This is a genomic window from Acinetobacter sp. ANC_7504 (assembly GCF_056779995.1).
In genome coordinates this window covers 1-57671 of sequence record NZ_JBWYIZ010000008.1, presented here as the reverse complement: position 1 = coordinate 57671, position 57671 = coordinate 1, and the positions used below count along the sequence as shown (strand labels likewise).

Sequence of the window (57671 nt, the reverse complement as noted above, 5' to 3'; positions counted from 1 at the left end):
GGCCCTACACATGAAGAAGTCATTACTGATTTAGCGCGTAACGAACTCAAAAGTTATAAACAATTACCCGCTAATTTCTACCAAGTTCAAACTAAATTCCGTGATGAAGTTCGTCCTCGTTTTGGCGTTATGCGCTCTCGTGAATTTGTGATGAAAGATGCTTACTCATTCCATGCAGATCAAGCTTCATTACAAGAAACTTACGACACGATGTACGATGCCTATTGCCGTATTTTTACTCGTTTAGGTTTAGACTTCCGTCCAGTTCAGGCGGATACAGGTTCAATTGGCGGTTCAGGTTCGCATGAATTCCATGTATTGGCATCTAGCGGTGAAGATGATATTGCATTCTCAACTGAATCAGATTACGCAGCCAATATCGAAATGGCTGAAGCGATTCTTGTAGGTGAACGTGCTGCACCAACTCAAGAATTAAAAATTGTTGAAACACCAAATCAAAAAACTATAGCTGATGTATCTGCTTTCTTAGGTACCGATGCAAAACAGTCTGTCAAAGCTTTGTTGGTACAAGGAATCGCTGAAGAAGGTAAAACTGCGCCTGTCGTAGCACTATTCCTTCGTGGGGATCATGAGCTAAACGAAATCAAAGCTGAGAAACATCCGCTGATTGCATCACCACTTACATTTGCAACTGAAGAACAACTGAGTGCTTTAGGCTTAACCGCTGGTTTTGTTGGTCCTCAAGGTCTGGTCGAAAAAGGGATTAATGTCATCGTTGACCGAGCAGCGTCAGTATTGTCTGATTTTGTTGCAGGTGCAAACGAAGCAAACAAACATGCGACGGGTGTGAACTGGGAGCGTGATGCTCAATTCACTGAAGTTTATGATCTTCGCAATGTTGTTGAGGGTGATCCATCTCCAGATGGTAAAGGTGTACTTCAAATTAAACGTGGTATTGAAGTTGGTCATATTTTCCAATTAGGTCAAAAATACTCTGAAGCTCTGGGCTGCAAAGTATTAGGTAAGGATGGTAAACCATTCACTGTAACAATGGGTTGTTATGGAATTGGGGTGACTCGCGTAGTCGCGGCTGCCATTGAACAAAATTACGATGAAAAAGGAATTATTTGGCCTGCTGCTATTGCACCTTTCCATGTCGCAATCGTTCCGATGAATGCTCATAAATCACCTCGTACTGTAGAGGCTGCTGAAGCACTTTATACAGAACTTCAAGCTGCTGGTTATGACGTGCTTTTAGATGATCGTGATGAACGACCAGGCGTTAAATTCTCCGATATCGAAATTACAGGTATTCCGCACCGTATTGTTATCGGTGAAAAAGGTTTAGATGCTGGTACTTTTGAGTACAAAGGTCGTTCTGATACTGAATCAAGCAACCTGAGTAAAGAAGAAATACTCGCTAAAATCGCCCAATAATTTGAGCATAAAAAATCCCGCTATTCGCGGGATTTTTTATAGACCGTTGATATTCACTTTCAAATCTTTCACAGATGTACCAATAGCCCCAAAGCTCCCCATTGAGCCATTCGCTAAACCATTAAAGACCGTCGGACTACTCGCCCCCTCACGTCCCAAGATCACATTGTTGAGACCAACATTCATTTTACTAGATTGTCCTGTATTTCCGATGTAAATACCTAAAGGTGCAACACCTGCATGGAAACCAGATAATGAAAAGCCATTGTTTTGATCAGTAGCTTTAGCCTGAAAATCGAATTTTGCAGAAGAATTACCAGATACGAATGCAATAGGACAGCCTGAGCCTGTGCCACAGATTGATTGAATTGCGCCTCCAAACTGAACCATGTAGCCTTGTGGCACATTGCCTAATTGAACATTGATCTGAGGACGTTGGGATTGATTTAATGTAATTTCAAAGTTTCTATCAGCACTGCCTATTTCTAAAATTTTAGCGACACCAGGCACCAATTGCTTCAGATCATTATAAATCGATTTAGTTTGTGTAGCACTAGACACCTGATTACTGCTGGCGATATAAAGTGCGAATGGACTCAATTTAAACCCTGTAATTTGCTCCGCAAAAGTGATACCTATATTGGCAAATGGCGTGCCATTGCCTCCGTCTGTATCAATTTTTGCATTGATTGTAGACGAACCAGGGGTATGCCCTAAAAATTGAACCTGAATTGGATTACCAGTTGGACCTGCGACCACTAAGCCAGCTGGTTGTGAATAATTTTTTCCTAATATTGGATCTTTAATTCCGTCTTGATCAATGATCGCAGCCTGTGTGAACTCGATCTTATCCATTTCAATACCAATGCTGATCCCATCTTGACCAGTAGTAGATGAAAGAGACTGATCATCTAATGGTTGCATAGCAAAACACGGGAATCCCACCGCAGTGGTCAAAATAAGCAAACTGAATCGTTTTGTTTTTATCATATTCATGAGTCTGTCCCTCAACTTTCCATATTTACTTATTAATTTCGAGGTGTAATGCGCAATTCACTATTCAAGCGACCGCCAGTAATAGCCAATTCGCCTAAACGAGCGCCAGCACCTACAGTTGGAGGATAGAAGTTGATGTCTCTTGCTCTAAAAACACCCGAAGTTGTCTTTTGAGGATTGAACATCAAGGCAGCATTCACACCAAATTGTCCCGCACCATTTTGATCTTTACTAACAACCAATGCATTATTAAATGCAATTTTACCTGTCAAACGGTCTAAACCAAGTGTTGAACCATTATGAGGATCGGTAATTTGGAAGGTGTTATTGTCACCTTTCAGCTCTAATTCACCTACAAAAGTTAAGCTCTGACCATCTTCAGCAGCATTATTTGGAATTAAAGAAAAATCAACATCACCACCAAGACGTGATTTCACCACAAACATCACATCATCAGCTAAAGCAAAATTGTTGTCTGGTGATGAACTTCGCGTAGCACATCCTGCTGCTCCACTATTTAATTTACAGGTTTTATAAATGGTACCTGGCAGATATCCCGCAGCAACTTCTGTTGATAGAACAATCAACATATCGCGCAAGCTGACATTTACACTACCATTTTCTACGCCCATATTTCCTGTACCCTTCGCGTACAGATCAATATTACGTAAACCCATATAGTAATCTGTTGATGTTGCCGTATCTCCACTGCCTACCTTACCTCCATCAACCACTAAAATTGACGTGGTTTTGTTACCTAGCGCTTGACCATTAGCTCGGTCTACCCCAGAGGTACTCATTGCAAAAGACAAACCAATTCTTGAGGTATTACCCGTTGTAGCAATCATGTTTTTAACAACATCGGAGCCTGCTAAAGTGTAATAAAAAGCTTGATCTGCACGAACTGATGTTCCATATAGAGCAAGATTGGCATTTAGATTATAAAAAGGCAGTGCCAAACCCCACTCATTTTTAACATTTGTATTCGCAAACAAGTTAGCTGCTGGTGTTCCTGCACTATTGGTAAAACGTCCACGGCGGGAAATAGACTGAAATTCAGCACCACGAATCGCAGCAATCAAGCTGTAAGGATTATCACCTGTTACTGCATTATGAATTTGGTGCTGATAATCAGTTGCTAAGGTTAAATAACTTCCATTACCAAAACGACTTTTTTGGAACACTTCGTTTTCAGGTAAGCGCAGTGTTTTTGTATCGGCTAAATTGAGATACACATTACCACTGTCAAAAGATGCTCGAGTATTTGGTCTTAACCCTGTTAAGTTACTAAACTCAAAACCGTATGCATTTAGACCTGCCCCACCAATTTCTAAAGTCGTTGCTTGTCCATCACTTCCGAGCATTGAATCATTGTCTTTGGTAAAGTCAGCTTTCATACGGAATCCGATTCCAGAATCACCAATTACACTATTACTAGATGAAGCCGTTGGACTATTGGCATTTCCTAGAACACTTTCATTGCCTTTTGTACCACGAAATTGCAACGATGAATTGACCATTCGCCCGCTGGCACCTACACGTATGAGACCTTTAGCTCCTTGAGGATTATTCGTATTGCTATTTAAAGCATATGGGTCATTTGAACTCACGTTCTTATTCAACATTACTTCAATATTTAGACCTGAGTTTGTTGTTTCACCCTCAGCACCTGACTTACCATTGCCATAGGTTCCTGTGTTAATAAATCCTGCTTTTTTTGAAGCCGAATTTGCAACACGGTTTAAATCCACATAACCCAAATTATCATTAGGCGTACTACTCATACCGGCAACATTATCTGTCGACCCTGTACGTGTATTCGACTGCATTCTCAATCCCTCAACTTCATCCACAAACATGGCACCACGTGCTTTGAAGTTGAAATTGAAGTTGTTTAAAACAAGTTGGTTGAGTTGGTTTCGTGCGTCAGTCTGCCCTAAATAGATATTGGCATTTTTAATCCCTAGTGCGATTTCGCTAAGATTCTCTTTGCTGAATAATCCGTGAATCGTTCTAAGTGATAAATGAGTATTCGAAGTAGTTTGTAAAGCCAATTGACCCATTGAAAAACTACAACGGCTTGAACTCTCGTTATCACAAATTCTGAGATTATTCATGGTCACTAAAGCAGGTGTCACACTGGCATTGAAGTCTAAACCTGCTTGGTTCGCATTGCTTCCAGCATTAATTTTAATATCTGCCCCTAATGTTTGATTAGAGACATTACTTTTTCGAATAGAGACATTATCTGCTGTTGCCTGCAATGTATTATTGGTTGCTCCACTACTGCCACGACCAGCTTGATCTTGCCAATAGACCTGATCCATGTTGGCTTCAGTCAATGTTGTCGAGATATGCACACCATCTTGACCATTTACATTTCGCAAAGCTTCATCATGCATCACTTCTAAAGCCATGGCATGACCACTTGCAAGCAAGATACTCAAGCTTAATGCATTCATAACCAGCAATGAGCTGTGATTATATTTTTTATTGTTCATCACATTTCCTTATGCATGTTTAATTTCAACAACGCTGGTGACTGCCGTCACAACCAAACATCATGACTTTACCCTGAACAGCTAAATTACCATTCATTTTTAAACCCATAAAACCAGTTTCTCGCCCATGGTCATATGCAGAACGAGGAGCATTAGATGAATCATAACGTGTCACTTGCAAGTAACCATAGTCAGCAGGACTTGTTCCTACACCCTCAGTGGTGGCATTACTGGTAAATTTATCCTGACCAAAAGCCAAAGCATCAAAACCAAAATTACGAATTTGAATTGGTTTAGATGCATCAAAGCTCAGTTGCATCGCTGCTTTAAGCTGATCAGTACCAGAATCATTTTTATAGCTGAGATCCACACCATCCAAGCCAATCTTTTGAATATTTAGAGTGCCCTGAATCCCTTTAAAAACAAGCCATAATTTAAAACCATCTGTACTACTTGCTTGACCATCTTTGATATAGCGATTATTGACAGCAAGCGCGAGACGACAATATTCCACATCCTTACACAGTGCATCATCAAACACATAACGTTGAACATTATTCTCAGTCACTAACTTTTGGTTTAAAGAAAGTTTTAAAGAGAGATCAGCTCCAGCTTGTCCTTCAACATTTTTTAAAGCTTCATCTGACATGGGCTCAAGTGCATAAGTCATTGATGCTATAACACTGAATAGGACAGCGACTAATGAATTTTTCATGAATGCTCTCCTATAATCCTTTTGTGGTGATTTTCATATGCTGAATAAGAACACCATCAATGACCGCAGAACCCATATTTTTAAAATTTGACGGTGGCAATGCGGCATTAGGCGTTTGGGGAATTGGATTGACTGCACCAAAACTTATACCTACTGCATCTGATCCTTTATAAGCACTTAAAGTATTATTCGCAGCGTTATAAGAAGTACTTCCAATAGTGATACTGCTATGTGTTGCATTCGTCCCTTGATAGCCATTCAAACCATTGTTACCACATTTATAAAAGTTACAGGTTGAGCCCGCATATTCTGTCGAGTTTGGATTGCTATAATCTGTGTATATTTTTTTATAAATTTCAGGTTTATTTGGAATACGCGTAAGTTCCAAACTAAAGTTTTTACCATCAGATCCTAGAATCAAAGGCTGATAGAGTGAACCCAATACGATATTGGCATTCAAATTATGAATAAAGATACCCTCATTGGCATCAAATACTGGTGCCAAAGTATTGTTGATGGCAGGGGTTTGTAAATTAGGAGTGTCTGATGTTTCACGCGTACTCAGTCTAAGAATATTGGCTGTTTTATTCCCCGTCGTCAGATTTTGACCATCACCTGAGTTCAAACGCACAAGTCCAGCAACACCCAAGGTGTTGTTATAAAATGCACTCATGCCTGCTTGGTTACTTGCACCATTTAAAGTTTGAAAGATTTTTATATTACTTCCATTAATGGAAAAATTATTCCAAATGGCCTGTAAACGAAGTCGATTAGCACGATCCGCATTACTCGTTCCTGCTTTTTCACCCAATTGGTAAAGTAGTGGATCCCCTTCTTTACGAGATGGATCAAGAACAAAAGCATCCGCCCACATGGCCATCTTCAATTTGTAAGCATCAAGACCATTGGCTGCATCCGTAGGACGAACTGTGTCCATTAATGGAGCTTCAAGCGTCAAGAATGGAACCTGACAGCTAGGATCATTACTTATACATGTTTTATTTAAATCAAAATTTGGAACCTGAGTTTCAGTACCGACTCGAAGTAGCCATGGATTGGTTGCTGTTCCCCATGATCCTATATGTGCATCTTTATCTGTCGCAGCTAAGCGCGTATTGTGATTATTATCAGATTTAGATAATGCGAGACCATACACGAACAAATCAGCCTTACCCACGGAATGATCTTCTGACCCTACTGTTCCATTTTTATTGGTATCCAATGCCGCATCCGTTAAAGGACCCACTGGAATGAGATGAATATATCCGGTATCTTTTTGGCGATTCATTAAATCTGCCGCAGTTGAATTTTCCCCTTGAAAAACAAAATAAGCATCTTGAGGAATCATGGCGACACCCTCACCAGTCGTCGCACTTAAATTTTCATCCGAAAGAGGCTGCAATGCATAGACCGAAACCGTAGTAAGCGTCATTAAACTTGCAAGTAAAGTCTGATTAAATATGTTCGTATAATTAAGTGCCATCTCGACCTTCCCGTATACGATGCCTTGCACCATATTTATATTTTTAATTGTTCAGAGAAGAATTCCATGCTTCTCTTTTAATATTAAGATTACATCACAGTTTATAGTATATAAATGAAGTAGAATTTGCAAAAAATTGCGATTGGGTTGGCATTTTTTCCGATAAATGAATAAATTCAATTTTTCAAATACTTATAAAAAAAGCAAACTCATTGAGTTTGCTTTTTGCATGAAGTCTTACAATTCAATACTTAGGTTTTAGGTAAAGTTACACCTGTTTGACCTTGATATTTTCCACCACGATCTTTATAAGATGTTTCGCACACTTCATCAGACTCAAAGAACAACATTTGAGCAACACCTTCACCAGCATAAATACGTGCAGGTAAATTGGTTGTATTTGAAAATTCCAAGGTCACATGACCTTCCCACTCAGGCTCAAGTGGCGTCACGTTTACAATAATACCGCAACGCGCATAGGTTGATTTACCTAAACACACCGTCAAGACATTACGTGGGATACGGAAGTATTCTACTGTACGAGCAAGCGCAAATGAGTTAGGTGGAATAATACACACGTCAGCTTCGATATCGATAAAACTTTTATCATCGAAATTTTTTGGGTCAACAATAGCAGAGTGAACGTTTGTGAACACTTTGAACTCACGCGCACAACGAACATCATAACCATAGCTTGAAACGCCATATGAAATGAGTTTTTGACCATTTTCATCTAAACGAACTTGGTTTTCTGCATACGGTTCAATCATGCCGTGTTTTTCGCTCATTTCGCGAATCCAACGATCAGACTTAATAGCCATTTATTTATTCCCAGAATACATATTCAATTACTGCGCTGTACTTTAACTGAAAACCCCGTCAATGGAAATAACCCACGATTTGTATTCCTGTTCAGTCTGCTGCGGTGAATCATCTTAAAGACTTAACAATGCAGAATAACTCATTGGAATTGAGAAACTCATCAGGACTAAGGATGCTGTTTTTTGCATATTGGACTGGTTTACCCATTTAATTTTATTATTGGCTAACAGCGACCCAATGAGTGTCCAAATAAAAGCGATGGGTAGGATCAATAAAATAAACATCAACATGTGCGCAATATAATAATCTACACTCACCCAAACAATTGCAGGGAAAATAGCCGAGGCAAAAAGCAAAGCTTTAGGATTTAGTAAAGTTGCACAGAATAATTCAGAAGCTTTGATGGTGGGCTGATTCAACTGATGTTCTACGTTGGCAGTGCGCCATAATTTGATGGCCAGATAGATAATATAGAATGAACTAAATAATTTTAATATCACTGGCAAAATTGGCAAATGAGTGGTGACACGACCAATTAAAAATCCCCATGCAGTGATGGCAATAAGATAGCCTAATGCTTCCGCGGGTATTAAGCGAAATGACTTTTTAATACCTACCTGTATGCCTGAAGATGCAAGTAAAGTATTGGTTGGTCCGGGTGTGAATAAAATCGTGGTAACCAACGCAATAAAGAGCCATGAAATCATAGGATGACCTCGCTGATAATGCGCTCAGATTAATCAGGATTATTTCAATTGGCAAAATATTATTTGTGTGAAAATTTCTCAAGAATGAAACACAATTTTTTTTGTAATATTTTTCATCAGGTTAGTTTGTCATTTAAATTATAACTCTGAAGTCACACAATGTAATCGAAACGAAAAACATGATGCACTCTTGCAAAAATGCTTATAGCACGTTCTTCATCGATGAAATTCAGCATCACAGTCCATTCACGCTGTGATGCTAAGTTCAAGCATTAATTTGACTGTTGTTCAGCTTCTTGAACCTGAATATTTAAAGATTTCTTTTTGAATTCTTCAGGATAATCAACATAAGGAATAATGGCAGCAGAAGCTGTCGTTGACAGAATGAGAGAAATCATAACCATCTTCATTGCAGTGATTGAACGCATTTCTATACCCATATAACGTGAAATTTCACAAAATATTTTAGGTAGAAAAATTAGAGTAAATAATCCTAAAACGACGAACGGTCAACAAAAAAACCTGCCTAAGTCAGACTTAGACAGGTTTAACATCGAGTCTTTTCAAATACTTAGAAAATCCGACTTTTATCTTTTTCAGCTTTAGGCAATGCAGCTGCAATCTTCTGTGCAATTTCAATATAACTATCTGCTGCATCATCACCAATCAATACAGATGGTTTACCTTCATCGGCATGCTCTCGGATTTTCGCATTCAATGGTAAACGTCCAAGTAATGGAATACCGTATTGTTCCGATAACTTATCACCACCACCAGTACCGAAGATTTGCTCTTCATGGCCACAGTTTGAACAAATATGTGTCGACATATTTTCCACCACCCCCATCACAGGAATTTGAACGCGGTTAAACAATTCAATACCTTTGGTCGCATCCATCAGTGCCACGTTTTGCGGTGTCGTCACGATCACTGCACCAGTCACTGGAATACGTTGTGCCAGAGTTAATTGAATATCTCCTGTTCCTGGTGGCATGTCGATCATCAATACATCAAGATCAGGCCAAAGGGTTTGGTTGAACAGTTGCATCAATGCGCCTGTTGCTTTTGGACCACGCCAAGCCACAGGAGTATTGTGATCTCCTGTCAGATGACCAATTGACAACACCGCCATACCAAAAGCATCCAACGGTACAAAATGTTCTGCCTCGATCATTGGGGTTTTACCGGCATTGCCAAGCATCGTTGGGATACTTGGACCATAGATATCTGCATCCAATACACCTACTTTCAGCCCGAGCTTTTGTAATGCCAGAGCTAAATTGACCGTAGTGGTTGATTTGCCTACACCACCTTTACCTGACGAAACTAAAATCACGTTCTGGATACGTGGATGCTTAGGTACATCACGTTGCTGTGGTGCAGCTTTTTGAATCGGTGCTTCTTCTTGTTGAGGTTGGTAATTCGCATTCGCTTGTTTTACCGCATCTTGGCTTGCAGATGCATCTACAACAGGAGGTAGATTGGATTTTGGGGCTTCGGCTTTTTTGTTTGAACAGCTTTCACCTGCTGCATGGTTGTGCCCACAACCACCTTGTTGTTGAGCATGACTTCCTGTTTTTTGCTGAATGACATGCATATTCAGCTCTTTAATCCCACACTTTTCCAAAGCATCAGCAAGTTCATCGTGAATTTGCTGTAACTGATCTTTTTCACTTGGCACGGTATTAATGGTAATTTGCAGTACATCACCTTCAACATTGACCTGTGTGATTCGATCTTTCAAAAAATTGTCAGAATTCGGCAAAACGTAGTGTTGTAATACGTGTTGTACAGCCTCTTCATTCACCTCCTTTGAGGGTGAAAAAACAGATTTGAGTGAAGAAAGCCACGACATACCGTACTCCAAGTCTGGACAGAAACTGATAAAGGAATAGTTTAACGAGAAATATCAACAAGGTTAAGCAACAATATATTGATCCCCGTTTGATTAGAAATATGTTAGTCGAATTCCAACTAAATTAGTCAGCTTTTTTATTATTTTTATTGGCGTATTGCGAATGTTGTCATTGATACAGGCTATAAACTTGATTTCACTGTTAAACGCCTTGATTCATGTTGCAAGTGATTCATGCTTTCAACAAATAGCAACACAATAGAGAATTTTTCAAATTAAAATTGAAAAGAATATAAAACCAAGATAACACTTCGATATGTCTTTAAAACAAAGAAATCTGAAACTTAAATTAAAAACACGCTCAATAACTGCCTTAATGAGCACAATACTCCTTCTACCAACTTTAGGCTATGCCGCCAATGAATCCCGAAGTTTTCGTACTCCTTCAGGACAAATCATCAGCTTAGGTGACTCTTATGCAAAACTAAGATCACACATGAAGCAGACGCCGACTTCAACTCAACATTATGAATGGAAAGAAGGAAAAAATCGTTTTACGGCTTATAGCTATACCTACGAATTTCATGATCTGATTTACACGTTTACTGTGGTGAATAATGAAATTAGAAAAATCGAATGGATTAGAAAAGATTAAAAAAAAAGCTCATCTGATGATGAGCTTTTTTGTGATCAATTTACTTTTTCAGTTGATCAATTTTCTCTGATGCTTTTGCTTTAAGATCCGCAAATTTATCACTCGCCTGATCTTTCAGGTCATGCAATTTATCTGCTGCTTGCTCTTTCAAATCTACCGCTTTATGTTTTAAATCATCTAAAGTTGAATGCGCTTCAGAAGAATGTTGCTCCGTATCATGTTTTAGATCATTCAGTTTTTTTTCACCTTCAAGCTTGGCTTCTGCTGCACCATGCTTCACTTGATCCAATGCTTTCTCGCCTTTCAGCTCAGCTTCCTTCGCCTTCAATTTCAGATCATCGCCGAGTTCTGAAGCTTTGTTTTTTAAGTCATCAATTTTATTATTCGACATCTTCAATCCTCTTTATCGCTTTGATAGTGAATCTAAGTTATATCGAAGATTTGCAGTGCTCATCGTAAATGTTTCGAATCACTACAATTTCTCACATGATGATGTAGAACACCACTACGCTGTAACTTTTGAGTTTAAAATGATGAATTTAGGAGCGAATACTCGACATAAAGTTCAATGCAGAAAACAACCAAATAAATAAAATAAAGCTTCGTGCTTGTGTGAAATGCTCGACATCCGTGCCATGCAAAATATTATGACGTGTCGCGGTCACACTCGAGCTTGAATCCATTTTATAAGCCGCGAGTTCTGCAAAGTATGGATTAAGCTCAATGGCTATCTTAGATTTATGCCAAAGGCTCTTAATTTCATTGCCTTTCAAACCCGGTACAATTTTATAAACATCGACAAACTTGGTGCCGTTTTGTTTTAAGAATGCTTGTTGAATCAGTACATCTGTCAACAGCCCTTCCAACTGTGCATAGAGTAAAGGCACACAACCTGCATAACAGCCGAGTTTATACATTTTAAAAGCTTCGATAATCACAGGACGACGCAAGGCTTTATTCTGCTCATCGATCTGCATAGCATCGAAAGCGGTCAACACATCTTTTTGAAAAGCTTCAGTGTTAATAACATCAAGTAAGTTAAAACTTTGCACATCTTCATAAGCATGAATTTGTTGCCAAAAGCGCATCAGATTTAACGCATCATTGGCAACTTTCGAACCGACAGGTTGATCCAACTGATCGGCAAGCACATTAAAATATTCATCTTGCTGGGCAAGTTCACGTAAATGATTGACTAAAAGTGTATGTTCGCCTTGTGAGATTTGATCAAGATAATCCTGTGCCTGATTAAGAATTTGCTTACCCAGAGTTGGTAAGCCCTGCACATTCGATTTGATGCGTTTTACAGGTTGATTGAACTCTAAATCATCTTCCAACTCATACATTTTTCATTTCACTCAATTTTTCGAGGATATCAGCCCCTAATGTTCTTGTATTTTTATCATTACCTCTACTGTTTTTTGTATTTATATCAATTTCTCTCGCTAAATTTATTAAAATCGGCTTCACTGGCGTCTGTATAACTTTGTTTTTAAGGATAGTAATCGTTTTATTGGAAAATTTTTGAATACAATAGTCTTGATAAAATACCTCTTGAACTATTACAGCATTTTCATTGATGATATTTATTTCATATCCCAAAGAATCGGCTTTATCTAAAATAGATTGAATATTACCAATCCCCCACTGATTAGAAATTACAAATTTTCCTTCTTCCAAATTAAGAACTTCGTATTCGTTCATGAAATATCTTGAAGATTCATTTGTAAATGCATCATTGAACTCTCTAAAAAGTTTCTTTCCTTTCCTTAGATCTTGGGGAAATTCCTCTAAAAGCTGTCTATATGATGTTATGCCTTTATTTTTAATATGTTCATGTATGATTTCTAATACTAATTTCCGCTTATTTAATTCTTTACCATTAAATAAATATCTTGAATTATCTCTTACAGCTATACTTTTCTGTTTTTCTCTTCTTTCTTCAGCTTTTTTCTGTGCTTTAACCTGATAATCTTTTGCCTCTGGTAAAGGTATAACTTGTTGAATATCTAATAAAATATTATCTTCAAATTTGTATGGCTTCATTCTTACACATGTTATATCAAGATCACGTTCATTCAACCAAATAACAGATGTAGTCAATTCTTTGGAAAAGTCAGCCGAAACTAAAACTATTCGAACATCATTGCCAAAATTAGTTTCATCTAATTCAATTTCTACGAAGTTTTCCAAATCTGCTAGTGCTTCTTCCTTTGTTAAATCAATATCACCATTTTTATGTTTATAATTTCGATAAACATCTACCGCATGTTCAAGTGTCATAGTCGAAATCATTGAAGCATAACGGAGAGCTTGTAGCTCCATATGATCACCAGAATCTGTACGTTTTAGTTCAATAATTACTAAATTTGCTTGCTGATCAATTGCTAGTAGATCTATTCGTTTACGTGAAGAATCCCATTCAGCATATTCTTCTGCCAAAATTAAGCAATTTGGTGCTACCACACTAATATTTTGTTGTATTGCTTTCTGTAAATCTTGACGTTCTAGGATCGACTCACTAGCGAAATTAGTAGTAGCAACTTGATTTAACTGTCCATTTTTTAAAGAAAATATGCTCATATAATTTCTATTGATTAACTATTTCTATTTAAGGTTAGCATAAACCTTTACTTTGTATTCCCTCGCGCATCAGGTAAAATCATGCACCTTGCATAATATACGAATGAGAGAGTCATATCCGTGCGTAATATCTTAGTCACTAACGCCCTTCCATACGCCAATGGCCCGATCCATATGGGTCACTTACTCGGTTATATCCAAGCAGATATTTGGGTACGTGCGATGCGTGCAATGGGTCATAACGTGACTTATGTCTGCGCGGACGATGCTCACGGCACAGCAATTATGCTACGTGCTGAAGCGAATGGCATTACTCCAGAACAGCAAATTGCCAATGTGCAAAAAGAACATGAGCGTGACTTTGCCGGCTTCAAGGTTGATTTCGATCACTACGACTCAACCAACAGCGCTGAAAACCAAGCTCGCGCTTCTGAGATTTATATCAAAAACCGTGAAGCAGGCAACATTGCAGTACGCCCTGTAACGCAATTATTCGACCCTGAAAAAGGCATGTTCTTGTCTGACCGTTTTATTAAAGGCACATGCCCGAAATGTAAAGCGGAAGATCAATACGGCGACTCATGCGAAGTATGTGGTACAACCTACAACGCAACAGAATTACTCAATCCAAAATCAACTTTAAGCGGTGCAACTCCTGTTGAGAAATCTTCAGATCACTACTTCTTTAAACTGCCTAACTTTGGTGAATACCTACAAAAATGGACACGTGACGAAGGTCGTTTACCTGTGTCGATTGCTAACAAATTAGATGAATGGTTTGAAGCAGGTTTGTCGGATTGGGATATTTCTCGTGATGCGCCATATTTTGGTTTTGAAATTCCAGATGCGCCAAACAAATACTTCTACGTTTGGGTGGATGCGCCAATCGGCTATATGTCGAGCTTTGAAAATTACATCAAAACTAAACGTCCTGATTTAAGCTTTGATGATTATTGGAAAAAAGATTCTAAAAATGAAGTCTATCACTTCATTGGTAAAGACATCGTGTATTTCCACGCATTGTTCTGGCCTGCAATGCTTGAAGGTGCAAACTACCGTACACCGACAAGCTTATTCGTGAATGGTTTCTTGACTGTGAATGGTCAGAAGATGTCTAAATCTCGTGGTACGTTCATTAAAGCCGAAACCTATTTAGAGCATTTAAACCCTGAATATTTACGTTACTACTTTGCGTCTAAACTTTCTGACAAAGTTGAAGATTCTGACTTAAACCTTGATGATTTCGTTCAAAAAGTGAATTCTGACCTTGTTGGTAAAGTGGTGAACATCGCAAGTCGTTGTGCGAAATTCATTAACACGAAATTTGACAATAAATTGTCTGCGACTTGTGCAGAGCCTGAGTTGGTTCAAAGCTTTATTGATGCTGGTGATTCAATTGCGCAAGCATACGAATCACGTGAATTCTCAACCGCCATTCGTGAAATCATGGCGCTTGCAGATAAAGCCAACCAATACATCGATGAGAAAAAGCCTTGGGCTTTAGCGAAGATTGAAGGTGAAGAACAACAAGTTCATGATGTGTGTTCAGTGGGTATTAACCTATTCCGTCAATTGGCGGTTTACCTTGCACCTGTGTTGCCAACATTGGCAGAGCAAGTTCAAGCGTTCTTACAGCTTGACAGCTTCAACTTTGAATCTCGTAAGCAAGTTTTGGTTGCGCATGAAATTGCATTGTTCCAACCGTTAATGCAACGTGTAGACCCGAAAGCAGTTGCTGCAATGGTAGATGCATCTAAAGATTCTTTAGCTGCGCCTGCGGAAGCACCAAAAGCAGAAAAGAAAAAAGAGAAGAAGGCTGAAAAGAAACCTGAGCCTAAAGTTGGCGAGGCTGAAATTATTGGCATTGAAGACTTTATGAAAGTTGATTTACGTGTAGCGGAAGTTTTGGAAGCGGCTACAGTTGAAGGTTCAGACAAACTTCTTCAACTCACTTTAAATGTCGGTGAAGCTGAGCCACGTAACGTGTTTAGTGGTATCCGTGAGTTTTACCAACCTGAAGACTTAAAAGGCAAATTGGTGGTGATGGTAGCAAACCTTGCACCACGTAAAATGCGTTTTGGTATTTCTAACGGTATGGTGTTAGCTGCGGGTAATGGCGAAGGTGTTTGGGTGATTTCACCTGAAACTGGTGCGAAGCCAGGTGATAAAGTGTCTTAATTGATAGATTAAGATAAGAAGAAGCCTCTACTGATGTAGGGGCTTTTTTATGCCTTTATGTTCCCTCTCCTTTTTTAAAGGATGAGCGTTATAACGCGCAAGAGGGAGAGGATTTATTGAATCACGCCCTCACTCTACTTTTATAGAACATATTATCTTTGCGTAAGGCTTGCCTTACTTTTGAAAGATCAAAAGTAACAAAAATCTCTTGTTCACTTGATGATACGTCCCTGTACCACAAGTGAACGGCGACATCCATGTCGCCTAACCACTTATTAAATAACGTTAGGTATTCTGCTTTTTAATAACGTCTAACAGAGCTGAAGTCGATTTTAATACTTCAGCATTCGCCTTAGCTTGTTCCTGAATTGAAATCGAATCTTCTTTTATCGCATCAAATAAATTTTGACCAAAATAACGTTTTGCTAAATCAGCTCGGATTTCATCTTGTTTGTCTTCAGGTAAATGATTAAGAAACGCTGGTAGAGCTTCTAACTCCATATAAGTCTGATGTGCTTGCTCTGAAATTTTTCGATAAAAACTAATTTGCTTAAAAATATAAGTAAACATAGTCGCAAACAATCCAATTACAGAAGCTTTAATGATAAGTGAATTAGTAAGTCCAACTTTATCCCACAATGTGGGACTCAAAATTTGTAATCCAATGAATCCGAATCCTAAAATCACTAAAATGAAAGCTAATGCTTCATAATCCTTGAGCTTAAAAGAATATAGTTCATATTTTTGTTTATAGATATCTTTAGTCTTTCTTGCAGAAGCTTCCCCCTTGTATAGCTTTAACTCTTTTATAAGTGCATTTACTTGTTCATTTTTTTCTTTAAAAGCAGGATTTAAATCATCAGAAATTTTTTGACTTAAAAAATCAAGTGATAAAACACTTAATCTAGCAAAGTGTATAAACGAGTCATAACTATTTTTGATAGAAATATCAATATTATGTAAATCTGATACGCCACCATCAGATTCATACAGATCGTTTAATTCTTCTATAAATGCCGATATGGCTCTTAAATGACACCTCATTGACTCCTGTTCATCGGATGAAATATTCAAGAAATAACTTTTTTGTTCCTGCGTTAAAGTATTTAGTCCTTGATTTAGATAATCATCTTTAACCTTAATATTGTTAAAACTTGTCCTAATTTGTGCCCCATAAGCTTTCGAGTCAATAATTGAACTTTTAACCAATCGCTGGGTGAATATTTCTCCTATTTGTGAATCAGTTTTTGATTCCAAATAGTCAACAATACGGTCAATCTTAGATGACAATCCCTTAAAGAATCTATTCTCCATATTTCACCTAAGTAGTTATAAAAATTTAAATTTTAAAAGAAGTTATAATAGTTAAATTGTTATAACAAAACCATTATGCTAAAAACACTCTATGTATTTAAAACTTAAAAGAATCCCATGAAAACTTTAAAACCACTATTCCTCACACTCACCATAAGCACCACCGCCCTCACCACTTACGCGACTGAACCGACTATTGCCCAACAAAAACAAGTTTCGGGCTACTACCATCACCAAATCGGCAACACCCAAATCACCGCCCTACTCGATGGTACAAACTACTTAAACCCTTCCATGTTTAAAGGCTTAAGCGATAGCGAAAAAACCGAGATTTTAAAAAAATATGCTGCGGTCAATGACAAAGGCATCCAAACCTCAGTCAATGCCTTTCTCATCAATACAGGCAACCAACTGCTGATGGTCGACAGCGGTGCTGCAAGCTGCTTTGGCGCACACTTAGGTTCAATCTATAACAACCTCAAAGCATCGGGCTATCAGCCTACGCAAGTGAATGGTATCTTCCTCACTCACTTACACCCTGACCATGTGTGTGGTATTTCAAACAACGGCGTAGCGAATTATCCAAATGCGACGCTGCATATGTCAAAAACTGAATATGACTATTGGCTCAGTCCAAATACGGTCAAAAAATTACCAAAAGATAAGCAAGCAGGCTTTTTAGGAACAGTTGAAAAAATCAAAACAGCACTTGCGCCATATGAAAAAGCTAAACAGATTAAAGTCTTTTCAGACAAATCTTTACGCTTTGGCGATGTCGAATTTAAACCATCCTTTGGTCATACCCCAGGACATTACAGTTTTAAACTGAAAGCTGATGGACAAGACGTCGTGTTTATTGGCGATATCGTACATTCGCATACCTTGCAGTTCGACAAACCTGAAACCGCGATTGAGTTCGATATTGATCCACAAACAGCAATTCAAACACGTTTAAAACATTTTGCTGAATATGCCAAAGATGGACAGTTGATTGCAGCACCGCATTTACCATTCCCGGGGCTTGGGCACATTTATTCCAAAGATGGACAAAGCTACCAATGGATACCGGTTCACTTTAAAGATTAAACTAAATTCATGCAATGGTTGAAATTTCAAGTATTTTTTTTAAAGTTCCCTCGCTTAAAAATGGGGGTAAACTAATGAAAAAATTATTAATTTCAATTATCGCAGCAACTTCAGTATTGGCGACAGGCAGTTCAGTTCGTATGGCTGATATGACAGTTGCTTCAACTAAAAACTATAATCTCAACTCTAATCAGCTCGTGAAAGGTGAACGTGTAACAGGTGAAGATAAGGTCCCAGTTGTCTTGTTCCCTTTGGGGGTTCCAAACTTTAAAACTGCTGTAGATCGTGCTTTTGAAAAAAACCGTTGCGCTGTGGCTCTTTCTGATGTGGTGATCACTCAATTGAATCAAGCATTCATTGTTGGTCAAATTGGTTATCGTGTAGAAGGTACACAAGTAATTGACCGTTCACAGCCTGAATGTAAGAAATAAGATTTTAAAAAAGCCTCTAATACGTTTAGAGGCTTTTTTATGGGCGTATTTAATTCAAAAATTAGGTATCTAAATTTACGTTTTGTCTTCGGTCAATATATTCAACATAACCTCGCCCCTTACGTTCAGTTCCATTCAGCAAACCACTCCACTGATAAGAACTCACATAACCTGCGGCTAAACCATAACAATATTCCGTATCTGCCACCGCAAGAATATCTAACACTTTCTCACCTTGATGATGCGCAATCCATCTAAAAGACTGAGGCACCTCCATTTCAAAACCGTCAGGTGTTATTTTCGGATCAGGCTTTAATGCAATCACTTGAAAAGCAACCTCACCATCATATTGAATAGAAGTACCATCAATATGGCGATAAGACACGGCGGTATAAGTAGGTTCACCTGCAAAACCGATATACGCCAAGACCAATTGTGACTCATCATCTATGTTGATGACTTGATAACTAAAACTGTCTAAAGGCACCAATCCTGTGGTCGGTTTAATGGGACTCGGCAACATTGAGCTTGAGACTGCTTTCCAATGTTCTAGTGTACATAGTCCTTTAACTTCAACACGTTTTCCATGTTGGGTGAAATGACCTTCATATTGCATCAATACACTAAAGTGCTGATATAACATGCTATGTGCAAACCACGTAATGGCAGGCGTTGGGGTTAACCAAAGATCAACTTGCAGATCATCACGTTCAGATACTAGATGATAACTCCCTTCAATTTCAGCAAGGAAAGATTCTCGACCAAACTCAACCTTAAATGGCTTTTGATGAAATACAATTTCCTCTTGAATGTTATAAATGCGAAAGGCTTCTTCATCTGTCGATAAGGCTGTTCCATGGACCAAAGTAGCGGTATTTTCAGGACTAAGACCCGAAATCGACTTGGGTAAATGCGTTATCTTCGCACCGACATCACCAATGACAGAAGCATAGGACAGATATCGAAAAGGCTCAGGCAAATCTGGAATCATGATTCCATAATGCGTACTCGCGAATTGACGATGAAAAACATGCGCGTCTAAATTATATTCGCGCGGTAAAAGTGCTTGTTCTTCTGGCTCTACTGCACCCAAAAGGTTTTTGGCCATTTGACCCAATTGATAGTAGAACTTTTGTTGTAGACTTTTATTTTTGGAATGACTACTGAGGAGAGAATACATAACAAACTCACAAACAATGAGAGATATTTACACCCTAAACAACCTCTCCTCAGTTCTTTATAGCTGATCAGGACTGGCAAATGTGAATTCAGGTCAGATCATAAAAATTGTTAGACAAGATTAAAAATGTGATCTACTTCACACCAAAAATCAATTTCAATCCGAGCACAGACATCACAATGCCCGCACCACGATCAAATACTTTCTTAAATTTTAAATATACCGCACGCGGCTTTTCCGCTGATAATGCAACCGCCACCAACGAGCACCAACCAGCATCGATAAAAAAGCACAGCATTGGTAACACAAAGTAAAAATACAACGGAATCTCTTTGGGTAATAAAGCTGTGAAAATACTGGCAAGTACAATGGCAATTTTAGGATTCGACAATTGAGTAATTAAGCCTGTGGTAAATGCACGTCGTAAACTCATCGGATGCGATGCAGAATGATCAGCTTCGATTGGATCTTTGGCATGTTTAATGATTTTATAAGCCAAAAACAATAAATATAATCCACCGCAGATTTTCAAAGCCAAATATGCTGAAGGCACTGCAAGTAAGAATGCCTGTAAACCTAATACTGCCAATAAACCAAAAATTGCAGCACCGAGACCAGTTCCCAGTGCAGTAAATAAACCATGTTTACGCGAAATAGCGATTGAATTTTTAGCGACATAGATTGAAGTCGGCCCCGGACTCATTGCGCCCAGTAAAAGTGCTGCTGCAATCGAACCTAAAATCCAAATTGATTCCACATTAATTCCATAGTAGATGATTGATTTATCGCGTTATTCTACTTGGAAGCCTTATGAATATTTCCCTAATTATTTGAGTGATTTTTTTAAATATTAAAATTATTCACTATTTATTTCATTATTTTTAGCGAATTAGTTTACTGTATAAATTAAATACAATTGATTTTATAAAAATAGCCAAGTCATGCTAATCATCATCTGACAGTGCTTCATTATATGCAGTTTCGTGCGGAGACAGACGATAGTCCCTTTCCTGTACAGGTACGCCAGCAATAATCATACTTCGTGCTTCAGTTTTGGGTTTGTTTAGAAAATCCTGCTCACAGCCTAAGGCCGTTAAAACAAACAAACCCAATAATAAAATGGATAGAGATTGCTTCATGCCACCCTCCCAAAATTCCGTTTTCTTTCAGATTAGCACTTCTGATTATTTTTTAAACATATTTTTTCACTGTTTTTCAATTTCTCCGAGTAAGAGCTAAGATTCGAAATCCGCTATACTGTTAAAAAACCAAATGCTCGCACTATGTTTGATACGATTGCCCAACAGGTTCAAGATCAGGAAATTTCTTTAAACGGTTTAAACATCACCGTTCGCCGTTTAGACCAAATTCATCCACATATCTCTGGAAATAAGTTTTATAAACTGAAATACAATTTTATTGAGGCAAAACGTCAAGGCTTTCAAAATGTAATGACTTTTGGTGGGGCTTATTCAAATCATATTGCCGCCACAGCGTTTGCTGCGCATCAATTTGGCTTTCAGTCTATTGGGATCATTCGTGGTGAAGAACTCAAAAACTCAGCCCGCAATCACACCCTCGCCACCGCAGAACGTTTTGGTATGGCGCTGCATTTTATCTCACGAGAAGCATATCGACACAAAAATGATCCTGAGTTTTTAGCTCACTTAGCGCAACGCTTTCCTGAAAGTTATTTAATTCCAGAAGGTGGCACCAACTCGCTTGCCATTCAGGGCACTCAAGAAATTTTAAAAGATGCTGATCAGACCTTTGACTTCATTTGTTGTGCTGTCGGAACAGGCGGTACGATTTCAGGATTGATTGAACGCAGTTTAAACCATCAAAAAATTATTGGATTTTCTGCGTTAAAAGGCAATTTTCTGAATGATGAAGTAAAACAACTGACGGGTAAAAACAACTGGGATATCACTGATGATTATTGCTTCGGAGGCTATGCCAAAACCCGACCTGAACTGATTCAATTTATTGAAAAGTTTGAATATGAATACCGTATTCCACTTGAACAAGTCTATACCGGAAAAATGATGTTTGGCATTCATGATCTTATACAACAAAACTATTTCCCCAAAAACGCTAAAGTTTTAGTCATTCATTCGGGCGGGCTTCAAGGTCGAACGATTTAGTTGATCTTGCTTCTGCTGCTGTTCGCTTGAATTAATCCGATAATGCTCAGTTCATCTTAATTTACCGTTATAATTGCGCTGTTTCGTTTTTTGATTATTTTCATGTCTTCCAAGCAATACGATGTTTTAGTAATAGGTGCGGGTGCATCTGGTTTAATGACCGCATATATGGCTGCTCAACGTGGGCGTCGTGTCGTGGTGGTTGAAAAATCCAATAAAGTGGGGAAAAAAATTCTCATGTCAGGTGGCGGTAAATGTAACTTTACCAATCTGTATGTTGAGCCTGACAACTATATTTCACATAACCCGCATTTTGTTATCTCAGCACTCACTCGTTATACCAATTGGGATTTCATTGGCTTGGTCTGCGAATATGGCATTGAATACGAAGAACGTAAACACGGTCAGCTCTTTACCCTCAACGGTGCGAAAGAAATCTTAGCCATGTTACTTGCTGAATGTGACAAAACTGGTCTAGTCGACATCAAAACCAGTTGCGGGGTGAAAGCCGTCAACGCCCTTGAGGAGCACGGTTTTCAAGTAGCAACCAATTTAGGTTATTTTGAAGTTGAATCTGTCGTGGTCGCATCTGGTGGTCTCTCAATTCCGACGCTTGGAGGCTCAGGCATTGGCTATGAGATTGCTAAGCAATTTGGACACTATGTTTATCCGACTCGTGCAGGTCTAGTCCCCTTTACTTTTTCTGATGGTTTCAAAGAAGTGACGACACGACTCAGTGGCAATGCTGTTGAAGCGACATTAAGCAATCATCTCAATAGCTTTACTGAAGCACTCTTGTTTACGCACCGTGGTTTAAGTGGTCCAAGTTCTTTACAGCTCTCAAACTATTGGGATGTGGGTCAAAGTTTTAAAGTCGACTTTTTACCGAGTCTTGATCTCTTGGATTTTTTTAAAACTAGAAAACAAAATCAACCTAAAGTGTTACTCCGCACCTTACTCGCTGAACACTTACCCAAGAGTGTCGTAGTTGAATTGCAACAGTTGATTTGGATGGATCAAGCTGAAATATCAATCGGTAATATCAGTGATGAGAAGTTAGAGACGATTGCCCAGCGCCTTCATGCATTTGAAGTTAAACCTTCTGGGACTGAAGGATACCGTACGGCTGAGGTGACTTTAGGTGGAGTTGATACCACTGAAGTTTCCTCAAAAACAATGGAAAGTAAAAAGCAAAAAGGACTTTTCTTCGTCGGTGAAATACTCGATGTAACTGGCCATTTAGGTGGATTTAACTTTCAATGGGCTTGGTCATCTGCACATGCCGCATCTGAGTATGTCTAATTAACAACGAGTATTGTTCATTTTTTCATTAAAGGGGGCATCCTTTGCCCTCTTTGAATATCGTCCCTATTGATCAATCGAATGCTTCATTATTGATTTATCTTTTCTAAAGGAAGTAATTTATGAGGGTCTTTGGGCGTTGGTATCAGATGAATCAATCATTTGTGTGGTTGGATCTGTTACTACATCATCAATAGATGGTGTATTGAGTCTGTTGTTTTCAGTAGCTTTTGAATTTGCAAAAACAAAGCGGTAAGCGCTTGCTAAAAAACCCACGGTGATACCCGCAATCACTATTGGGGCGAATAATTTATTAAATTTCTTACTCATAATTTTTACTCTTTTTCATGAGGATCAGCCAAACCATGCTGACTGATCCTGACACAAATTTACATGTTATTTAGGGTCATTTTTTGATGGTGTATTTTGATCCGACTCTCCTGTAGATCCATAACGATTATTCAATGGTTGAGTTGGTGCCTCTACATCAATTTGCGTGGGTGGAATGTCTTCGTCTTGATATTCTTCCGCAACAGTTGAAGCATCCATTTGCTCAGTAAGTGGTGGAGTGACTTGTTCAGGCTGATTTGGTCTTGGCTTATTCGCGTCAGATTTCGCTTTATCGATTAAGTCAGTCAACAATCGCTCTGCAGGTTGGCGACCACCTAGACCAAAAGCAAGCGCAAAAGCGACAGCAACCGCTCCAAGTGTTAATCCAAAGGCTAAGTTTACGATTGAGTCAGCGATTCCCATTGCACGCAAGCCCATTGCCACGACTAAACCAATGATCAGTACTCGGACAAGATTCGCTAACCAATGTGCGCTATTGGTCTCACCACGCTTCACCACATTGGCAACAAGATTTGCTAACCAGAAACCAATGACGAGGATAACTGCACCTAAAAGTACATTCGCTCCGAAATAAATGAACATCGCAATCAAATCACTAATTTGATCGAAGCCCAAACGATTCGCAGCTTCAGACACCGCAAAGAGCATGGTGAAGAATACAATCAAATGACCGACAACTTTTGATATTTTGGTTTGACCCAAAAAGCGTTGCATATCGAGCTTTTGAGGAATGTTATCAATACCTGTCCCAGCGATTACTTCAACTACAAGATTAGATACGAAACGTGAGACCACATAAGCAATGATCAGGATTAAACCTGCTGCGATGATATGCGGAATTGCATTCATAATTTCATACAACATTGCTGTTGCTGGTTGTGAAATCGCGTCTATACCCAAAGCCTCAAACGCAATAATCAGTGAAGTAATGATTACTAAGGCAAATACAAATGATCCTAATAGCTTAGGCAGATTGGAATTTTTAAAAACTCCGATTTTTTCAGCTTGCTGTTGAACATTCAAACTTGAAAGTAGTCCTTCGACAATACCGCGTACAATTTTTGCCAAAATGTAACCAACAAATAAAATCACACCTGCCATAAAGATATTCGGCAAGTATGCAACGGCTTCAGTCACCATATTCTGAACTGGATATAACAAACCATTTAAGCCCAAAATAGACAGCACGATCGGTAAGAACAGCAATAAAATGAGCCAGTAAACAATTTCACTGATATTTTGGCTAAATGAGCTCACACCAACGTCTTGACTGAGCTTTTCATCCAATTGTGTACGACTGAGTAGTCGAGTTAATCCAACTTTGACTAAATTTGCTACGATCCATCCAATAAAACCAACTGCTACCGCAGCCAATAATTGTGGGATAAATAGTAAGAATTGTTGAACCATATTACTAAACGGACCACTCACACTGGTCAGGTTTAAAACGTTGAGTGAACCGATAACAGCAATAATGAGGATCAGCCAGAAAACGACTCTGGAGATGATATTTTCTATATTTGAGCGATGTCCTGTCGCGCTACTCAATTTTTGATTGGTATTTAATTTTGCAAGTACCTTCTTAACCCCTGCGGCAACGATTAAAGCGATGATCCATCCTATGAGTAAAATGGCCACTGCAGCAATAATTGGTTGGAATTGCTCCCAATAATACATTGCATCAAAGCCCCCATTTCGAGTGAAGCCGTTATATTCATCATTCATTGGTTACGCCTCTTCTTATGTTAAGTGTTCTGAATTACGATTGATTTAATTCTTTTCCCTAGATCATTTTTCGATCGCGTCATCACACCATAAATTTCGAATATTTTTTAATCAACTCAAAGCATCATAAATACAACACATTGTTGCAAATCAAGAAAAAACCCAGCCTAAGCTGGGTTTAAACATGAAAAGTGTAGTGGTTTATTGATCGTTTGCGACCGCAGTAACGGTATTATCCACTGCTGAATCTGTTGCCGTTGCTGTATCTGCATTATCTTGAGTTGCAGGAATACTCGTATCAGCAGGAATTTGACCTGGTGTTGGTTCACGATCAGCGAGCATATAGAAAATGAAGGCTGCTAAAAAAATACCAACGATAATCAGAATATACACTGGGATCTTACTTTTCTTCTTTTGATCATTATGGGTCGGATGATTGGATTGATCTACCATGATGCCCCTCTTATGTATTTTGATGATTTTTTATACTAGCAATCTATCATGTTGTTTTGTGTGAAAAAACATTATCAATTCGTACTGATCAAAGCACATGAGCTGTGATGCAAAATAGAGTATAATATGCACCCTCCTCATTTTTATTGTCGATCTGTATGACCTATCGCCGACAAAGTGTCTCTTTAGATTTAGACACAGATGTCACTCATGCCTGTTCTTTGCATCATACCCGTGATGGGCATTTGATTGGAATTATTGAGTTTACGAAACCAAGCTATGTGCTGAAGTGGGGTGACTTAGAGTATTTCCGCCGTCGCACTGAAGAGTTTTCGGTGATGCCCTTTCCTGAATGTGTCAACGGCATGATCATCGACATTCGTAACATCGCTTGCTTCTTAGATAATGAAGTACCCATTATTCCTTGGCGTTTACTCGAAGAAGAATGCCCAATTCGTTTAGTGGTTCCACACGATCGTTTGGAACATTATGCAGGTTTATTTGAACCGACTTGGCTCACGAGTGATGTCGATACTGCGATTCAAGAGATTCGTGAATTTATGGATATGTTTGTCCATTAAGTATGCCGCATAGTATTCCTATGTAATTTAGAAAAAAACCTCCGAGATGGAGGTTTTTTGCCGTAATTCCCTCACCCAAAGAGAGAGGGTGATTAGGACTTACCAATAGTTCTCTACTGCAATATTTCCTTCACCACGGCGATTCATGGTCAGGCCACGGGCTTTCAGTGCCTCTTTTGTATCTTCAACCATTTGGGGATTCCCACACAGCATGATATGTGACGTTTGCGGATTAAAATCGAGACCAACGGTTTTCTCTAACGCTCTATTTTCGATCAATACTGGCAATCGATCATGCAATGGTGCATTTGGATCACGTGTAATAATTGGCACAAATTTAAATCCTGTATGACCTTCACCAAAGGTATCCGCGACTTCCTGAATTCGGTGTACGTAAGCCAATTCACTTGCTGTTCTCACACTGTAAACCAAATGAATATTTTTATATTTTTGCCATACTTCAAAGTCTTGCAACATAGAAATAAATGGTGCGAGCCCCGTGCCTGTCGCCAATAACCACAGGTCATTTGGCATAGGTAACTGGTAACGTGCTAACGTCAAAAATCCATAAGGAATCTTTTCCAAATAAAGTTCATCACCAACTTTCAGATGTTGTAAATTTGATGTAAAAGCACCATCTGGTACAACAATTGAAAAGAATTCTAAGGTTTCATCAAAAGGCGATGAAACGACAGAATACGCACGTACCACTAAATCATCGCCAACTTTCAAACCAATACGCGCGAACTGCCCTGCGGTAAATTTAAAATGTGCGGGACGCGTCATGGTAAAGCTAAATAAAGTGTTGGTCCAACGATGTACAGAAAGGACTTTTTCTACGCTAAATTTTTCAATTGACATAATTTCTACGTGGCATGACAGACTGCGCTCATGGTAGCATGACAATATAATTTATTAATATTTTTTCACATTAAGGCTTCATTCATGCGCATGACATTACGCCAACTGGCTGTTTTCGTAGCTGTCGCTCAAGAGGGTACGGTAACTAAAGCAAGTGATGCTGTACGACTCACACAAAGTGCTGCAAGTATGGCGTTAGCAGATCTTGAAGATGGTCTCGGTGCACCATTATTTGATCGCTTAGGAAAACGACTTCAACTGAATGACTTGGGTCGTTTTTTACTCCCACAGGCGCTTGAAATTTTAGGTCGATGTGAATCATTTGAACAAGCGGCAAAAGGCGAGCTTCAAAGTATTGATCTCCGTATTGGGGCGACTTTGACCATTAGTGATTATTTGATGCCTGATTTAATGGCTGATTTTCTTCAATTACAACCACAAGCACATTTGCAACTTCAAGTGGGCAATACGCGTCAAATGATTGAAGCTGTTAATCAGTTCCAACTTGATTTAGCACTTATCGAAGGTTCATGTCACTTACCTCAATTACAATCGATCCACTGGCGTGATGATGAGCTTGCTGTGTGTTGCTCACCAGATCATCCCCTAGCGAAATTAGACCGCCCTCTGACCATTGAAGACTTTAAACAGGCTGAATGGATTTTACGTGAAGAAGGTTCAGGGACTCGTGAAGTCTTTGACAACGCAATCCTGCAAGACTTACCGAATGCCAATATTCGTTTAACTTTGGGTCATAATGAAGCTATTTTGAAAATTGTTGCTGGTGGTTTAGGCATGTCATGTATTTCAAAATTAGCCATTGAACCATTAAGAGAGAAACAGCAACTGGTGATTTTAGAAACGCCGTTCTGGCAACTCACACGCCCTTTATTTATGTTAGTACACCGTCAAAAATATCAGGGACCTGGTTTAAAAGCCTTTATGAAATTCTGTGATGCTTAATAAAAAAAGCTCCTCATTGGAGCTTTTTTATTTCTCAGCTTCTTTCTTTTGTTCTTTGATAATGTGTTCTTGTTCTACCGCATAAATTTTTGCTTTTGCGTCTTGCTCTTCTCTGTATTGCTCATATTTTTGAAATCCCCAAACACCCAGATTAATGAACACTAAAATAGGGACAATACTTGCAAATATCCATGGATTAAATTGCTTGTTTGGATCTTTTATCTTCTTGGCTTTTTTCTTTGATTTTTTATCAGCTCCGAATTCATCAACACGCGAACTCGTAATGAATTTTTGCGCATTAAATTTTAATTGAAAATGCGTTTTAACATCAGGGAGTTCTTTACGTACAACTTTTGGTGGGCGCCCTTTTGCATAGGTTGGCTCGGGTAGATGATCATCTACGTTCTCTTCAGGCGCACTCTCATTCAAAGGTTGAACTTTCGTAAGTGGTACGACAGCTGACTCATCTAAGACTGGCACACGGCGACTTGGCTTTGATTCGAGCATTTCTTTAATTTGCTCTTCCTCAAGAGGTTCACCTAAGGAAATTTTAGATACTGGATCTGAAACTTGATCTGCATGATGTTCAGCACCAGAACCATCCAACACGATTGATTCTTTACTCAGTGTATTAAAATTTAGTTCAAAATCTTGGATTTGTGTTTGTGAGTAAAGCCTACTTTCCTGATCTGCAAGACGCTTTTCGATCAGCTCATCTAGCTCTTGTTCAAACTTCTTAGACTCACCTTCTAAATCTTCGTGCGCACGATAAAAAAGTTGATTCAAGGGTTGTTCGACGCGTGCATGTTTATTGTCTAACCGCACGATAAATTTTGCATGACGTTGGTCGTCTTTATCGACCACGATACATTTCACACGCTCACCAATTTGAGGCGCGATACTGGAATTTGCCATGTCATTCAATACGAAATGTACATCAAAATCATGATCATTGATTTTGATAATTCCTGCTTTCAATGCAGGGTCGTACGAATGTAAAACACCCCTGTAAAACATGTTATTTCCCCAGCATAAAAAAGATTGATTCTTAGTAATTAGTTTTTTTAAATTTATCGTTGAATCAAAATCTTAATAAAAAAGGAGGCCTTAGCCTCCTCTATAATTTAATCAAATTTTAATCTTTTTGTACAGAACCAAAAATTTTATCGCCAGCGTCCCCAAGACCCGGAACGATATAACCATTCTCGTTTAAACCGTTATCCACAGCTGCGGTAAAAATGACAACATCAGGATGTGCTTCTTCCACACGTTTAATACCTTCTGGTGCTGCAACCAAAACCATCACTCGGATATCTTTACAACCACTCGCTTTAAGGACATCAATAGCAGCAACCAATGATGATCCAGTCGCAAGCATTGGATCAATAATCATCGCTATACGGTTTTGTACGTCAGGTACCAATTTCTTATAGTATGTACGTGCTTCTAATGTTTCCTCATCACGCTCTAAACCAAGAACAGAAACTTTTGCACTTGGAATAAGATTTAAGAAACCATCAAGCATACCAATGCCAGCACGTAAAATTGGTACAACAGTAATTTTTTTACCTGCAATACGCTGGGTTGTCACCGGCCCATTCCAGCCATTAATTTCGTGATCTACAACAGGTAAATCTTTGGTTGCTTCATAAGTCAGTAACATTGTGACTTCTTGCGCTAACTCACGGAAGTTCTTCGTGCTGATATCTGCACGGCGTAATAAACCTAATTTATGACGAATGAGCGGATGACGAATTTCTTGGATTGGCACGGGAGAACACCTGAAGCATAAATGTAAATTCTGTCTATTATAAATGTTTTTAATATAAGAAATAAGAAAAGCCCTCAATGAATGAGGGCTTTTTTTGTTAACAACAATAGTTTTTTTAGATTAATCGATCAACTATTGAAGAACGATATGTAATGGCGCGATCAATTGTGCTTGATTTGCCATCGCAATGACTGGATCTGGATATACACCGATTACAAGCACTGCAAGCGCAGCAAGCAATACCATAATACCACCCACTTTTTGACCCCAATGTTTATCAGCATCAATACGTGGAGTGTCTGGTGGCGTCATATACATGACGATCATGACACGTAGGTAATAGTATAGACCAATACCAGAACCCACAATGATCATCGCAGCGAAGAACCAATGTGCTTCAGACACAACTGTCATGATCAGCATGAATTTACCAATGAAGCCTGCAGTTAACGGAATACCTGCAAGAGATAGCATCATCACAGTCAGTGTTGCCGTCAATACTGGACGACGCCAGAATAGACCACGGTAGTCTGCAAGTGATTCTGCTTCGTCATTGTTGTTGTATGGGCTAGACATCAACGCTACAGCACCAAACGCACCAATCGTCGTTAATACATACGTTAATACATATAAACTTACTGACGTTAAGCTTAAGAAAGATGTCGTAACAACAGCAAGGAATAAGTAACCAAAATGCGCAATTGACGAGTATGCCAAAATACGTTTTAAGTTCACTTGTTTCACTGCAAGCATGTTACCAATCAAGATTGATAACACTGCAATGACGATCAAAATCGTTTTGATCGATTCGATACCAATTACACCTGAAGACAGTAAGTAACGTACGAATAAACCAATCATTGCAACTTTAGCTACAGTAGCAAGGAATGTTGCAATTGGTGCTGGAGCACCTGCATACACATCTGGCGTCCATTTATGGAATGGCGCTAAAGACAATTTAAATGCAACAGCTGCGATGATTAAACCAAGACCTAAGATTCCAAATACAGTGGTAAGTTTCTCACCAAATTGAGGAATATAAGATTGCAGCGCCATCATCAATTGAGGATCTTGAGACTTAGTTAACGCCCAGAACATATCATCCACTTGACCCGCAAATGATAATGAACCTAGAACTGAGTAAACATAAGCCATACCCATCAACAACATTGCAGAAGCAGTTGCAGAAAGTACAAGATATTTAATACCCGCTTCGAGTGACTTACCGCGTTGGTAGGTATAAGCAATCAGACCGTACACTGGAATCGACATTAACTCTAAGCTAATGAAGAATGATGCAAAGTGTGAACTTGTTACCATTAACATTGCCCCTGAAACAGAGATCAACATTAATAGATAAAGTTCTTCACGATTATCTTTATAGGTTTCGATATATGCATGTGACAGTGTGCAACAAGCCAATGCAGCAATCAAAATAATCACTTGATAGAACAGACCAAAAGCATCAACCATAAATAGGTTCATGACATTTGGTGAGATCTGAGAACCTGTAAACAACGTGAATAGAATATTCAACAATGCAAGGTTAAGACCGATAACAGATACTGTCGCAATCAAATTATGATTACGTTTGATTGCAGTCAAAATCATTACGATGATTGCTGTTAAAGCAACAATCATCACAGGAGCTAATGGCATTAGCTCAGAAAATGATAGTGTGAAGTTCATGACTTATTGCATCTCCACATTTTCGAGTTGAGTTGTGGCTTGTTCAACCACTTCAACTACTTCTTGTACTGGAATGTAGCTATTCGCAATCCAAGCCAAACTTGATTCTGAAATATCAAGGAAGCTTTGTGGATACAAACCAAGCCATAACAGACCGAACGCACAAATTAACAAAATACCAAGCTCACGCGCATTAAGATCTTTTAATGGGTTCGCATAGTGTTGTTTTTGCTCTTCGTTTGGCACACCAAATAACGCTTTATGAATCAGGATTAAACCATATAGACCCGCAAATACTAAGCTGATCGCAGCAATAATCGTGAATGTAGGGAATTGAGCAAATGCACCCATCAAGATGAGGAACTCACCAATGAAGTTACCTAAGCCAGGGATACCTACAAGCGCAGCAATAAAGAACATCAAGAAGAATGGTAAATACTGGAATTGACCACGAATACCACCCATCAAGCGTAAATCACGTGTGTGAAGACGCTCATACACTTGACCACACATAATGAATAATGCTGCTGACGATAAACCGTGAGCCAACATCATGACCATCAGACCTTGGAAGGTCAGGATGTTACCTGCGTAGATTGCAAGTAAAACAAAGCCCATGTGTGAAATCGACGTATACGCCAACAAACGTTTCATATCGGTTTGCTGGAAAGCACACCAAGCACCGTAGAAGATACCGATTAAACCGAAAATGATTGCTACATCAGCAAACTGCGCTGAAGCGACTGGGAAGAATGGAATGACGAAACGAAGTAAACCGTAAGCCGCTGTCTTAATTAAGATACCCGCAAGGTCTACAGAACCTGCTGTAGGTGCTTGTGCGTGCGCGTCTGGTAACCAACCATGCAATGGGAAAACAGGAAGTTTGACTGCAAAACCAATAAACAAACAAATCATAAATGCAAAGGCAATTGATGACGTTTGTGGGTTAGCATCCAATGTATTCGCAACAGCGAGTAAATGGTTATAACTGAAGCTGATTGTATCTGTCATCATGAAACCGTAGATCACAAGACCTAAGATACCAATCAACATGATCAGACCAGCCACCTGCGTGTAAATAAAGAATTTAGTCGCAGCGTAAACACGAGATTTACCAGAAGCACCTTTGTGGCCCCAGAGTGCAATCAAGAAGTAGATTGGAACGAGCATCATCTCCCAGAAGAAGAAGAACAAGAACAAATCAACAGCCAAGAATACACCGATCACGCCACCTAAAGACCATAAAAGGTTTAAGTGGAAGAAACCAACGTTCTTCTGAATTTCACCCCAAGAACAGCCAACCGCCAATACACCTAGTAAAGCAGTTAAACCGACCATTAGAAGTGAAAGACCATCCACCGCTAAGTGGATGTTAATGCCAAGGGTTTGAATCCAAGGTACATAGAACTCTGCAGACCAAGTCGGTACAGTTTCACCAATTTGGTAGCTGTAGGTACCTGATTGCCATAAAGCAACGGTCATGCCCAAAGTAATGAGCATACCCACAAGTGCGATATAACGTGGTAGGTGTTGATCTAATTTATCAACGACCCAACAAATAAAACCAGCAATGAACGGAATGAGGATCAGCGCGGGTAAATACCAGTTATTGATGTTTTCCATCTTATTTCCCCACGATCTGAGTCACGATCAGAATCATGATAATCACCACGATACCGAACGCCATGCTCGATGCGTACTCACGCAAAGAGCCTGTTTGACGTGAACTAGTGAAGCTATGACCACCTTTAACAATCGCTGGCAATACAAGCCATACGCCATCAATCGGGTCACGACCAATCATTTTTGCAATAAATAAGTAAGGTTTTACAAACACGAGGTCATATAACGCATCGAAACCAAGCGCATTACGACAGATATTTGCAAGTCCAGCACCCAATGAAGTGCGAGCAAAACCTTGAACTGCTTTATAAGCAAAAGCAAATAAGACAACACCAACCGCTAAACCAGCAAGTGCGATTGCAATAGCGACATATTCTGCACCATGCGCACCAGCTTCTAGCGCTTCAGGAATAACAAATGCAGGGATTTGTGCTGCATCAAGAATACTCATGACTGGCACTTTAAGTACGATTGCCAAACCTGTAGAAAGGACAGCAAGAATCGCTAAAGGAGCCCAGTAAGTTGCACCTTTGATTTCGTGATATGGCGTTTTCTCTTCGCCAAAGAACACAATCCAAATTAAACGGAACGTGTAGATTGACGTTAAGAATGCACCAGCAACACCGACCCAATACAATGTATTGAATACAGGTAAGCCTGCGATATGACTTTGTGTCCACACAGCCGCCAAGATTGCATCTTTTGAGAAGAAACCAATCGTTAAGAATGGAATCGCTGCTAAGGCACCGCCACCGATCGCGAAACAAGCAAATAAGAATTTATTACGCTTGAACAAACCACCCATTTTGAAAATGTTTTGTTCGTGATGGTATGCAAGAATCACCGCACCTGATGACAAGAACAACAACGCTTTGAAGAATGCGTGAGTGAGCATGTGGAACAAGCCTGCTTGGTATGCTTCAGCACCTACAGCCATAAACATATAACCAAGCTGACTCATTGTAGAGTAAGCAAGAATACGTTTGATGTCTGTTTGAACCAGTGCAGCAAAACCTGCAACTAATAATGTTACCGCACCTGTGATTGAGATAAACACCATGACTTCTGGTGCCATTTCAAATACAGAGAACATACGGCAGCATAGGTAAACACCTGCTGTTACCATTGTTGCAGCATGGATTAATGCAGATACTGGTGTAGGACCCGCCATCGCGTCTGCTAACCATGTTTGTAATGGGATTTGCGCAGATTTACCTGCAGCACCCAAGAACAACATTAATGCAGTCCAAATGGTTAACGATGAGCTTTGTGTCATTACCACAGGCGCAGCAGCAACGATTTCAGCAATATTCAATGTTCCAAATTGTTGGAAAATTAAGAATAATGCGATGAGTAAGAAAACGTCACCAATACGTGTCACGGTGAATGCTTTAATTGCAGCAGCACCATTTGCTGGATTTTGGTAGTAATAACCAATCAGCAAGTATGAGCACAGACCAACACCTTCCCAACCTAAGAATAACAACGCAAGGTTGTCACCCAACACAAGCAATAACATGCTTGCTACGAATAAGTTGAAGTAAGAGAAGAAACGTGCAAAGTCTTCTTCACCACGCATATACCATGATGCAAAGATATGAATTAAGAAACCCACACCCGTAATCATGCCAAGCATAAGTAAAGATAAACCATCTAAGTGCAAGCTAATACCTGGCTCAAAACCACCCACACTGAACCAAGTCCAAAGGTGAGTCACTTGAGATGTTTCACCGCTGTTGATGAAATTCATACCAGCCAATAATGCACATAGTGCTGAAAGACCAACTGAACCCACACCAATAATGGCAGCTACAATTTCAGGAAGCTTATTACGCCCTGCCGCTAAAAGGATAAAACCAATGAGCGGAAATAATATGGTTAATGCTAATAAACTCATCCGCGCATCTCACTAGCAGCATCTACATCCAAATGATGGAAGCGATGATAGAACTGAAGGACGATCGCAAGCCCGATACACGCCTCTGCCGCAGCAAGCGTTAAGATCAAGATAAACATGATCTGACCATCTGGTTGCACCCATGCACTACCAGCGAGGACGAATGCAAGCGCTGCTGCATTCATCATGATCTCAAGGCTCATTAACATAAATAGAAGGTTGCGTCGCACCATTACACCGTAGAAACCGAGTGCAAAAAGAATGGTTGCAACAATCAAACCATGCTCTAAAGGGATATTACCCATTATTCTTTTTCCTCTTCTGCACTTGGTTCACGTTTGCCTAAGTGGAATGCAGCGACTAACGCAGCAAGCAATAACATTGCGGCAACTTCAACCAATAATAAATATTGTGTAAAGAGTGCTTGACCAACTTCTTTAGGGCCTACAACTTCTGTACCCATTAAAGGACCAGAAATGCTGTGCTCTGAAGTCATTGTCCAAACTAAAACCAGACCCATTAAAAAGCTCATCAATGCAGGGTAAGCCCAAGCATCAGATGTTAACCATTTACGTTCTTGTTCAACAGTTTGAGAGCCAAGGTTCAACATCATCACAACGAAGACGAAAAGAACCATAATTGCACCAGCGTAAACAATAATCTCAAGTGCACCTGCAAATGGTGCACCAACGATCATGAACATACCAGCAACTGCAAGTAACGAAACGATTAAGCTTAAAAGTGCGTGTACTGGATTCGCATTAGTCACAACACGAACCGTAGAAACGATGGCCACAAGTGCCATCAAATAAAATGGCCACATCATGGTAATAAGCTCCGTACATCGACAGGTGCGCTTTCACGCTGAGCCTGACCTTTGTCTTTACCAGCTACAGCCATACCAGTTACACGGTAGAAGTTATAGTCTGGATATTTACCAGGACCAGAAATGAGCAAGTTTTCTTTCTCATAAACTAAGTCTTGACGAACGTATTCACTGAGTTCGAAATCAGGTGTCATCTGAATAGCAGTTGTAGGACATGCTTCTTCACACATACCGCAGAAAATACAACGAGAAAAGTTGATACGGAAAAATTCCGGATACCAACGACCATCTTCTTTTTCAGCTTTCTGTAATGAAATACAGCCAACAGGGCAAGCTACAGCACACAAGTTACAAGCTACACAACGCTCTTCACCATCTGGGTCACGTGTCAATACGATACGGCCACGGAATCGTGGTGGAACGATTTCTTCAGCTTTAACTTCAGGGTATAAAATAGTGTCACGTTTACGTGTTGCGTGGCTGAATACCATCCACAACGAACGTACAATTGACCCAAACCCAGCTAGAATTTTATACATAATGTTCTCCCTGCTGTCCTAGGCCTGATTCATCAGAATCACAGCACCAGTCACCAACAAGTTGACCAACGCTAAAGGCAAACAAATCTTCCAACCAAAGTTCATCACTTGGTCATAACGTGGACGCATTAATGAACCACGTGCCAAGACAAACATCATCACAAAGAATGCTGTTTTAATCATGAACCAAAATGCTGGAGGTAGGAAATCTAGACCAAATGGTGCTAACCAACCACCGAAGAATAAGGTTACGATCAAAGCTGAGATCAGGACAACGTTGACGTATTCCGCAACGAAGAACATCCCCCATTTCATACCACCATATTCGACATGGTAACCTTCCGCCAATTCTTGTTCCGCTTCTGGTTGGTCAAATGGGTGACGATGCGTTACCGCAACACCTGCAACCACGAAGATGAGGAAACCTAAGAATTGTGGAATGACAAACCATACATCTTTTTGAGCTTCTACGATTTCACGCATGTTGAATGAGCCTGCAATTGCAACCACACCCATCAACGAAATACCTAAGAAGACCTCATAAGAAATCGTTTGCGCTGCTGAACGAAGACCACCGAGTAATGCATATTTGTTGTTTGATGACCAACCACCAAATAAAACTGCATACACTGCAATACCCGCCATTGCCATAAAGAACAATAGACCGATACTCATGTCTGCAACACCTAAATAAGGTGATACAGGGATAACCATGAACGATAACACCGCAGTTGCCATTGCAACTGCTGGAGCTAAACGGAAAGTCAATTTATCTGCAAACTTTGGTGTCCAGTCTTCTTTGAACATGATCTTCAGCATGTCGGCAACAATCTGGAACATCCCCCCAGGACCTACACGGTTTGGACCATAACGGTCTTGCCATAAGCCAAGTAAACGACGCTCAATGAAAGACATCAACGCAGCAATCAAAACTACAACGAGCAAGATCACAATCGCTTGAACTACAGAGTAGGCAATTGGCCAGTTCTCAGCCCAAAGCGGCGTTTGACGGATTAATTCTTGTTCCATGAATTATGCTCCTACCGCGACTGATACAGGCTCAGCTAACGATACCGTTGGCGCGAGACCAATTGGGTAACCAATATAACCTGTAGGTAAATATTCAATGACTTGAACAGGAAGAACGATCGAAGCCTCACCTGCTTTCACAGTAATGTTTTGGCCGTCTTTCACATTCAAGCGCGCTGCATCTTGCTCACCCACTGCAAATACCGCTTCTGGAATACGAGACTCCATTGCAGGTGTTTTCACTGTGAATTCACCAGAACCAAAAATATGATGCATTGGAACAAGGCGGAAACTCTCAGCATTTACAAGAACTGGTGCTGGTGCAACGTATGTGCGTGCTGGTAATTTCGCAAGGCGATCAAATAAACGAATACCTGAATCACCACCTTTTAAAGAACCGCCCACTGATTCTTGGAACTTATTCCAAGCTTGTGGCGAGTTCCAACCTGCTGACCATGCAAATGGAACTAACGCTGACGGCGTTTGGTTCCCGACATAACCTTCCATAGAGAATGTTAATGCAGAGTCTTGATCAGTTGGTTGTTTAGGCTCATGGACAGATAACGGCGCACGAAGTGAAGTACGACCAGAGTAACGACGTGGTTCACGTGCCACTTTAAGACCATGGACACGGAATCCTGCATCTGGTGCTACATCTTGAATCGCTTCAAGCGCAGGTACATTCTTGGCAACTGATTCGATGACATCATCAAGCACAGTCCAAGAAATTGCTTTGCCTTTCACGCCAGTTTCAATGGCATGTAACCAACGCCAAGATTCTTTGATCGCAAGTTCTGGTTTGTAGTAACTTGGGTCATATACTTGATAGAAACGTTGTGCACGGCCTTCTTGAGATACCACAGTACCGTCACCTTCAGCAAAGCTCGCTGCAGAAAGAACGATATTCGCTCTTTTCACCGTTTCAGTTTCTGAATGGTCAAGCACGATCACGTCTTTACCAGACAAAGCAGCATCTACTTGCACTGCAGGTAAACGACGATAAAGGTCGTTTTCTACAATCACGACAGTGTCATAGTCTTGTGCAAATGCTTGCTCAAGGCTGTTACCGCCAAAGATTGCTAAGCCCATTGAGTTCACTTCAGGAACAGTCAAAGTTAGACCCGCATTACCCAGATTCTGTGCAACTTGTGCAGCAGCTTCCATAATTGCAGCTTCTTGCAAGCTTGTACCAGAGATAATCAATGGTTTTTTTGCAGCTTTTAAAGTGTCAGCAATGGTTTGAGCAAATGCTTTTGCATCTTCTTCTAAACCGGTAATACTTTCACCTTTCACCGCCGCAGCAACAGCAAAACCTAAACGTGCGATATCATTTGGAGAAGCAACGACTTCACCAGTAGCTACGTCAGATAAACGTGTTTGAGTCGCAGCCAAGATATAAATTGGTGATTTTTCGTCTTGAGCAATACGTTGTACTGGCTCAGCCAACCATTCTTGTGTACGGCGTTCTGCAGCCATTTCTTTGGCTTTGTTTTTCGCAGCTTGACGTACAGACAATGCCATACGTGGTGCAGTTTGAGTTAAATCTTCACCGAGAATTAAGACAGCATCGTAACTTTCAATTTCACGCATACCTGGGTTATATACACCCTCGGTTTGCATAATTGATGCAGCAAGTTCAACCAAGTTTTGCTCTTTTTGAGACATACCTGTTGAATAGTTTGCTTGTCCAACCAATTCACGAAGCGCAAAGTTAGACTCAAGAGATGCACGTGGAGAACCAATACCCAATACTTTTTTGCCTTGGATTTTCTCAATCACGGTGTCTAACGCTGTATCAACTGAAACAGTCTCTACATTGCTACCTGAACGGAATTGCGGTTGACGTGGACGGTCTTCACGGTTCACATAACCCGTACCGAAACGGCCTTTATCGCACAGGAAGTATTGGTTGACTTCACCGTTAAAACGGTTTTCTACACGACGTAATTCACCATAACGCTCACCCGGAGAGATGTTACAACCTGAAGAACAGCCTTGGCAGACGCTTGGCGCATACTGCATGTCCCATTTACGGTTATAACGTGCAGAGTGTGTTTTGTCTGTGAATACGCCCGTCGGACATACTTCAGTTAAGTTACCCGAGAACTCAGACTCTAAAGTACCTGATTCTGGACGACCAAAATAAACACGTGAAGCGTTTGCATATACACCGAAGTCTGTGCCACCTGCGTAGTCTTTATAGTAACGAACACAACGGTAACATGCGATACAACGGTTCATCTCATGCGCAATAAACGAACCAAGTTCTTGGTTGTAATGCGTACGTTTCGTGAAACGGTAACGACGACGGTCATGTTGTGTCATCACAGTCATATCTTGAAGGTGACAATGACCACCTTCCTCACAGACTGGACAGTCATGTGGGTGGTTCGTCATCAAGAATTCAACAATAGATGCACGGAAATCTTTTGCTTCTTTGTCTTCAATCGAGATGTAGGTATTGTCAGCTGCAGGTGTCATACATGACATAACTAAACGACCGCGAGTATCTTCTGGATTCGCGTATTGAGTTACAGCACATTGACGGCAAGAACCGACAGAACCTAAGGATGGATGCCAACAAAAGTACGGGATATCAATACCCAAAGACAAGCATGCTTGTAGCAAGTTCTCTGAGCCATTGACTTCATACGATTTGCCATCGACATGAATTGTAGCCATAGTCGAATTCCTTAAGCTTGTTCTACGTTGCTAACTTGAGCAGCGGCATTCACCACTTTTGCTTCAAATTCGCCACGGAAATATTTGAGTGCACCCATGAGTGGTTCCATAGCACCAGGAGCGTGAGCACAGAAAGTCTTACCAATCCAAAGCTTACGTGTAAGCTCTTGCAAATGATCGATGTCTTCTTTCTTGCCTGTACCATCTTCAAGTGCTTTAAGCGCTTTCACCGCCCAAGGTAAACCATCACGACATGGTGTACAGAAACCACATGATTCACGCGCAAAGAATTCTTCTAAGTTACGTGTTGCTGAAACCATACATTGAGTTTCATCAACTACCATGAGCAAACACGTACCTAAACGCGAACCTGCTTTCATGATGCTTTCCGCATCCATTGGAAGATCGATGTGTTCAGCTGCCAAAAAGTCAGTTGATGCACCACCTGGTAACCATGCTTTAAGTTTTAAGCCATCACGCATACCACCCGCATGTTCTTCAATCACTTCACGAGCAGTTGTACCAAATGGAAGCTCCCAAAGACCAGGGAATTTCACTTTACCTGATGCACCATAAATTTTTGTGCCAGGATCTTTCGACTTACCTGCAGATAAATTGATATACCACTCAGGACCACGTAGCATAATTGCTGGTAAGTTATTGTAAGTCTCTACGTTGTTCACAATCGTAGGACGACCCCAAGCACCTGCAACTTGCGGGAATGGTGGTTTTGTACGTGGATTTGCACGGCGACCTTCAAGCGAGTTAATCAATGCAGTTTCTTCACCACAGATATAACGACCCGCACCAGTATGCACATGTAGTTCAAAGTTCCAGCCAGAACCAAGGATGTTTTCACCCAAGTAGCCTTTGGCACGAATTTGTTCTAAAGCTTGGTTCAAATACTTCGCAGCTTCGATGTATTCACCACGGATAAAGATATAACCATGGGTTGCTTCAAGTGTATAACCTGCAATTAACATCCCTTCGATCAATTGATGAGGAAGTTTTTCCATCAACAGACGGTCTTTGAATGTACCTGGTTCCATCTCATCGGCATTACAAATCAAGTAACGAGGACCTGAATTGTCATTTGGTGCCATGAGCGACCATTTAATCCCTGCAGGGAAACCAGCACCACCACGACCTTTCACAGTCGCTGCTTTAATGATTTCCAATACATCTTTAGGCGGCATTGTGAGTGCTTTCTTGAAACCCTCATACCCGTCAAGAGATTCATAGTCTTCTACACTATGAACAAATTCTTGCTTGCTCAAACGCCATGTTAATGGGTGAGTTTCTGGGTTACCGTCGCCATAAATCGGTTTTGGTTCAGTATTCATACATACTTCTCCAATAACTGTTTCACTGAAGAAACTTCTACTAGGCCGTGAGTATCTTCATTAATCATCAAGGTTGGACCCTTATCACAGTTTCCTAAACAGCAAATCGGGAGCAAAGTAAAACGACCATCAGCAGTCGTTTGACCAAATGAAATCCCGAGTTCGCGTTGGAATGCTTCTGCTAAAGTTTCTGCACCCATCAAGAAGCAAGCAATAGAATCACAAAGCAAAATTACGTTGCGACCTACTGGCTGGCGGTAAATACGGTTATAGAATGTTGCCACACCTTCCAAATCAGCAAGGCTCATTGACAACATCTGCGCAATCGCATTCATTTGCGCATCATCCACCCAACCATTACGACGTTGAACACATTTAAGCGCATCTAAACATGCCGCACGTGGGTATGGGTAATGACCAATGTGATGCTCGATTTCGTGGATTTCTTCCGCAGTTAAAATCCCTTCGACATTCACACGTGGCTTTTTATCAGTCAAAATCATCATAATGCGTACCCCTTAGCGATCCACGTCAGCCATTACGACATCAATCGTCGCTAAATAAATGATTAAGTCAGATACAAGACTGCCGTTAATTACAGAAGGAATTTGCTGTAAGTGCGTGAAGGTTGGTGTACGAATACGGGTACGGTAACTCATCGTTGACTTGTCTGAAGTCAAGTAGTAGTTCGATGCACCTTTTACCACTTCCGCCATAACAGATGCTTCACCTGCTGGCATGACAGGACCCCATGACACGCTTAAGAAGTGCGTAATCAAAGTTTCAATGTCTTGTAGTGTCTTATCTTTCGGTGGTGGAACAGCCAATGGGTGATCCGCTTTATAAGGACCAGATGGCATGTTATCCAAGCACTGCTTGATGATTTTTAAAGATTGTTCGATTTCACGGTAGTGAACGATCACACGTGCATATGCATCGCCTTCGTATTCTACAGGCACTTCGAAGTCGTAATTTTCATAACCGCTATATGGACGATATTTACGTACGTCAAAATCAATACCTGTTGCACGTAAACCTGTACCAGTTACACCCCATGCCAATGCAGATTTTGCATCGTATTGCGCAACATTACGGGTACGACCTTCAAATACCGAGTTTTTAAGTGCTGCAGTATGATATTCCTTCAAACGTTTAGGCATCCAATCCAAAATTTCACGGATCAAATGTTGCCAGTTGTTTGGAAGATCGTGTGCAGTACCCCCGATACGGAACCATGCTGGGTGCATACGGTAACCCGTGATTGCTTCAATCGCGTCATAGATCTTTTGACGATCGGCGAACATATAGAATACTGGGGTCATACCGCCGGCATCCTGAATCGCTGTACCGATATAAAGCAAGTGGTTATTAATACGGAATAGTTCCGACATCATGACACGAATACATTGCGCACGTTCTGGCACAGTGATCCCTGCCATCTGCTCCACACCCATCACATAAGGCATGTTTTGCGCACAACCACCTAAGTAGTCAACACGGTCAGTATACGGAATGAATGAATGCCAAGTTTGACGTTCAGCCATCTTTTCCACACCACGGTGGTGATAACCGATATCAGGCACACAGTCTTTCACTTCTTCGCCATCTAACTGCAGGATCACACGGAATGCACCATGCGCAGATGGATGGTTAGGACCCAAGTTCAAGAACATGAAGTCTTCATCAGCATTACCGCGTTTTAGACCCCAATCTTCAGGTACAAAACGTAAATGCTCTTGTTCGAAATCTTGTTTCGCTTGGTTCTGACGATAAGGTGTGTATTCAGTCGCACGTGCAGAATATTCTTTACGCAACGGATGACCTTCCCAATACGTTGGCAATAAAATACGACGGAGCATTGGATGCCCTTCGAAGTTAATGCCGAACATATCGTAAGCTTCACGTTCGTACCAGTTGGCATTTGGCCAAATGTTGGTTGCTGTTGGAATATTGAGATCAGACTCATTCAACGCAACTTTAATACGAATATCCGTATTACGCTCTAGTGACAACAAGTGATAGAACACAGTGAAGTCAGACGCAGGTAACCCATCGCGGTGAGTACGTAAACGCTCATCTACCGCTGACAAGTCAAACAACATCACGTAAGGACGTGACACTGTACGCAAGAACATTAATACGTCTTGTACACGTGAGCGCTCAACCCAGACTGTTGGAAAGTCTTCAAAAGTCGTTTGCACGTAGAAATTCTCACCAAACTTGGTTTTGAGCTCTTCTACAATTGCAAATGCTGGGCGTGAATCAACTGGAGTTGATTCTGGCATAGCAATGTCAGTTTCAGCCATTGGCTTGGCTTCCTATTTAATACAAATTCATTCAACCAAAACGACAATTACACCCAAGCGGGTGCATCAATATTATTTGCCGTTAAGATTATTTAATTTCATCCATAGAGCGTAAGTGTTTTACTGCAATACGTTCAGCATTCTTACGGTCACGTTCAGGCTGCATCTTTGGCTTATAAACTGGCTTAAGATCATCACCGATCACCGCAGAAAGCGGACGACGCTCTAATTGAATTTGGTCTTGCAATAACATCAACGCTTGGATTAATGCTTCAGGACGCGGTGGGCAACCTGGAATATACACATCCACTGGAATGATTTTATCGACACCTTGTACAACCGAGTAAATGTCATACATACCGCCAGAGTTTGCGCATGCACCCATTGAGATCACCCATTTAGGTTCTAACATTTGCTCATAAAGGCGTTGAATTACAGGTGCCATCTTGACGAAGCATGTACCCGCAACAATCATCAAGTCCGCTTGACGTGGTGAAGCACGAATTACTTCGGCACCAAAACGTGACAAGTCATGCACGCCTGTTAAAGTCGTTGCATACTCTACGTAGCAGCAAGATGTACCAAAGTTGAACGGCCAAACTGAGTTTTTACGACCCCAGTTTACTGCTGTATGCGCCAAATCCTCTAAACGAGTCATGAACACATTCTTATTCACTTCTTCTTGTAGAAGCGGATCTTCTACAACGATACGCTCTTGAAGTGGATACTGATCAGCATCCGGATTCGCACGGGTTAATGTATATTTCATCCCGTATTACTCCTTATCAGATGATGTAGTCGTTGGCGAAGCTTTTACACGACCAGATGATTGCGCTGGAATTTGACCTGTAGGGTCAACCACCAACTCCTCAATTGAGTTGAAACGAGTAATTTCTGCGAGATCCATATTTGGCGAACCAATTTTAGGTTTAATCCCTGCTGCTTTACGCTTATCAGATGGCGCCCAATTTAATGCACCAGTAGACAACTCATAAATCAAGCCAACGAGTAAAACTAAAATAAATACAGCTGCTGCTGCAAAACCGATCCAACCCACTTCACGAACTGACGCAGCCCATGCATAGAGATAGAGCGCTTCTAAGTCAAACACAACGAAGAAGATTGCAACCAAATAGAATTTTGCAGATAGACGAATTCGTGCTCCACCAGCACTAACTACGCCTGACTCGAACTGCTCTTGCTTAGCACGTCCCCACGATTTACCCCCTAGGAGTAGCGGGACAGTGAGCATAAAGACGCATAAAAATGTAACGCCGATCACGAAGGCAATTATTGCCCAATCGTATGGAGTAATGGCACTCATGCGGGGATAACTCCTGGCAGGCCTATTTATTAACAAAGAATGTATGTATTGGCCTTCAAATACACCAAACACAAAATTAATCCCGCCAATTGTACCTGATTTATGATTTCTGTTGCTAGCCAATCCCTCTAAGTCTTTAGGATGAATTTTGCCCTTTTTCCAGATTTCATGGTGATTAAAGTCAATAAAACCTTATTTAATCGTAGAAAGTTATCAAGGTGATACAACTGATTATTTTTTCCGAATAATCATTCAAAAAACTCAAGAGGCGTCAATCCAGACACTATCACTTTTTTAGTTTTACCATTCGTGTTAGGTCAGCTTTTTTTGCACCAATATGGCTCAATTATTTTTGATTTATTCTATTTTAAAAGTTTTAAATTTTAATTGCTTACAATGTTTTAATTAACTTTATACAAATCGTGCTGATTTTCGTTATATGCTCAATTAAATAATAAGGAGAAGATCTATGAGTCTAGAATTCACACACAAACCTAACTATTTTTTATTTGCTCAGTTGATCGTCCATCATTTAGACAGCTATATCAAAAAACATCCTGATGCAACGAATGCTATTTTTGATTTACGCGATATTTATCAAATTTTCCGCCAAGACCTCGCCTCTACAACCACTAATCTTGATGCTATTCTCAACATCGCAGATGAATATACAGTTGAGACCATTCACGGGGATCAAAAACTGATTAGCAATTATCATGTTGATGCAACCAATAACAGTTTACTGATCGATTTCAATGCCGATGCCTTAAATGCACTTAAACAAGGAAAACGCATCATTGAACCGAATGCCAATAATTACCAATAAAAAGCAATATAAAATATAAAAAAAGCGCTTAATCGCGCTTTTTTAATTCTTGCTTTATTCTGATGTTTGACTGGTTTGAACAATCTTCTTCTTTTTAAATCTTTTAGCTGGCCATTGCATAGTAAATCGTGCACCGCCCATTTTAGGACTTTGATCCACTTGAATCGAACCGCCAAACCAATAAGCGATTCGACTTACAATAGACAAGCCTAAACCATATCCGCCTGAGGCACGTGTACGACTATCATCCAAGCGAGCAAAAGCTTCAAAGACTCGCTTACGATCCTCTTCTGGAATCCCCGGACCATCATCTTCAACTGAAATATACGCCATTCCCTGCGCATCAATCCCACCAGTGATCAGCACTGTATCATCGCAGTATCGGATCGCATTTCCGACTAAGTTTTGTACTACACGATGTAAATAACGGCGTTCAGCATCCACCACCAAAGCTTGTGATGGCAAATGTAATTGAATATTTTTATTGGTTTTTAATGCTTTAGTTTCAATAGCGACTTGCTCAAGCACTTCGTATAGTCGAATTTCCTCAAAATCAATAGAAGGCATGCCTTGCTCAAGCTTAGCATAGGTCATGATTTCATCAATGAGGGTATTTAAAGCCTCAATGTCTTTATCAATCATTTCTACTTGTTGCTGACGATACTCATAATCCTCTTCATCAACCAACATTTCCATACCAAAGCGAATACGTGCGACTGGCGTTCGCAGCTCATGTGATACAGCTCTCATTAACTCTCGCTGAGCTTCGATCAAACGCTGTATATGATCTGACATACTGTTATAGCTGGCTGCCAAATGTGCTAACTCATCATATCCTTCGACAGGAACGCGAACGGACATATCCCCTTTTTGCATAACATTTAAGGCTGAGTTAACTTGCTTCAACTTGCGTTGCATTGGGACAATCAGACCATACACACCAAGCGACAAAATAAACATACTCAGCAAAGTAATCCCTGCCGCCAATTGGAATGGCATCCAATTGAACATTGGCACTGGCCCCATCACCAATACGTCACCAGACGAATTCGTCATTGGAGAAATGACAGAAATCGTAGTACCACGAATGCTAGCGCTATCCTGATACAGGATAACCCCTTGATCCGCACGTAAACGACCAATTTGCTCGGAATCTAAATTGAGATCAGAAAGATTTTGAATGCTTAAATCATAAGAAAAGTGTTGCTTAATTTTTGCAAGATATTCCCTTTCCTGCCCTGGATAATAAACCAAGTATTCCCATACAAAGATTGGCAAGGCCTTCATTTGACGCTCACCAATATTATCCACTTTCACATAAAGTAAATGCTCAGGGTCATCTATTAAACCAATAATGACATAAGCAATACTTTCTTTGGCGTCATACCGCACCACTGCTTTGCGCTTTTCTAAACGATATTTTTCGGTGCGTGAAAGTTCGACTTTATCAGATTCTAGATAATAGATTGGAAGTTCGAGCAAATCAGATGCATCTGATATCCAATCCATTCTTTGTTGCATGGTTTGTTGTCTTGAAACACCCTCGCTAATGACGTACGAAATCCCATCAGTCAATGACTCACGGTATTCCTGCGCGCGTTGATAGTTGATGATTTGCACAAGCAAATAACCAAATATGGCAACCAGCACCACCAAAATGACGAGACCTGCGTAGATACGCAGGAATATACTGTGTTTAGACACTAAGGTATGACCTTCTGAGGAGTGAGGGCATTACCGCGGGGATGTGATTACATCCCGTTGGTTTCTTTAACGAATAAATATCCTTTACTACGCACGGTTTTAATACGTTTAGGATTTTCAGGATCATCACCAATTTTTGGACGGATACGAGAAATACGAACATCAATTGAGCGGTCTTGACCATCATATTCAATACCACGTAGACGCTCAAAAATGTCTTCACGTGAAAGGATACGACCAGCATTAGATGCCAACAACCATAATAAGTCATATTCTGCACTTGTGAAATCTACAAGCTCACCGTTTAAGGTTACAGAACGACCACCATTATCAATCACTAAATCATCAAATTCGATACGTTGAGCAACTTCATCCTCTGGTGTTTTGTCTGTACGACGAAGCAAAGCACGAATACGCGCTAATAGAACGCGTGGCTGAACTGGTTTCGCAACATAATCGTCTGCACCCATTTCAAGACCCAATACTTGATCCATGTCTTCAGTACGAGCAGTCAACATTAAAATCGGTTGATGATAATGTGGACGAACCTCACGACAAACAGTTAGACCATCAGCACCAGGAAGCATAACATCCAGCACCACCATATCCGGTTGCTCTGCGATAATACGACGGATTGCACGATTACCGTCTGGTTCTACCCCAACTTCTAATCCATTACGAATTAAATACTCTTGCGTTAAACGCGCAAGACGCTCGTCATCTTCAACGATCAAAATCTTTGGTAACTTTTCTTCTTGGCTCATAGAATGCCCCTATATTGTTACGATATCTGCTGATTAAACTTCACAGATTTACATCGATATGTTTTGCAATATACACACGTTTACATTGTAAACAAGAGCCTGTTCACGAAACTGATACACGAGCGTAGTCTTTTGTTATCTTTTTATTAACTATTGATAAATAGATAGTTTTGCCAAGTCGATCAATATTTTCAATCAACTTTAAACTTTCAAACACAAATCAATTTGATGATATTTTAAACAAAATATTTCAAAAAAATTATTTTCGAGAAGCAATTTGCACTTTCAGAGTTATCCACAAACTTATCTATAAGCACTCTAAAAAGTCTCTGTTATGCTTAGCACCCTGTGACGCTGACTACATAACAAAATGGCTGAACATGGAAAAAGTATAGGGAAATTTGAGTGTTAAACTCAGAAAAAAAATTATCAAAATGTCAATATTGATCTACCCTGAAATTTACCGTATCTTGTGTCTTAATTTACATTAAACCACTAAGTCTTGTGTTTACCCTCAAATATCGCGATAGCTCATTTTTTGAGTTTGTATCCGATTCAAATGGTCCATAAGCATAAAAATGATGAGAATGGAGCGACGCTGAAATGAGCGCTAATACAACCCCTGGTCAACTTCAAGTGATTAAACGCACTGGTGATGTTGCCACTTTTGATGCAGATAAAATCTCTGTAGCAATTGGTAAAGCATTTTTGGCTGTTGAAGGTCAACCAAGTGCAGATTCGAGCAGAATTCACGATCGTATTACTCAGCTGACTGAGATGGTGATGAACACGTTTAAGCGTCGTTTACCTTCAGGTGGCACGATTCATATTGAAGAAATTCAAGATCAAGTTGAATTAGCTTTAATGCGCACAGGTGAACAAAAAGTGGCACGTGCATACGTGATCTATCGTGAACAACGTGCTGAAGCGCGTAAAGAGTTAGGTGCTCATCATCACCCTACTCTTCAGATCACAGGTCAAAATGGTCAGCTCCAACCATTAGATTTGAGTCGTTTACAAGCGAAGATTGAAAAAGCTAGCGAAGGCTTAGAAGGCATTGATGTTCAAGCGATCATCGATGAAACTGTAAAAAACCTATACAACGGTGTTAAAGCATCAGACATCTCTACAACGATGATGATGGCGACACGTACACGTATTGAACAAGAACCAAACTATACGTATGTCACTGCACGTTTGTTGCGTGACAACTTAGTTGCAACCGGTCTTGAGTTTCTTGGCCTATCTAAAGACACGCTTGAAAATGATGCACTTGAAACCTTCTTGAAAAAAGGTGTTGAGCTAGAGCTTCTTTCTCCAGAATTATTAAATTTTGATCTTGTAAAATTAGCGGCTGCGATTAAACCAGAACGCTCTAATCAATTTACATATTTAGGTCTTCAAACATTATTTGATCGTTACTTCATCCACTCTGATGGCGTACGTTTCGAATTACCACAATTATTCTTCATGCGTGTTTCTATGGGCTTGTCGCTCAATGAAGACAACCGTGAAGATCGTGCAATCGAATTCTATAACTTACTTTCTAGCTTCGATTACATGGCATCTACGCCGACTCTATTTAACTCAGGTACATTACGTCCTCAGTTATCAAGCTGTTATTTAACAACGATTGATGATGACTTGTTCGATATTTATGGCGCTATGCGTGATAACGCAATGTTGTCTAAATGGGCAGGCGGTTTAGGTAATGACTGGACACCAGTTCGTGCCTTGAACTCATACATCAAAGGTACTAACGGAAAATCGCAAGGTGTTGTTCCATTCCTTAAAGTAGCGAACGATACAGCCGTTGCAGTTAACCAAGGTGGTAAGCGTAAAGGTGCGGTATGTGCATATCTTGAAACTTGGCACTTGGATATCGAAGAATTCCTAGAGCTTCGTAAAAACACGGGTGATGACCGCCGTCGTACACACGATATGAACACTGCAAACTGGGTTCCAGATTTGTTCATGCAACGTGTATTTGAAGATGCTGAATGGACACTCTTCACCCCGTCTGAAACACCAGATCTTCACGATTTAACGGGTGCTGAATTCGCAGAACGTTATGCTTACTACGAAAGCATTGCGAAAGAAACAGACATGCTTCATAAGAAAGTCCGTGCGAAAGACTTATGGCGCAAAATGTTATCAATGTTATTTGAAACAGGTCACCCGTGGATCACATTCAAAGACGTATGTAACTTACGTTCACCGCAACAACACGTAGGTGTGGTGCACTCTTCTAACTTGTGTACTGAAATTACATTGAACACAAGCAAAGATGAAATTGCGGTATGTAACTTGGGTTCAATCAACCTTGTTCAACACGTTCAAGGTGGTCAATTAGACCGTGAGAAACTTGCTCGCACGATTAAAACTGCGGTTCGTATGCTCGATAACGTCATCGACATTAACTACTATGCAGTACCACAAGCGCGTAATTCAAACTTGAAACACCGTCCAGTGGGTATGGGTATCATGGGCTTCCAAGATGCACTATACGAAATGAAGATTGCTTACGGTTCTGATGCAGCGGTTGAGTTTGCAGATGAGTCTATGGAAGTGATTTCTTACTACGCGATTCAAACTTCAAGCGATTTGGCGGTTGAACGTGGTACGTATGAAACATTTAAAGGTTCATTGTGGGATCAAGGTATTTTACCAATTGACTCTCTTGAGCTCGTTGCGAAATCTCGCCCAGAACGTATGTTTGAAGTCGATCGCACACAACGTTTGGATTGGGACACGTTACGTGCCAAGGTTCAAAAAGATGGTATGCGTAACTCGAACGTGATGGCAATTGCACCGACTGCAACCATTTCAAATATTTGTGGTGTATCTCAATCTATTGAGCCAACATTCCAAAACTTGTATGTGAAATCGAACTTGTCTGGCGAGTTCACTGTCATCAACCCTTACCTCGTTCGTGCATTAAAAGAACGTGGTCTTTGGGATTCTGTGATGGTCAATGACCTGAAACATTTCGAAGGTTCAGTACAAAAAATTGCGCGTATTCCTGAAGAGTTAAAAGCAATTTTCGCGACAGCATTTGAAGTTGAAGCACGCTGGATTGTTGATGCTGCATCACGTCGTCAAAAATGGATCGACCAAGCACAATCTCTTAACCTTTACATCTCTGGTGCAAACGGTAAGAAATTGGACATCACATATAAGATGGCATGGTTACGTGGTCTTAAGACGACTTATTACCTTCGTGCATTGGGTGCGACATCTGCTGAGAAATCTACGATTAACACAGGTGCATTAAACGCAGTTAAACCTGCGACAGTTGCAGCACCAGTGGCAGCAGTTGCTCAAGAAGCTAAGCCTGAAGCAGCCGCGACAGAAGAAGGTTTCGAACAAGCAGCGCCAGTACCAATGGCATGTTCAATTGACAATCCTGATTGCGAGGCTTGTCAATAATGAATAGTGTTAATCCTGATTTAGTTTTAGGTATATTGTCTATAGTTTTAGGTTTTTCAACGATTGTTGTTCCTATCGTTATAGCTATCATTATTGCAATGAAAAACTAAAACACTCTAAAAGGTTGATATTAATTATCAACCTTTTAGGCTTATCAGAATTAACACTAATTCATCTACAAAAAGGATTCCATCATGCCACATATGACCCATAACTATATGTTAGGACTTGCGGTATTGATCTTTGCCTTTATTTTCTTTTACACGCCGATGGTCTATGCATTTTTAGCCATTCGCAAACAACAGAAGCGTAAGCAAAATAAGTAGTGCGGAAATTCAATCTACTCAAACGAACAAATTGAGTACATTCATCGGCAAAACTTAATTTTGCTTACACAATATAAGCGTATAGTAGGATGTCTCACGTTGAGATGTCTGAATAAAAAGATATAAGCAACGTAGAGAGAATTGATATGTCTATCCTCAGTTGGGACGATTTCGAAGATGATGAACCGAAACAAACTGCACAAGCACAGCAGTCTGCGCCCATCGAACCGCAAAAAGCGCCTAATCCACAAGTGGTATCTGATGCACGCAACGAACCGACGCGTGTGGCAGCTGCACAACCCGCTCGAACCAGTTCAAACGGAACAACAAATTCAGCCGATCCGTTGGCAAGAGCATCTAACGCCTTAGAACATTTGGACGTTGCTCCAGGTCTTGAAGAGTTAGAAATGGGCGCTCAACGTGTTCAAGTTGATGATAAAGCAATGATCAACTGTCGCGCTGACTTGAACCAACTTGTTCCATTCAAATACGAATGGGCTTGGCAAAAATATCTCGATGGTTGTGCAAACCACTGGATGCCACAAGAAGTTAACATGAACCACGATATCGCACTTTGGAAGTCAGAAGATGGCTTAACTGAAGATGAGCGTACCATCGTGATGCGTTCTTTAGGCTTCTTCTCTACTGCCGATTCGTTGGTTGCAAATAATTTGGTTCTTGCGATTTACCGACACATTACTAACCCTGAATGCCGTCAGTACATCTTGCGTCAATCATTTGAAGAAGCGATTCACACGCATGCTTACCAATACTGCATCGAATCTTTAGGTATGGATGAAGGCGAAGTCTTCAACATGTACCGCGAAGTTCCATCAGTTGCGCGTAAAGCTGCATGGGGCTTGAAGTACACTCAAGAATTAAGTGATCCAACATTCAAAACAGGCACACCTGAAACAGATCAAATCTTGCTTCGCAACTTGATCGCATTCTACTGTGTTCTTGAAGGTATTTTCTTCTACTGTGGTTTCTCTCAAATCTTGTCAATGGGTCGTCGTAACAAGATGAATGGTGTTGCTGAGCAATTCCAGTACATCTTACGTGATGAGTCAATGCACTTGAACTTTGGTATCGATATGATTAACCAAATCAAGATTGAGAACCCACATTTGTGGACTGCTGAGTTCCAAGAAGAAATCATTCAAATGATTCTTGAAGGTACGATGCTTGAAATCGAATATGCACGTGACACAATGCCACGCGGTGTATTAGGTATGAATGCTGCAATGATGGAAGAATACTTGAAGTTCATCGCAAACCGTCGTTTAGCTCAATTAGGTTTACCTGAGCAATTTGCTGGTGTGAACAATCCATTCCAGTGGATGTCAGAAATGATGGATTTACGTAAAGAGAAGAATTTCTTCGAAACTCGCGTAACAGACTATCAAACTGGTGGTGCGTTAAGCTGGTAATTGATTACTATGAAACCCTCTTCGGAGGGTTTTTTTTGAGAAAAAAATGAAAAACTTTGATAAAGAAAGAATTAAAGAAATTTTTAAAATAATATCTTTCAAAAAACATGAAAAAATACAAAAATCCCAACCAAACATCAATCAAGCCTTCATCTATTTAGGGCTTATTCTAATTATGCTCGCTTTTTGTATTGGATTTATTTTTAATTTTCTCCATAAAACAGAAATTCTCAAAATAAGCATGTATATCCTTATTATATCTGCTCAAATTGCGATCATACTTGGCCAATTACTCACATTATTTTACGAATCTAAGGAATTAAAAAAACTTTTTGAAAATCCACAATTAGAAATCATCAAATCACTTGAGTATGAAGTTGATAATCATGTAAGTGTAATCGATCAATTAAATGCTTATAGCGAAATTGAACTTAAGTATGTTGAAGAAAGACTCCAATCTAAACTTGAAAGTTTAGATAAAAGAATAGGGCTTTTAATCGGCCAAATAGATAAAGTTGGTTTATTTCCAACAATATTGGCACTTCTTATACTCATTTACAAACCTGATCTTTTAGAACTTTCAGAGCAAAATTGGATATTACATATCATTTGGTTAGTAGTTTTAATCGTTATAGTATTTAATATTATAGGATTTTATATGAATGAACAAACTGAACATTTGCGCCTTAAAATCAAAATAATTAAATTTACAATTAATGCAAAAACTAAATTTAAAAATGATTGAAATTAAATTAGCTAATATGTATTTCTAAAATTATAGTATTTTAAATCAAATGCTAATCTATGAAATATAAAAAGGCCCCATTATGAGACCTTTTTATTTATTTTTACAGACTAAATTGGATTATATTTAAGAATATCATCAAGGACTAGTGTTGAGCTGTCCGTGTCTTTAAGTATAATTAAATCAGTACGGCTATAAGTAAGACCTGAAGCATCTCGATCTATTCGAACTAATGTATCTGCTCCATTTTGAACTAATGAAATATAATTACTTATTGGATTATCTGAGTTAATATTTTGCCCTTCTAATAAGGCTGAAATATCAATCTTGTCTCCCTGTGATACATCAAAATCCATCCACGTATCAACTCCATTTCCGCCATTGCCGTTATTCTGATTCAAGACATTAAAGATAGCGAGATCGGCACCTGAACCACCATATAATTTATCATTACCAGCTCCACCGATTAGCATGTCATTACCAGTGTCACCATATAATTCATCATCACCGATTCCACCAATTAGTGTGTCATTTCCATCTCCGCCATACAATTTATCGCTACCCGCCCCACCAACAACAACATCATTCCCACCATTACCATTGATCGTGTCATCATTTGCTGTTCCGGAAATAATATTATTCTCTTCTGTACCTTGTGTTGTACTCGTAGTTGCCTGAATAACATTTGAGAAATCTAAATCATTTTGAAGATTAGAAACATCTATAGAGATAGTAGCTGTCTCTTCCGCACCAGTAACTGACGTTGTTGTATAGGTAAATATATCTTCGCCAATACCTGTGCCATTTGCTATGTAGAAATATGTTCCATCTCTATTTACTATCAGCGTTCCATACAAGCCCTCAACAGCGATTCTATCTGATCCCTTATTTAAATCATTTACATAAAGCTCATAAGCACCTATGTTGATTGTCTGCACAAGATCTTTACCTTGATCATTTTCTAAAAGTGAACCAGCATCACTAACAGAGTATTGATCAGTAAATTTATCTTGATAAATTGTTACACCACTTACACTAGCATTCCAACTTACTAGCGATGAACTAGGTTTGTTAATTGTTAACTGTACAGTATAGTCACCTGGCACAAGTTCGAGACTTTCACTCAATAAAGGAGTTCCAGATGAACCGCTGATTAAGCCTGATTCTCCTGCGGTCACCGTGCCTTTAACACCAGTCGGAGTGCCATCTTTAAGAATCGTATATGTAATCGTAACTGGCCCATTAACTGACGAACTCGTCACTGCAAAATTAATGAGTGAGTTAACCGTTAGCGTATTATCCTCAACAGTAAATGCTATTGAATCTGTTAGTGTAGAATTTCCTACTCCAACTGTATTTGAAGATTTAGCATAATTAAACTCTTCAAATTGATGGGATTGTTCAAACTGAACTTGGGCACTGTCATCTGATGCTTTGTGCGTAGCGATTTCAATGGTAAGAACATCAATGGCTAATTTTCCATCGGCATTTTTGATGACGACATTAAAGCGTTCGAATTGACCATATGGTGGAGTCCAATCAGTTGTATTATCTGGAATTATTAACTCATAAGAGTATGAACCATCACTGCTAATCGTTAATGCACCATACTCACCATAGATTACAGATTCTTGTCCTTCAATAATTTCAACATCATCCACACTCACTACAGTACCTTCAGTCGCATCTCCAGAAACTATTCCTTCAAATGCGTTTGGACTGTTATAGTCTAGGACAACATCTTTTTTGACATATAATCCAGTGAAGGTACCCACAGCCAATGCAGCGTCTGGAATAAGTGTTGCTTTATACACTCCTTCACTAAAAGTAAGCTTCAGCCAATCATTTTCTGAACGTCCTGAATCTGAAGCACCAAAAATAACACTGTACCAATCTTCCTCTATATGCACCTGGACATATTGCCCAGTAACCTCATCTAGTTTATAAACCACTAAAGTTAAGTCTACTCCTGCAGCTAAACCAACTGTACTACTAAAGAAACTTAGTTCTCTAACTTGATTATCTTCAACTTCGAAATCATAAACTCCTTCGCCACTGAGTAAACTTGCATCGAGCACATCAGGAATACCTAATGTTAAATCAATCAGACTAAAACCAATTGCGTTGTAATTAGAATCTGACTCAGATGGATAAATTGGATTTGATTCTTGAGGTTGGACATTAACAATTACAGTATTGTCAATCTGCAATGGTACTTCTGATTTTTCTAAATTTAATTTAATGATTAGATCAGCCGAATCTTTATTACCATTTTGAGTAATTACATGATAAGTAAATTTTTCTTCTTCACCAAAATTATTAAACCCCTCTATTAATTTAAACTCATAAGTTCCATCCTTATTGAATTCTATTGTTCCAGAAGCTGTAGTGATCAATATGGTGTCACTCTCACCAAATACATAATCATCGCTTCCATAAGTCACTTTTTCTAATACAGCGCCTTCTGGAATAACATCTTGTCCATATGACAGATCATCATCAAGAATAACATTACCAGACACTTGCCCAGACTTTGCCACAAAATCAGATAAATCATAAATTACATCTTTAGTGAATCTAAGCGTATAACCAACTGTTACCGCAAGCCCTGTACCTGTGCCTAAAACAAATGCCCAGTTCCCTTCATCTAACGTATATTGTTCTGTCTTAGAGGTCGCAAAAACAAATCCTCCATACCAATTCGGAATATATTCATATTGTTCCCAAACCATTGTTGTAGGATTTTGTTTATATACATAAAGATCCATTGTCCCTGCGAACACTCCACCCGCATCGGCATAGAACTCAATATCTCTTTCTTGATTAGAACCCACAGTAATAATTGCTTCAGAGTTAATTAATCCCTCCAATACCCCAGCACTTACAACAGGATCCAAACTTGCTGCTGCAACTGAGAAACCAGTGCTATTTAGAGCTTCTGGGTTATTAGGACTACCTTGTCCTCGATCAATTACAATATCAGCCTCTACAATATTATCTGCAAGCACTATCGTTTCAGTAATAAGAGGTACTACTAAAGGTTCAATACCATCTAACTGTGCTTGTAGCTCGGCTTGTGCTGCCTCATCTTCTAAGTTATCGATTGCTGTTTGTGCTTCTGCAATCGCAGCATC

The 57671-nt window shown here is 39.9% G+C and carries 51 protein-coding genes (1 of these 51 running past the window's edge); 14 read left to right on the top strand and 37 right to left on the bottom strand.

All coding sequences use genetic code 11. The features are described 5' to 3' along the window. Positions 1–1398: the 3' portion of a proline--tRNA ligase gene (locus AC1M9F_RS09710; RefSeq protein ID WP_481597656.1), read on the top strand. Its footprint begins 318 nt before the window's first position; the window shows 1398 of its 1716 coding nt (coding positions 319–1716); the start codon falls outside the window, past its left edge; the stop codon is at positions 1396–1398. A gap of 36 nt (positions 1399–1434) precedes the next feature. Here AC1M9F_RS09710 and AC1M9F_RS09705 read toward each other — a convergent pair whose 3' ends face one another. The 8 genes from AC1M9F_RS09705 to apbC form a co-directional block, all read right to left on the bottom strand. Continuing rightward, positions 1435–2394, bottom strand: coding sequence for a DUF6160 family protein (locus AC1M9F_RS09705; RefSeq protein ID WP_481597655.1), 960 nt, complete (start codon positions 2392–2394; stop codon positions 1435–1437). A 32-nt stretch (positions 2395–2426) separates the two neighbouring features. Then, entirely contained in the window at positions 2427–4895 is a 2469-nt protein-coding gene (locus AC1M9F_RS09700) for a DUF6160 family protein (RefSeq protein ID WP_481597654.1), read from the bottom strand. A 25-nt stretch (positions 4896–4920) separates the two neighbouring features. Then, positions 4921–5610: a hypothetical protein gene (locus AC1M9F_RS09695; RefSeq protein ID WP_179999378.1), complete on the bottom strand. Its 690-nt coding sequence runs from the start codon at positions 5608–5610 to the stop codon at positions 4921–4923. Positions 5611–5620: 10 nt separating this feature from the next. Continuing rightward, the gene (locus tag AC1M9F_RS09690; protein WP_481597653.1) at positions 5621–7093 is read right to left on the bottom strand and encodes a hypothetical protein; all 1473 of its coding nucleotides are present in this window, start codon (positions 7091–7093) and stop codon (positions 5621–5623) included. A 251-nt stretch (positions 7094–7344) separates the two neighbouring features. After that, positions 7345–7914 carry a dCTP deaminase gene (gene dcd / locus AC1M9F_RS09685; RefSeq protein ID WP_004694514.1) on the bottom strand — a complete coding sequence of 190 codons (570 nt, stop codon included), beginning with the start codon at positions 7912–7914 and terminating at the stop codon, positions 7345–7347. A 114-nt stretch (positions 7915–8028) separates the two neighbouring features. After that, positions 8029–8622 carry a LysE family translocator gene (locus tag AC1M9F_RS09680; RefSeq protein WP_180028060.1) on the bottom strand — a complete coding sequence of 198 codons (594 nt, stop codon included), beginning with the start codon at positions 8620–8622 and terminating at the stop codon, positions 8029–8031. Between the two features lie 272 nt (positions 8623–8894). Further along, on the bottom strand, positions 8895–9050 hold the full coding sequence (locus AC1M9F_RS09675; protein ID WP_481591612.1) for a hypothetical protein: 156 nt from the start codon (positions 9048–9050) through the stop codon (positions 8895–8897). A 143-nt stretch (positions 9051–9193) separates the two neighbouring features. Beyond that, complete coding sequence (gene apbC / locus AC1M9F_RS09670; RefSeq protein ID WP_481597652.1) at positions 9194–10477, bottom strand: iron-sulfur cluster carrier protein ApbC; 1284 nt, start codon at positions 10475–10477, stop codon at positions 9194–9196. A gap of 376 nt (positions 10478–10853) precedes the next feature. Here apbC and AC1M9F_RS09665 point away from each other — a divergent pair, with 376 nt between their 5' ends. Then, a complete protein-coding gene (locus tag AC1M9F_RS09665) occupies positions 10854–11132 on the top strand; it encodes a hypothetical protein (protein WP_180028058.1) in 279 nt (92 codons plus the stop codon). Between the two features lie 40 nt (positions 11133–11172). On the opposite strand, the gene AC1M9F_RS09660 is transcribed toward AC1M9F_RS09665, so the two are convergent. The 3 genes from AC1M9F_RS09660 to AC1M9F_RS09650 form a co-directional block, all read right to left on the bottom strand. Next, positions 11173–11523 (bottom strand): hypothetical protein, encoded by a 351-nt coding sequence (locus AC1M9F_RS09660; protein WP_180028057.1) that lies wholly within the window; start codon positions 11521–11523, stop codon positions 11173–11175. A 148-nt stretch (positions 11524–11671) separates the two neighbouring features. Beyond that, positions 11672–12478 carry a hypothetical protein gene (locus AC1M9F_RS09655; protein ID WP_481597651.1) on the bottom strand — a complete coding sequence of 269 codons (807 nt, stop codon included), beginning with the start codon at positions 12476–12478 and terminating at the stop codon, positions 11672–11674. Beyond that, a complete protein-coding gene (locus AC1M9F_RS09650) occupies positions 12471–13715 on the bottom strand; it encodes a PDDEXK family nuclease (protein WP_481597650.1) in 1245 nt (414 codons plus the stop codon). The genes AC1M9F_RS09655 and AC1M9F_RS09650 overlap by 8 nt, the downstream gene beginning before the upstream one ends. A gap of 120 nt (positions 13716–13835) precedes the next feature. Here AC1M9F_RS09650 and metG point away from each other — a divergent pair, with 120 nt between their 5' ends. Continuing rightward, positions 13836–15893: a methionine--tRNA ligase gene (metG, locus tag AC1M9F_RS09645; RefSeq protein WP_481597649.1), complete on the top strand. Its 2058-nt coding sequence runs from the start codon at positions 13836–13838 to the stop codon at positions 15891–15893. 285 nt (positions 15894–16178) lie between these two features. On the opposite strand, the gene AC1M9F_RS09640 is transcribed toward metG, so the two are convergent. Beyond that, positions 16179–17207, bottom strand: a complete 1029-nt coding sequence (locus tag AC1M9F_RS09640) for a hypothetical protein (RefSeq protein ID WP_481597648.1) — start codon at positions 17205–17207, stop codon at positions 16179–16181. Between the two features lie 117 nt (positions 17208–17324). Here AC1M9F_RS09640 and AC1M9F_RS09635 point away from each other — a divergent pair, with 117 nt between their 5' ends. After that, positions 17325–18293: an MBL fold metallo-hydrolase gene (locus tag AC1M9F_RS09635; protein ID WP_481597647.1), complete on the top strand. Its 969-nt coding sequence runs from the start codon at positions 17325–17327 to the stop codon at positions 18291–18293. Between the two features lie 74 nt (positions 18294–18367). After that, positions 18368–18724: a hypothetical protein gene (locus AC1M9F_RS09630; protein ID WP_481597646.1), complete on the top strand. Its 357-nt coding sequence runs from the start codon at positions 18368–18370 to the stop codon at positions 18722–18724. A gap of 61 nt (positions 18725–18785) precedes the next feature. On the opposite strand, the gene AC1M9F_RS09625 is transcribed toward AC1M9F_RS09630, so the two are convergent. The 3 genes from AC1M9F_RS09625 to AC1M9F_RS09615 form a co-directional block, all read right to left on the bottom strand. Further along, complete coding sequence (locus tag AC1M9F_RS09625) at positions 18786–19904, bottom strand: DUF6670 family protein (protein ID WP_481597645.1); 1119 nt, start codon at positions 19902–19904, stop codon at positions 18786–18788. 133 nt (positions 19905–20037) lie between these two features. Continuing rightward, positions 20038–20661 carry a LysE family translocator gene (locus tag AC1M9F_RS09620; protein ID WP_180028051.1) on the bottom strand — a complete coding sequence of 208 codons (624 nt, stop codon included), beginning with the start codon at positions 20659–20661 and terminating at the stop codon, positions 20038–20040. Between the two features lie 187 nt (positions 20662–20848). Next, the gene (locus tag AC1M9F_RS09615) at positions 20849–21043 is read right to left on the bottom strand and encodes an NF038215 family lipoprotein (RefSeq protein WP_035267295.1); all 195 of its coding nucleotides are present in this window, start codon (positions 21041–21043) and stop codon (positions 20849–20851) included. Between the two features lie 144 nt (positions 21044–21187). Here AC1M9F_RS09615 and AC1M9F_RS09610 point away from each other — a divergent pair, with 144 nt between their 5' ends. Together AC1M9F_RS09610 and AC1M9F_RS09605 are read left to right on the top strand one after the other, a co-directional pair. After that, the gene (locus AC1M9F_RS09610) at positions 21188–22048 is read left to right on the top strand and encodes a 1-aminocyclopropane-1-carboxylate deaminase/D-cysteine desulfhydrase (RefSeq protein ID WP_481597644.1); all 861 of its coding nucleotides are present in this window, start codon (positions 21188–21190) and stop codon (positions 22046–22048) included. A gap of 102 nt (positions 22049–22150) precedes the next feature. Beyond that, entirely contained in the window at positions 22151–23350 is a 1200-nt protein-coding gene (locus AC1M9F_RS09605; protein ID WP_481597643.1) for a BaiN/RdsA family NAD(P)/FAD-dependent oxidoreductase, read from the top strand. 120 nt (positions 23351–23470) lie between these two features. On the opposite strand, the gene AC1M9F_RS09600 is transcribed toward AC1M9F_RS09605, so the two are convergent. From AC1M9F_RS09600 to AC1M9F_RS09590, 3 genes are all read right to left on the bottom strand, one after another. Beyond that, positions 23471–23680 (bottom strand): hypothetical protein, encoded by a 210-nt coding sequence (locus AC1M9F_RS09600; RefSeq protein ID WP_481597642.1) that lies wholly within the window; start codon positions 23678–23680, stop codon positions 23471–23473. Positions 23681–23746: 66 nt separating this feature from the next. Beyond that, on the bottom strand, positions 23747–25426 hold the full coding sequence (locus tag AC1M9F_RS09595) for a mechanosensitive ion channel (RefSeq protein WP_481597641.1): 1680 nt from the start codon (positions 25424–25426) through the stop codon (positions 23747–23749). 201 nt (positions 25427–25627) lie between these two features. Continuing rightward, on the bottom strand, positions 25628–25879 hold the full coding sequence (locus AC1M9F_RS09590) for a hypothetical protein (RefSeq protein ID WP_481596341.1): 252 nt from the start codon (positions 25877–25879) through the stop codon (positions 25628–25630). A 158-nt stretch (positions 25880–26037) separates the two neighbouring features. Here AC1M9F_RS09590 and AC1M9F_RS09585 point away from each other — a divergent pair, with 158 nt between their 5' ends. Next, positions 26038–26460, top strand: a complete 423-nt coding sequence (locus tag AC1M9F_RS09585) for a hypothetical protein (RefSeq protein WP_481591597.1) — start codon at positions 26038–26040, stop codon at positions 26458–26460. Between the two features lie 99 nt (positions 26461–26559). Here the strand turns inward: AC1M9F_RS09585 and AC1M9F_RS09580 are convergent, their stop codons facing one another. Beyond that, complete coding sequence (locus AC1M9F_RS09580; protein WP_481597640.1) at positions 26560–27321, bottom strand: ferredoxin--NADP reductase; 762 nt, start codon at positions 27319–27321, stop codon at positions 26560–26562. An 84-nt stretch (positions 27322–27405) separates the two neighbouring features. Between AC1M9F_RS09580 and gigC the strand changes: the two genes are divergently transcribed. Then, positions 27406–28284 (top strand): LysR family transcriptional regulator GigC, encoded by an 879-nt coding sequence (gigC, locus tag AC1M9F_RS09575; protein ID WP_481587293.1) that lies wholly within the window; start codon positions 27406–27408, stop codon positions 28282–28284. A gap of 27 nt (positions 28285–28311) precedes the next feature. Here gigC and AC1M9F_RS09570 read toward each other — a convergent pair whose 3' ends face one another. The 15 genes from AC1M9F_RS09570 to ndhC all read right to left on the bottom strand — a co-directional run bounded on the left by AC1M9F_RS09570 (position 28312) and on the right by ndhC (position 45313). Then, positions 28312–29301: a hypothetical protein gene (locus AC1M9F_RS09570; RefSeq protein WP_481597639.1), complete on the bottom strand. Its 990-nt coding sequence runs from the start codon at positions 29299–29301 to the stop codon at positions 28312–28314. A 118-nt stretch (positions 29302–29419) separates the two neighbouring features. Continuing rightward, entirely contained in the window at positions 29420–30055 is a 636-nt protein-coding gene (upp, locus tag AC1M9F_RS09565; protein ID WP_035267277.1) for a uracil phosphoribosyltransferase, read from the bottom strand. Positions 30056–30187: 132 nt separating this feature from the next. Continuing rightward, positions 30188–31744 (bottom strand): NADH-quinone oxidoreductase subunit NuoN, encoded by a 1557-nt coding sequence (gene nuoN / locus AC1M9F_RS09560; RefSeq protein ID WP_481589068.1) that lies wholly within the window; start codon positions 31742–31744, stop codon positions 30188–30190. A 3-nt stretch (positions 31745–31747) separates the two neighbouring features. Then, complete coding sequence (gene nuoM, locus AC1M9F_RS09555) at positions 31748–33367, bottom strand: NADH-quinone oxidoreductase subunit M (RefSeq protein ID WP_092766950.1); 1620 nt, start codon at positions 33365–33367, stop codon at positions 31748–31750. A 1-nt stretch (position 33368) separates the two neighbouring features. Beyond that, positions 33369–35264: an NADH-quinone oxidoreductase subunit L gene (gene nuoL, locus AC1M9F_RS09550; protein ID WP_481597638.1), complete on the bottom strand. Its 1896-nt coding sequence runs from the start codon at positions 35262–35264 to the stop codon at positions 33369–33371. Then, positions 35261–35569 carry an NADH-quinone oxidoreductase subunit NuoK gene (gene nuoK, locus AC1M9F_RS09545; RefSeq protein ID WP_004695395.1) on the bottom strand — a complete coding sequence of 103 codons (309 nt, stop codon included), beginning with the start codon at positions 35567–35569 and terminating at the stop codon, positions 35261–35263. The genes nuoL and nuoK overlap by 4 nt, the downstream gene beginning before the upstream one ends. Further along, a complete protein-coding gene (gene nuoJ / locus AC1M9F_RS09540; RefSeq protein ID WP_171076777.1) occupies positions 35569–36087 on the bottom strand; it encodes an NADH-quinone oxidoreductase subunit J in 519 nt (172 codons plus the stop codon). Before nuoJ ends, nuoK begins: the two co-directional genes overlap by 1 nt. Continuing rightward, complete coding sequence (nuoI, locus tag AC1M9F_RS09535; protein WP_035267267.1) at positions 36087–36629, bottom strand: NADH-quinone oxidoreductase subunit NuoI; 543 nt, start codon at positions 36627–36629, stop codon at positions 36087–36089. Before nuoI ends, nuoJ begins: the two co-directional genes overlap by 1 nt. 18 nt (positions 36630–36647) lie before the next feature. Further along, on the bottom strand, positions 36648–37658 hold the full coding sequence (gene nuoH / locus AC1M9F_RS09530) for an NADH-quinone oxidoreductase subunit NuoH (protein ID WP_035267266.1): 1011 nt from the start codon (positions 37656–37658) through the stop codon (positions 36648–36650). Between the two features lie 3 nt (positions 37659–37661). Next, on the bottom strand, positions 37662–40340 hold the full coding sequence (nuoG, locus tag AC1M9F_RS09525) for an NADH-quinone oxidoreductase subunit NuoG (RefSeq protein ID WP_035267264.1): 2679 nt from the start codon (positions 40338–40340) through the stop codon (positions 37662–37664). A gap of 11 nt (positions 40341–40351) precedes the next feature. Then, positions 40352–41683: an NADH-quinone oxidoreductase subunit NuoF gene (nuoF, locus tag AC1M9F_RS09520; protein ID WP_481589066.1), complete on the bottom strand. Its 1332-nt coding sequence runs from the start codon at positions 41681–41683 to the stop codon at positions 40352–40354. Beyond that, positions 41680–42189 carry an NADH-quinone oxidoreductase subunit NuoE gene (nuoE, locus tag AC1M9F_RS09515; protein WP_035267260.1) on the bottom strand — a complete coding sequence of 170 codons (510 nt, stop codon included), beginning with the start codon at positions 42187–42189 and terminating at the stop codon, positions 41680–41682. Before nuoE ends, nuoF begins: the two co-directional genes overlap by 4 nt. Positions 42190–42201: 12 nt before the next feature. After that, entirely contained in the window at positions 42202–43989 is a 1788-nt protein-coding gene (nuoC, locus tag AC1M9F_RS09510) for an NADH-quinone oxidoreductase subunit C/D (RefSeq protein WP_035267259.1), read from the bottom strand. 88 nt (positions 43990–44077) lie between these two features. Then, on the bottom strand, positions 44078–44758 hold the full coding sequence (locus tag AC1M9F_RS09505) for a NuoB/complex I 20 kDa subunit family protein (protein ID WP_035267257.1): 681 nt from the start codon (positions 44756–44758) through the stop codon (positions 44078–44080). A 6-nt stretch (positions 44759–44764) separates the two neighbouring features. Beyond that, positions 44765–45313, bottom strand: a complete 549-nt coding sequence (gene ndhC / locus AC1M9F_RS09500; protein WP_035267255.1) for an NADH-quinone oxidoreductase subunit A — start codon at positions 45311–45313, stop codon at positions 44765–44767. 469 nt (positions 45314–45782) lie between these two features. Between ndhC and AC1M9F_RS09495 the strand changes: the two genes are divergently transcribed. Then, positions 45783–46139, top strand: coding sequence for a hypothetical protein (locus tag AC1M9F_RS09495; protein ID WP_481597637.1), 357 nt, complete (start codon positions 45783–45785; stop codon positions 46137–46139). A 54-nt stretch (positions 46140–46193) separates the two neighbouring features. On the opposite strand, the gene bfmS is transcribed toward AC1M9F_RS09495, so the two are convergent. Both bfmS and bfmR read right to left on the bottom strand, forming a co-directional pair. Then, on the bottom strand, positions 46194–47843 hold the full coding sequence (bfmS, locus tag AC1M9F_RS09490) for a sensor histidine kinase BfmS (RefSeq protein ID WP_092766946.1): 1650 nt from the start codon (positions 47841–47843) through the stop codon (positions 46194–46196). Between the two features lie 47 nt (positions 47844–47890). Then, positions 47891–48607 (bottom strand): response regulator transcription factor BfmR, encoded by a 717-nt coding sequence (bfmR, locus tag AC1M9F_RS09485; protein ID WP_035267251.1) that lies wholly within the window; start codon positions 48605–48607, stop codon positions 47891–47893. A gap of 603 nt (positions 48608–49210) precedes the next feature. Between bfmR and AC1M9F_RS09480 the strand changes: the two genes are divergently transcribed. From AC1M9F_RS09480 to AC1M9F_RS09465, 4 genes are all read left to right on the top strand, one after another. Continuing rightward, positions 49211–52036, top strand: coding sequence for a ribonucleoside-diphosphate reductase subunit alpha (locus AC1M9F_RS09480; RefSeq protein ID WP_179999432.1), 2826 nt, complete (start codon positions 49211–49213; stop codon positions 52034–52036). A gap of 194 nt (positions 52037–52230) precedes the next feature. Then, on the top strand, positions 52231–52362 hold the full coding sequence (locus tag AC1M9F_RS09475; RefSeq protein WP_081403264.1) for a YhgE/Pip domain-containing protein: 132 nt from the start codon (positions 52231–52233) through the stop codon (positions 52360–52362). Positions 52363–52508: 146 nt separating this feature from the next. Then, positions 52509–53792 carry a ribonucleotide-diphosphate reductase subunit beta gene (locus tag AC1M9F_RS09470; protein ID WP_035267248.1) on the top strand — a complete coding sequence of 428 codons (1284 nt, stop codon included), beginning with the start codon at positions 52509–52511 and terminating at the stop codon, positions 53790–53792. Between the two features lie 46 nt (positions 53793–53838). Next, a complete protein-coding gene (locus AC1M9F_RS09465; RefSeq protein WP_481597636.1) occupies positions 53839–54537 on the top strand; it encodes a hypothetical protein in 699 nt (232 codons plus the stop codon). A 110-nt stretch (positions 54538–54647) separates the two neighbouring features. On the opposite strand, the gene AC1M9F_RS09460 is transcribed toward AC1M9F_RS09465, so the two are convergent. After that, the coding region (locus tag AC1M9F_RS09460; RefSeq protein ID WP_481597635.1) for a BapA/Bap/LapF family large adhesin at positions 54648–57671 on the bottom strand (3024 nt) is incomplete at its 5' end.

Coding starts and splice junctions, on each gene's coding strand:
- AC1M9F_RS09630 (WP_481597646.1), top strand. CDS start 18,368: ATGAAAAAATTATTAATTTCAATTATCGCAGCAACTTCAGTATTGGCG.
- ndhC (WP_035267255.1), bottom strand. CDS start 45,313: ATGAGTGCCATTACTCCATACGATTGGGCAATAATTGCCTTCGTGATC.
- AC1M9F_RS09475 (WP_081403264.1), top strand. CDS start 52,231: ATGCCACATATGACCCATAACTATATGTTAGGACTTGCGGTATTGATC.
- dcd (WP_004694514.1), bottom strand. CDS start 7,914: ATGGCTATTAAGTCTGATCGTTGGATTCGCGAAATGAGCGAAAAACAC.
- AC1M9F_RS09705 (WP_481597655.1), bottom strand. CDS start 2,394: ATGAATATGATAAAAACAAAACGATTCAGTTTGCTTATTTTGACCACT.
- AC1M9F_RS09695 (WP_179999378.1), bottom strand. CDS start 5,610: ATGAAAAATTCATTAGTCGCTGTCCTATTCAGTGTTATAGCATCAATG.
- nuoN (WP_481589068.1), bottom strand. CDS start 31,744: ATGAACTTCACACTATCATTTTCTGAGCTAATGCCATTAGCTCCTGTG.
- AC1M9F_RS09690 (WP_481597653.1), bottom strand. CDS start 7,093: ATGGCACTTAATTATACGAACATATTTAATCAGACTTTACTTGCAAGT.
- nuoL (WP_481597638.1), bottom strand. CDS start 35,264: ATGAGTTTATTAGCATTAACCATATTATTTCCGCTCATTGGTTTTATC.
- AC1M9F_RS09580 (WP_481597640.1), bottom strand. CDS start 27,321: ATGTCAATTGAAAAATTTAGCGTAGAAAAAGTCCTTTCTGTACATCGT.
- nuoJ (WP_171076777.1), bottom strand. CDS start 36,087: ATGTGGCCATTTTATTTGATGGCACTTGTGGCCATCGTTTCTACGGTT.
- AC1M9F_RS09605 (WP_481597643.1), top strand. CDS start 22,151: ATGTCTTCCAAGCAATACGATGTTTTAGTAATAGGTGCGGGTGCATCT.
- AC1M9F_RS09495 (WP_481597637.1), top strand. CDS start 45,783: ATGAGTCTAGAATTCACACACAAACCTAACTATTTTTTATTTGCTCAG.
- bfmR (WP_035267251.1), bottom strand. CDS start 48,607: ATGAGCCAAGAAGAAAAGTTACCAAAGATTTTGATCGTTGAAGATGAC.
- AC1M9F_RS09665 (WP_180028058.1), top strand. CDS start 10,854: ATGAGCACAATACTCCTTCTACCAACTTTAGGCTATGCCGCCAATGAA.
- AC1M9F_RS09600 (WP_481597642.1), bottom strand. CDS start 23,680: ATGAGTAAGAAATTTAATAAATTATTCGCCCCAATAGTGATTGCGGGT.
- nuoG (WP_035267264.1), bottom strand. CDS start 40,340: ATGGCTACAATTCATGTCGATGGCAAATCGTATGAAGTCAATGGCTCA.
- AC1M9F_RS09625 (WP_481597645.1), bottom strand. CDS start 19,904: ATGTATTCTCTCCTCAGTAGTCATTCCAAAAATAAAAGTCTACAACAA.
- AC1M9F_RS09465 (WP_481597636.1), top strand. CDS start 53,839: ATGAAAAACTTTGATAAAGAAAGAATTAAAGAAATTTTTAAAATAATA.
- nuoE (WP_035267260.1), bottom strand. CDS start 42,189: ATGATGATTTTGACTGATAAAAAGCCACGTGTGAATGTCGAAGGGATT.
- nuoM (WP_092766950.1), bottom strand. CDS start 33,367: ATGGAAAACATCAATAACTGGTATTTACCCGCGCTGATCCTCATTCCG.
- nuoC (WP_035267259.1), bottom strand. CDS start 43,989: ATGGCTGAAACTGACATTGCTATGCCAGAATCAACTCCAGTTGATTCA.
- AC1M9F_RS09610 (WP_481597644.1), top strand. CDS start 21,188: ATGTTTGATACGATTGCCCAACAGGTTCAAGATCAGGAAATTTCTTTA.
- nuoF (WP_481589066.1), bottom strand. CDS start 41,683: ATGAATACTGAACCAAAACCGATTTATGGCGACGGTAACCCAGAAACT.
- nuoH (WP_035267266.1), bottom strand. CDS start 37,658: ATGGAACAAGAATTAATCCGTCAAACGCCGCTTTGGGCTGAGAACTGG.
- AC1M9F_RS09480 (WP_179999432.1), top strand. CDS start 49,211: ATGAGCGCTAATACAACCCCTGGTCAACTTCAAGTGATTAAACGCACT.
- nuoI (WP_035267267.1), bottom strand. CDS start 36,629: ATGTATAAAATTCTAGCTGGGTTTGGGTCAATTGTACGTTCGTTGTGG.
- apbC (WP_481597652.1), bottom strand. CDS start 10,477: ATGTCGTGGCTTTCTTCACTCAAATCTGTTTTTTCACCCTCAAAGGAG.
- AC1M9F_RS09635 (WP_481597647.1), top strand. CDS start 17,325: ATGAAAACTTTAAAACCACTATTCCTCACACTCACCATAAGCACCACC.
- AC1M9F_RS09680 (WP_180028060.1), bottom strand. CDS start 8,622: ATGATTTCATGGCTCTTTATTGCGTTGGTTACCACGATTTTATTCACA.
- AC1M9F_RS09700 (WP_481597654.1), bottom strand. CDS start 4,895: ATGAACAATAAAAAATATAATCACAGCTCATTGCTGGTTATGAATGCA.
- AC1M9F_RS09640 (WP_481597648.1), bottom strand. CDS start 17,207: ATGGAGAATAGATTCTTTAAGGGATTGTCATCTAAGATTGACCGTATT.
- AC1M9F_RS09660 (WP_180028057.1), bottom strand. CDS start 11,523: ATGTCGAATAATAAAATTGATGACTTAAAAAACAAAGCTTCAGAACTC.
- AC1M9F_RS09650 (WP_481597650.1), bottom strand. CDS start 13,715: ATGAGCATATTTTCTTTAAAAAATGGACAGTTAAATCAAGTTGCTACT.
- AC1M9F_RS09615 (WP_035267295.1), bottom strand. CDS start 21,043: ATGAAGCAATCTCTATCCATTTTATTATTGGGTTTGTTTGTTTTAACG.
- AC1M9F_RS09505 (WP_035267257.1), bottom strand. CDS start 44,758: ATGAAATATACATTAACCCGTGCGAATCCGGATGCTGATCAGTATCCA.
- AC1M9F_RS09595 (WP_481597641.1), bottom strand. CDS start 25,426: ATGAATGATGAATATAACGGCTTCACTCGAAATGGGGGCTTTGATGCA.
- AC1M9F_RS09590 (WP_481596341.1), bottom strand. CDS start 25,879: ATGGTAGATCAATCCAATCATCCGACCCATAATGATCAAAAGAAGAAA.
- gigC (WP_481587293.1), top strand. CDS start 27,406: ATGCGCATGACATTACGCCAACTGGCTGTTTTCGTAGCTGTCGCTCAA.
- AC1M9F_RS09570 (WP_481597639.1), bottom strand. CDS start 29,301: ATGTTTTACAGGGGTGTTTTACATTCGTACGACCCTGCATTGAAAGCA.
- AC1M9F_RS09675 (WP_481591612.1), bottom strand. CDS start 9,050: ATGCGTTCAATCACTGCAATGAAGATGGTTATGATTTCTCTCATTCTG.
- AC1M9F_RS09655 (WP_481597651.1), bottom strand. CDS start 12,478: ATGTATGAGTTGGAAGATGATTTAGAGTTCAATCAACCTGTAAAACGC.
- AC1M9F_RS09585 (WP_481591597.1), top strand. CDS start 26,038: ATGACCTATCGCCGACAAAGTGTCTCTTTAGATTTAGACACAGATGTC.
- nuoK (WP_004695395.1), bottom strand. CDS start 35,569: ATGGGTAATATCCCTTTAGAGCATGGTTTGATTGTTGCAACCATTCTT.
- AC1M9F_RS09470 (WP_035267248.1), top strand. CDS start 52,509: ATGTCTATCCTCAGTTGGGACGATTTCGAAGATGATGAACCGAAACAA.